The sequence below is a fragment of the Enterococcus silesiacus genome (genome assembly GCF_001886225.1).
Classification (GTDB): Bacteria; Bacillota; Bacilli; order Lactobacillales; family Enterococcaceae; genus Enterococcus_L; species Enterococcus_L silesiacus.
Genome location: NZ_JXLC01000023.1, coordinates 1 through 57,671, shown reverse-complemented (window position 1 = coordinate 57,671; position 57,671 = coordinate 1). Strand labels below are relative to the sequence as shown.

General features: G+C 34.9%; 50 protein-coding genes, 1 tRNA gene and 2 pseudogenes. 4 read left to right on the top strand and 49 right to left on the bottom strand.

From position 1 onward, the window contains the following. Window positions 1-10: 10 nt before the first annotated feature. The 36 genes from RV15_RS14175 to map form a co-directional block, all read right to left on the bottom strand. Window positions 11-1,333 (bottom strand): DUF6056 family protein, encoded by a 1,323-nt coding sequence (locus RV15_RS14175; protein WP_071878670.1) that lies wholly within the window; start codon window positions 1,331-1,333, stop codon window positions 11-13. A 174-nt stretch (window positions 1,334-1,507) separates the two neighbouring features. Continuing rightward, window positions 1,508-2,749: a GTPase HflX gene (gene hflX / locus RV15_RS14170; protein ID WP_071878669.1), complete on the bottom strand. Its 1,242-nt coding sequence runs from the start codon at window positions 2,747-2,749 to the stop codon at window positions 1,508-1,510. A 3-nt stretch (window positions 2,750-2,752) separates the two neighbouring features. Beyond that, entirely contained in the window at window positions 2,753-3,673 is a 921-nt protein-coding gene (miaA, locus tag RV15_RS14165; RefSeq protein WP_071878668.1) for a tRNA (adenosine(37)-N6)-dimethylallyltransferase MiaA, read from the bottom strand. A gap of 5 nt (window positions 3,674-3,678) precedes the next feature. Then, window positions 3,679-4,419, bottom strand: a complete 741-nt coding sequence (locus RV15_RS14160; protein ID WP_071878667.1) for a glycerophosphodiester phosphodiesterase — start codon at window positions 4,417-4,419, stop codon at window positions 3,679-3,681. A gap of 137 nt (window positions 4,420-4,556) precedes the next feature. After that, on the bottom strand, window positions 4,557-5,531 hold the full coding sequence (locus RV15_RS14155) for an NAD-dependent epimerase/dehydratase family protein (protein WP_071878666.1): 975 nt from the start codon (window positions 5,529-5,531) through the stop codon (window positions 4,557-4,559). Between the two features lie 63 nt (window positions 5,532-5,594). After that, on the bottom strand, window positions 5,595-6,713 hold the full coding sequence (locus RV15_RS14150) for an NAD/NADP-dependent octopine/nopaline dehydrogenase family protein (protein WP_071878665.1): 1,119 nt from the start codon (window positions 6,711-6,713) through the stop codon (window positions 5,595-5,597). Between the two features lie 16 nt (window positions 6,714-6,729). Continuing rightward, entirely contained in the window at window positions 6,730-7,782 is a 1,053-nt protein-coding gene (locus RV15_RS14145) for a DUF1015 family protein (RefSeq protein WP_071878664.1), read from the bottom strand. Window positions 7,783-7,812: 30 nt separating this feature from the next. After that, a complete protein-coding gene (locus RV15_RS14140; protein ID WP_071878663.1) occupies window positions 7,813-9,630 on the bottom strand; it encodes an aminotransferase class I/II-fold pyridoxal phosphate-dependent enzyme in 1,818 nt (605 codons plus the stop codon). Between the two features lie 32 nt (window positions 9,631-9,662). Continuing rightward, entirely contained in the window at window positions 9,663-10,523 is an 861-nt protein-coding gene (locus RV15_RS14135; protein ID WP_071878662.1) for a LicD family protein, read from the bottom strand. 25 nt (window positions 10,524-10,548) lie between these two features. Then, the gene (locus RV15_RS14130) at window positions 10,549-11,985 is read right to left on the bottom strand and encodes an oligosaccharide flippase family protein (protein WP_071878661.1); all 1,437 of its coding nucleotides are present in this window, start codon (window positions 11,983-11,985) and stop codon (window positions 10,549-10,551) included. A gap of 43 nt (window positions 11,986-12,028) precedes the next feature. Next, window positions 12,029-14,428: a DUF5776 domain-containing protein gene (locus tag RV15_RS14125; RefSeq protein WP_071878660.1), complete on the bottom strand. Its 2,400-nt coding sequence runs from the start codon at window positions 14,426-14,428 to the stop codon at window positions 12,029-12,031. A gap of 16 nt (window positions 14,429-14,444) precedes the next feature. Beyond that, the gene (locus tag RV15_RS14120) at window positions 14,445-15,509 is read right to left on the bottom strand and encodes an EpsG family protein (protein WP_071878659.1); all 1,065 of its coding nucleotides are present in this window, start codon (window positions 15,507-15,509) and stop codon (window positions 14,445-14,447) included. 13 nt (window positions 15,510-15,522) lie between these two features. Continuing rightward, complete coding sequence (locus RV15_RS14115; protein WP_071878658.1) at window positions 15,523-16,437, bottom strand: hypothetical protein; 915 nt, start codon at window positions 16,435-16,437, stop codon at window positions 15,523-15,525. Between the two features lie 46 nt (window positions 16,438-16,483). Then, a complete protein-coding gene (locus RV15_RS14110) occupies window positions 16,484-17,308 on the bottom strand; it encodes a glycosyltransferase (RefSeq protein ID WP_083429195.1) in 825 nt (274 codons plus the stop codon). 21 nt (window positions 17,309-17,329) lie between these two features. After that, window positions 17,330-18,454: a glycosyltransferase family 1 protein gene (locus RV15_RS14105; RefSeq protein WP_083429194.1), complete on the bottom strand. Its 1,125-nt coding sequence runs from the start codon at window positions 18,452-18,454 to the stop codon at window positions 17,330-17,332. A gap of 98 nt (window positions 18,455-18,552) precedes the next feature. Further along, window positions 18,553-19,947 carry a sugar transferase gene (locus tag RV15_RS14100; RefSeq protein ID WP_071878657.1) on the bottom strand — a complete coding sequence of 465 codons (1,395 nt, stop codon included), beginning with the start codon at window positions 19,945-19,947 and terminating at the stop codon, window positions 18,553-18,555. 125 nt (window positions 19,948-20,072) lie between these two features. After that, a complete protein-coding gene (locus RV15_RS14095; RefSeq protein ID WP_071878656.1) occupies window positions 20,073-21,251 on the bottom strand; it encodes an EpaQ family protein in 1,179 nt (392 codons plus the stop codon). A gap of 31 nt (window positions 21,252-21,282) precedes the next feature. Then, a complete protein-coding gene (locus RV15_RS14090) occupies window positions 21,283-23,232 on the bottom strand; it encodes a DUF7657 domain-containing protein (protein ID WP_342715600.1) in 1,950 nt (649 codons plus the stop codon). 62 nt (window positions 23,233-23,294) lie between these two features. Beyond that, window positions 23,295-25,439, bottom strand: a complete 2,145-nt coding sequence (locus tag RV15_RS14085) for a glycosyltransferase family 2 protein (RefSeq protein ID WP_071878654.1) — start codon at window positions 25,437-25,439, stop codon at window positions 23,295-23,297. A 108-nt stretch (window positions 25,440-25,547) separates the two neighbouring features. Further along, window positions 25,548-28,691, bottom strand: coding sequence for a glycosyltransferase (locus RV15_RS14080; RefSeq protein ID WP_071878653.1), 3,144 nt, complete (start codon window positions 28,689-28,691; stop codon window positions 25,548-25,550). Beyond that, window positions 28,681-29,898, bottom strand: coding sequence for an ABC transporter ATP-binding protein (locus tag RV15_RS14075; protein WP_071878652.1), 1,218 nt, complete (start codon window positions 29,896-29,898; stop codon window positions 28,681-28,683). Before RV15_RS14075 ends, RV15_RS14080 begins: the two co-directional genes overlap by 11 nt. An 18-nt stretch (window positions 29,899-29,916) precedes the next feature. Then, on the bottom strand, window positions 29,917-30,711 hold the full coding sequence (locus RV15_RS14070) for an ABC transporter permease (RefSeq protein ID WP_071878651.1): 795 nt from the start codon (window positions 30,709-30,711) through the stop codon (window positions 29,917-29,919). A 151-nt stretch (window positions 30,712-30,862) separates the two neighbouring features. Beyond that, window positions 30,863-31,207 carry a hypothetical protein gene (locus RV15_RS14065; protein WP_071878650.1) on the bottom strand — a complete coding sequence of 115 codons (345 nt, stop codon included), beginning with the start codon at window positions 31,205-31,207 and terminating at the stop codon, window positions 30,863-30,865. Further along, on the bottom strand, window positions 31,207-31,548 hold the full coding sequence (locus RV15_RS14060; RefSeq protein ID WP_071878649.1) for a DUF2304 domain-containing protein: 342 nt from the start codon (window positions 31,546-31,548) through the stop codon (window positions 31,207-31,209). The genes RV15_RS14065 and RV15_RS14060 overlap by 1 nt, the downstream gene beginning before the upstream one ends. Next, window positions 31,548-32,276: a glycosyltransferase family 2 protein gene (locus tag RV15_RS14055; protein ID WP_071878648.1), complete on the bottom strand. Its 729-nt coding sequence runs from the start codon at window positions 32,274-32,276 to the stop codon at window positions 31,548-31,550. The genes RV15_RS14060 and RV15_RS14055 overlap by 1 nt, the downstream gene beginning before the upstream one ends. 20 nt (window positions 32,277-32,296) lie before the next feature. Further along, window positions 32,297-33,820 carry a DUF2142 domain-containing protein gene (locus RV15_RS14050; protein ID WP_071878647.1) on the bottom strand — a complete coding sequence of 508 codons (1,524 nt, stop codon included), beginning with the start codon at window positions 33,818-33,820 and terminating at the stop codon, window positions 32,297-32,299. Window positions 33,821-33,833: 13 nt separating this feature from the next. Then, window positions 33,834-34,676, bottom strand: coding sequence for a dTDP-4-dehydrorhamnose reductase (rfbD, locus tag RV15_RS14045; RefSeq protein ID WP_071878646.1), 843 nt, complete (start codon window positions 34,674-34,676; stop codon window positions 33,834-33,836). Window positions 34,677-34,863: 187 nt separating this feature from the next. Next, the gene (rfbB, locus tag RV15_RS14040) at window positions 34,864-35,892 is read right to left on the bottom strand and encodes a dTDP-glucose 4,6-dehydratase (RefSeq protein ID WP_071878645.1); all 1,029 of its coding nucleotides are present in this window, start codon (window positions 35,890-35,892) and stop codon (window positions 34,864-34,866) included. Between the two features lie 24 nt (window positions 35,893-35,916). Further along, complete coding sequence (rfbC, locus tag RV15_RS14035; RefSeq protein WP_071878644.1) at window positions 35,917-36,489, bottom strand: dTDP-4-dehydrorhamnose 3,5-epimerase; 573 nt, start codon at window positions 36,487-36,489, stop codon at window positions 35,917-35,919. A gap of 11 nt (window positions 36,490-36,500) precedes the next feature. Beyond that, the gene (gene rfbA, locus RV15_RS14030; RefSeq protein WP_071878643.1) at window positions 36,501-37,370 is read right to left on the bottom strand and encodes a glucose-1-phosphate thymidylyltransferase RfbA; all 870 of its coding nucleotides are present in this window, start codon (window positions 37,368-37,370) and stop codon (window positions 36,501-36,503) included. A 126-nt stretch (window positions 37,371-37,496) separates the two neighbouring features. Next, the gene (locus RV15_RS14025) at window positions 37,497-38,210 is read right to left on the bottom strand and encodes a glycosyltransferase family 2 protein (RefSeq protein WP_071878642.1); all 714 of its coding nucleotides are present in this window, start codon (window positions 38,208-38,210) and stop codon (window positions 37,497-37,499) included. Beyond that, window positions 38,211-39,047: a glycosyltransferase family 2 protein gene (locus RV15_RS14020; RefSeq protein ID WP_071878641.1), complete on the bottom strand. Its 837-nt coding sequence runs from the start codon at window positions 39,045-39,047 to the stop codon at window positions 38,211-38,213. Next, entirely contained in the window at window positions 39,047-39,829 is a 783-nt protein-coding gene (locus RV15_RS14015) for a glycosyltransferase family 2 protein (protein WP_071878640.1), read from the bottom strand. Before RV15_RS14015 ends, RV15_RS14020 begins: the two co-directional genes overlap by 1 nt. Window positions 39,830-40,118: 289 nt before the next feature. Further along, window positions 40,119-41,255 carry a glycosyltransferase family 4 protein gene (locus RV15_RS14010; protein ID WP_071878639.1) on the bottom strand — a complete coding sequence of 379 codons (1,137 nt, stop codon included), beginning with the start codon at window positions 41,253-41,255 and terminating at the stop codon, window positions 40,119-40,121. A gap of 131 nt (window positions 41,256-41,386) precedes the next feature. Continuing rightward, a complete protein-coding gene (locus RV15_RS14005; protein ID WP_071878638.1) occupies window positions 41,387-42,301 on the bottom strand; it encodes a YihY/virulence factor BrkB family protein in 915 nt (304 codons plus the stop codon). Window positions 42,302-42,414: 113 nt separating this feature from the next. Continuing rightward, window positions 42,415-43,179 (bottom strand): type I methionyl aminopeptidase, encoded by a 765-nt coding sequence (gene map, locus RV15_RS14000; RefSeq protein WP_071878637.1) that lies wholly within the window; start codon window positions 43,177-43,179, stop codon window positions 42,415-42,417. A 535-nt stretch (window positions 43,180-43,714) separates the two neighbouring features. Here map and RV15_RS13995 point away from each other — a divergent pair. Next, a complete protein-coding gene (locus RV15_RS13995) occupies window positions 43,715-44,158 on the top strand; it encodes a flavodoxin (protein ID WP_071878636.1) in 444 nt (147 codons plus the stop codon). A 68-nt stretch (window positions 44,159-44,226) separates the two neighbouring features. Here RV15_RS13995 and RV15_RS13990 read toward each other — a convergent pair whose 3' ends face one another. Further along, window positions 44,227-44,799 carry a TetR/AcrR family transcriptional regulator gene (locus RV15_RS13990; RefSeq protein ID WP_071878635.1) on the bottom strand — a complete coding sequence of 191 codons (573 nt, stop codon included), beginning with the start codon at window positions 44,797-44,799 and terminating at the stop codon, window positions 44,227-44,229. 254 nt (window positions 44,800-45,053) lie between these two features. On the opposite strand from RV15_RS13990, the gene RV15_RS13985 reads away from it, so the two are divergent. Both RV15_RS13985 and RV15_RS13980 read left to right on the top strand, forming a co-directional pair. Beyond that, window positions 45,054-46,292 (top strand): aminopeptidase, encoded by a 1,239-nt coding sequence (locus RV15_RS13985; RefSeq protein ID WP_071878634.1) that lies wholly within the window; start codon window positions 45,054-45,056, stop codon window positions 46,290-46,292. A 61-nt stretch (window positions 46,293-46,353) separates the two neighbouring features. After that, complete coding sequence (locus RV15_RS13980) at window positions 46,354-47,004, top strand: uracil-DNA glycosylase (protein ID WP_071878633.1); 651 nt, start codon at window positions 46,354-46,356, stop codon at window positions 47,002-47,004. Between the two features lie 173 nt (window positions 47,005-47,177). Here the strand turns inward: RV15_RS13980 and RV15_RS13975 are convergent, their stop codons facing one another. From RV15_RS13975 to RV15_RS19075, 4 genes are all read right to left on the bottom strand, one after another. After that, entirely contained in the window at window positions 47,178-49,577 is a 2,400-nt protein-coding gene (locus tag RV15_RS13975; protein WP_245791384.1) for a glycoside hydrolase family 3 C-terminal domain-containing protein, read from the bottom strand. 130 nt (window positions 49,578-49,707) lie between these two features. Further along, window positions 49,708-50,739, bottom strand: a complete 1,032-nt coding sequence (locus RV15_RS13970; RefSeq protein WP_071878632.1) for an AraC family transcriptional regulator — start codon at window positions 50,737-50,739, stop codon at window positions 49,708-49,710. Between the two features lie 218 nt (window positions 50,740-50,957). Continuing rightward, window positions 50,958-51,031, bottom strand: a tRNA-Arg gene (locus RV15_RS13965). Between the two features lie 193 nt (window positions 51,032-51,224). Next, entirely contained in the window at window positions 51,225-51,347 is a 123-nt protein-coding gene (locus RV15_RS19075; protein ID WP_279614904.1) for a hypothetical protein, read from the bottom strand. Between the two features lie 180 nt (window positions 51,348-51,527). On the opposite strand from RV15_RS19075, the gene RV15_RS18780 reads away from it, so the two are divergent. Then, on the top strand, window positions 51,528-51,674 hold the full coding sequence (locus RV15_RS18780; protein WP_167364108.1) for a hypothetical protein: 147 nt from the start codon (window positions 51,528-51,530) through the stop codon (window positions 51,672-51,674). 53 nt (window positions 51,675-51,727) lie between these two features. Here RV15_RS18780 and RV15_RS13960 read toward each other — a convergent pair whose 3' ends face one another. From RV15_RS13960 to RV15_RS19005, 8 genes and pseudogenes are all read right to left on the bottom strand, one after another. Then, on the bottom strand, window positions 51,728-52,924 hold the full coding sequence (locus tag RV15_RS13960; RefSeq protein WP_083429193.1) for a GNAT family N-acetyltransferase: 1,197 nt from the start codon (window positions 52,922-52,924) through the stop codon (window positions 51,728-51,730). 181 nt (window positions 52,925-53,105) lie between these two features. Further along, window positions 53,106-54,509 (bottom strand): PTS sugar transporter subunit IIC, encoded by a 1,404-nt coding sequence (locus RV15_RS13955; RefSeq protein ID WP_071878631.1) that lies wholly within the window; start codon window positions 54,507-54,509, stop codon window positions 53,106-53,108. 271 nt (window positions 54,510-54,780) lie between these two features. Next, window positions 54,781-55,194, bottom strand: coding sequence for a DUF3284 domain-containing protein (locus RV15_RS13950; protein WP_069640497.1), 414 nt, complete (start codon window positions 55,192-55,194; stop codon window positions 54,781-54,783). Beyond that, window positions 55,194-55,391 (bottom strand): DUF3188 domain-containing protein, encoded by a 198-nt coding sequence (locus tag RV15_RS13945; protein ID WP_071878630.1) that lies wholly within the window; start codon window positions 55,389-55,391, stop codon window positions 55,194-55,196. Before RV15_RS13945 ends, RV15_RS13950 begins: the two co-directional genes overlap by 1 nt. Window positions 55,392-55,412: 21 nt before the next feature. Then, window positions 55,413-55,631, bottom strand: a complete 219-nt coding sequence (locus RV15_RS13940; RefSeq protein WP_010764088.1) for a hypothetical protein — start codon at window positions 55,629-55,631, stop codon at window positions 55,413-55,415. A 74-nt stretch (window positions 55,632-55,705) separates the two neighbouring features. Further along, window positions 55,706-57,160 carry a PTS sugar transporter subunit IIC gene (locus tag RV15_RS13935; RefSeq protein WP_071878629.1) on the bottom strand — a complete coding sequence of 485 codons (1,455 nt, stop codon included), beginning with the start codon at window positions 57,158-57,160 and terminating at the stop codon, window positions 55,706-55,708. Window positions 57,161-57,292: 132 nt separating this feature from the next. Further along, window positions 57,293-57,437: pseudogene (locus tag RV15_RS19010) on the bottom strand (PTS lactose/cellobiose transporter subunit IIA); the annotation flags it as partial. Between the two features lies 1 nt (window position 57,438). Then, window positions 57,439-57,542 (bottom strand): annotated as a pseudogene (locus RV15_RS19005) (PTS lactose/cellobiose transporter subunit IIA); the annotation flags it as partial. Between the last annotated feature and the right edge of the window lie 129 nt (window positions 57,543-57,671).

Genomic DNA, 57,671 nt, shown 5'->3' with positions numbered 1-57,671 from the left:
TATGTTCTGATCAATTTAAAAAGAGCACTGAAAGTAAGTTTATTACGGGTATAAAACAAGCATACAGCAATAGTCGGTTATTTTTGTTTGAGTTACTGCTTGCTATCGCTTGCTGATATAGTATGAATAAAATAAATAGTAGAAAAATCGATGAACACATAAATACTCTAGCACCAGATGCAAACATCGTTGGCGAAAACCACAACAACACTGAAGACAATAAAGCGGCACCATAGCTTAAACCGATAAATATTTTTTGTTTAGCAACCGATAGGGATAAACCGATAATCAAGCCAAAGAATAAGCTCCATAACAGATAAGGTACAACAGCATTCAAAACAGATCCACTCAGCACTTTACCTGCTTTAAGCTGACTGATCCAGTTGTTCTCGTTTATTAGTCTAAAATTCGTAAATTTATTTGGGAAGTTGTATAGCAATAATGCTAAAATCACCGCATAACCTGTCGTTATTTTAGCTAGTAATTTTGAAGAATCAACGACCAATGACAGCACCATGATCACGATAAACAGTAACATCAATTTTGTCTGCCAACCTTCAAACAGCCATGAGCTTCCTCTTAATACTCTAGAGGGCAGTGATAACTCATTGAAATCTGGCATCCACATCTCAATTTCCTGTTGCATCCGCAGCTTGTTTCCAGGGGCTAAAAGCATGACCGTAAATCCCGTAACAAAAAAGGTAGTCGGAATATACAGAAAATAATTCTCTTTTCTTCTCATAAACACTATCGTACCATGATAAACTAAAACAACACCGATAACACAAACAAGCAACTGTTCATTTGAACATGAGAATAGCAATGCTGGTAATAAATAAAGCCAAACCGACGTTTTCTTATTTCTAAAAAAATTATCTGCATACGGAATCATAGCAAATAAACCTAATGCTAAAGGCCATAAATAATTAATTGCTCCAGTGATCCAAAAAAGCGAGTCTTTCATAACCCAAATATTGATAAAGCCCAGTGATAAAAAAGCGACTAAAAAATTCTTTCGACTAACTGTGCCTACAAAAATACGTACTAAAGAATAACTATATAACAACCAAGCACAGGCACTGATTAAATGATGGACAAGTAAAGGAACTAAAAAGATCAAGTACAACATCGCTTCTGGAAATAATCTGGCAGACCAATTATGATAACGCCATTGAAGAAAGCCAAAAAAACTATACTCACTAGGCATCTTCATAAACCAACCATCATCTGTACTCAGATCCACATTAAAATTCAAAAGATACACTACTGCCACTAGAAACAAACCAATATAAAATAAATAATTTCTTTTATTATTTTCAAAAATTTTTTTCAAATCAAAATACCCTTACCCTCTCATTTTTTTAGTATATCATTACACAAGTTAAATGACTATCCTAAATAAGCAAATAACTGAGTCAAAAACCCTCAACATAGGGTCTTCAACTCAGTTATATAATATATGATTATATTGTTTTATTTAAGGTTTTGCAAAGAAATATATCGTTATTTATTCTTCTAGCTCTCGCGTCCATTTTGAATTTTTCTTAGCAAATCCTTTCACATGATATGCATTTTTCTCTTCTTCAAAGGTTTCCGATAAAAGTAATGTTCGTCGCGTCAATTCACTTAATTGTTGTCCTTGATTTGAAGGGATATCAAATTCATATGGAACAAGCAACTCCATCATTTTTTCTCTGACAGCTTTCGTTAGCTGCTCTTTTCCTACCGTACTTTTAGCTGAAACCAACACATTAGGAAATAGCGTCGGTACAAATTCAGTTTCATCAACTTGATCGCTTTTATTGTAAACGGTTAAAACGGGAATCTGCTCTAAATCTAACCCTTCGAGTAATTCCACTACCGTTTGTTCATGCTGCAAACGTTCATAAGCACTCGCGTCGACCACATGTAGCAATAAATCCATCCCTCGGCTTTCCTCTAGCGTTGACTGGAAGGCTTCGATCAGTTGCGTTGGCAGATCCTGAATAAATCCTACAGTATCTGTCAATGTGACAATCATTCCTTGCGGCAGCTGCCATTTTTTTGTTAACGGATCTAAGGTCGCAAATAATTGATCTTCTGAATAGGCTCCTGCAGTTGTCAGCAAATTTAAGATCGTTGATTTCCCTGCATTTGTATAGCCAATCAAGCCAATTTGAAACAGATCAGATGAGTGACGTTTTTGTCTACTACGTTCGCGATGAGCTGTCACTTCTTTTAGTTCACGCTTGATTGCGATAATCTTATCGCGGATATGCCGCCGATCTGATTCAAGTTTCGTTTCTCCAGGGCCTCTTGTACCAATTCCTCCACCTAAACGGGACAATTGTTTCCCTTGTCCAACCAATCGAGGCAGTAAATAATTCAATTGAGCCAATTCTACTTGTAGCTTGCCTTCTTTGGAACGAGCCCGCATCGCAAAAATATCTAAGATCAACTGTACTCGATCGATCACTTTTACTCCTACAGCTTCAACAATCAGCTGATTCTGTCTTGGCGTCAATTCATGGTTGAAAATAACGATATCTACTTCATAAGCATCAACTAATTGTATTAGTTCTTCTACTTTCCCTTTACCAATCACCGTTTGTGAATCCACTCGGGGGCGTTTTTGAGTTAAGCTAAAGACAACCTCTCCCTGAGCCGTTTTTGTTAAATTTTTCAATTCTTTCATGGATCCTTCAAATCGAGGATAATTTTCCTCTGTCTCTACTCCTACTAAAATGACCTTTTCTGCTATTTTCCCCATTTTTTATCCTTCCGAAGAATCCAGCCAATCCGCTATTTGTCTTTCTAATTTTACAATAGCAGTCGGTTCTTGTACTAAATCCCACCAGCTGGTATTCATGCGATTTCTAAACCAGGTCAATTGCCTTTTCGCATATCTTCTTGAATTTTGCTTTACTTGTTCCGTTGCTTCGTCTAACGTTGCATTTCCTTCAAAATAAGGAAAAAATTCTTTATACCCGATTCCTTGAACCGATTGTTGTGTTTGATCTTTATAAAGAAGTTCTGCTTCTGTTAATAATCCTTGTTCCAGCATCGTATCTACACGAGTATTGATGCGATCATAAAGCAACTTTCGATCAGTTTCTAGACCAATCAAGAAATAATCATATAACGGTTTCGGTTTTTCTTTAGGTGTTAAAATACTAAAACCTGTTTTATCAAACACTTCCAAAGCTCGAACGACTTTTTTTTGATTATTGAAATGAATATTTTCCGCTGCCTTTGGATCTTTTTTCTGAAGTAGTTCCCATAGTTTTTGATTGCCATATGTTTCAGCAAACTCTTGGTACTGTACTCGTAATTCCATCGATTCATCCTCAGAGCCTAAGGTAAAATCATAAAGCAAAGCTTGGACATAGAGGCCAGTACCGCCTACAACGATCGGTAGCTTCCCCTTCGCTGTAATCGAATTAATTGCCTGACGTCCTTCTTTTTGAAAATCGGCTGCCGAGTATGTTTCGGATAATTCCCGACAATCGATCAAATGATGCACAACTCCTGCACGCTCTTTTTCAGTAGCTTTTGCTGTCCCAATATCTAAATGTTTATAGACTTGCATTGAATCGCCGCTGATGATTTCTCCGTTTAATTTTTTGGCCAGCTCAATACTTAAAGCCGTTTTCCCAACCGCCGTAGGTCCTACAATTACTAATACTTTTTCCAATCTTTTCATCCTTTATTTTGTATCAATTTTCGGATTTGTAATGCTTTTTCAGGAAAATCTGTATGAATCCCTGCTAAATGAAGCATAAAACATAGCTTCATCTGTTCTTCCTCATTGACAGTCCAAGGCCGAATCGCCTTAGGAAAATCGACTACGTCTTCCAAACGTTCAAACACCCAATCGATTTTAGGGTGGATACCATCAATGAATTCTGTTTGAAGAGCTTTCTTTTCATCTTCTTTTGATAGCCTAAACACTGAAGCAATCTCTTGATTTTTTTCTATTTCCCAAATTTTTTCCAAACTTTTAAAATAAAAGCTTGAATACATATACTCAAAAGGCCAGTGCTGTGACTTCATGAGCTGAACAATCAGGTGTTCGATCCCTTCATAGTGAATTTTATCTGTTTTGATCTCAATATTCAATAGACCTTTAAAGTTTTCATTTTTGAGCAACAATAAAACTTCTTTTAACGTCGGGATTTCCTGAAACATTGGATTCTCTTCAAACCAGTTTCCGGCATCCAACTGCTTTAGTTCTGCTAAGGTTAAACGGCCTACTTCTCCGTGACCATTCGTAGTCCGATCAATCGTTTCATCATGGATCACAATCAGTTGATTGTCTTTTGATAATTGCACATCCAACTCAATTCCATCAGAACCAACACGAACGGCTTCTTTAAATGCTGCTAAGGTATTTTCCGGATGAGTTCCTTTACTGCCTCGGTGGGCGATTATTTTTGTCACAACGCTCCCTCCAATCGAAACTATTGTATCATTCATAAGAATGAGTATCAAACAATTAAAAGGAATATATTCGTTCAAAAAAACAGACGAGAAACAATCATCTCGCCTGTTATAATAATTTATTGGATTAATCAGATTTAGCTATCAGAACCCTTTTTACCAAAGTTACTAAGTTCATAAGAAACATACTTTTCAAGTCCAGACTTGATATCATACTTAGGTTGATAGCCAACAGCTTTTACTTTAGCAATATCAGCAAGAGAATGCTTGATATCTCCAGAACGTTCGTCTTCGTATTGAATCGGTAACTTCACTTCTAAAAAGCTATCTATCGTAGAAACTAATTCATTCAAGCCAATCGCTTCACCAGTACCGATATTATAAACTTCCCCTAATGTATCTTGTGAATTTGCAATAAGATTCAGTGCTTGAACAACATCTTCGATAAAAACAAAATCTCTTGATTGTGTCCCATCCCCAAACAAAGTGAACATAGATTGTTCATTATTTAATAGTTTCTTATAACGATCCATCATAATCGATATAACACCAGAATACGGTGATTCAGGATTTTGCTTAGGTCCGTAAACATTAAAGAAGCGTACCGCACTTGTCGGAACATCATACAAATGATAGTAATCCACCACATATTTTTCTGCAGCAAATTTATCAATTGCATATGGTGTTAATGGTCTGATGATAGATTCTTCTTGTTTTGGTAAAGTAGGTTCATCGCCATACACTGCCGCAGATGAGGAGAATACTAAACGTTTTAATTCTTTTTGATATTTTTTTATCAATTCTAATAATTGTAAAACACTATCAAAATTAACTTCATGGGTTGCCAACGGTCTTTCTACTGAATCAGCCACACTAGCAACTGCAGCCAAATGAAAAATATAATCGAACTGATTATCTATAAGTATGTTTTGCATTAATTGTTTATTAGTAACGCTTCCTTTGACAAACTCAATGTTTTTAGAACTCGTCAAATTTTGTTTATTCCCCATGGACAAGTCATCCACAACGATAACGTTATGATTTTCACTATAATAATTGGCTAGTGTAGATCCAATGAATCCAGCACCGCCTGTAATAAGTATCTTGCTCATACTTCCACTTCCATTCACTTATTCAAAGAATTCTAATTCTACATAAGTATTAATATTTGATTATCAAGATTTATAAAAATGATATGTCTCTTCCAATGTTTTTATGCCATAAGCCTGAGGAACGCCTGAATCTAAAAAATCGCATCCTGGGGCTCCTTCCTCTGTTAAATATTCCTTGTTAAGCCATTTTTGACTCCATAAAATAATTTTATCAGCCTCTGGAGTAGCAGTTCCCGTAATCAAGCCAAACCCTTTAATGATTAATAAACCAAACGGAAGATCTTCTGTAAAATACCTCGATGCAAAATCTGGGACAAATGTTTGATTGGAAACTTTTTTCATTGGGGATAGAATATTCTTAAATGATGAAATACTTTTTATTTTATTCGTCATTGTCTCAACTGTTGGTGATTCATAATGTTCACGAATAGTCTTGATAGTTGATAATTCTAAATCTGGCATAGCTAAGATAATAGTTCTTAATTCTTTATCTAAAGCAATTAGACTTTCAGATGAATCCAAAGTCCAATCTCTGTAGAAATAAGGAACTCTAGAATAAGTGATGTTTGAATTATATTCTTTAAACATACTATATATTCTAGAAGTATGTAAAATAGCGTTAGAAGGCGTCAAAGAAACTTCTAAATAATTGTTCAACGGATGAACTGGTAATTGTAAGAGATCTTCCAAAATTTTCGCAACAGCAACTGTTTCTTTTTTAGGGATTACAGCTACATTAACAGACTCTTTTTTGGAAAACTCGACTGAATGGTTTTTTTCAATTAATCGAGCAATATAAGGAACCCTGTCTAAGCCAAAAAACACGTGCTTTTGTGTAAATAATTGTTTAGTTATGTACTCAGCTCCACCACTTCCTGGAACAACACCAAAGAGAACCGGTTTTGTTAGAAAACCTGAAACCATTTTAACAAATGACTCCAGCATAAAGGATGGGTAAGTAACAATAATCATGTCAACATCTTCAACTGCAACACCTAAATCATCTGTAATTAAATCAATTGAAGTTTGTATTTCCTTAGCTGAATCCATTTCATTTAGCCTAAATGGACAGTTCTTACCTAAATGCACAGAAGTAAATACGCGAACATCATGGCCGCCTAAAGAAAGCATCCCAGCTATTGCACTTCCAATATTTCCAAAGCCAACAATACAAATTTTCATGATTTTACCTCCAAGATTATTGATATTTATTCATAAGTAAAAAAGAAGGAAACTTTGGATAAACCCAAGTAGATTTTGGTGGTAAGACTGTATCGTTTTTAGCTGCTTCAATAAATTCTTTTTTAGAAAGAGCATGTGTTTCCAATATAACATCTTGTTCAGAAAATGTTTTGGAATTTCTTAGCATTTCTTCTGATATATATTGAATCTCTCCCTGATCAAAACTACGAAAAGCTTGGGAAATGATTTGAGTGTTTAGTCGATAAATATCATTATTCCAAAAAGCGTCTGATGCTAAATCAATTAAACGAATCAAATAATGATCACTACCTCTCGACATCCTAACATGTCCTTTGGGTAAAACTGAATCAGCCGTTACTTTTTCCAAATCAAATTTCTTACTTAAAAACTCTAAAGCATGCAAATACATCTCATCAGGTACCTCTTCCAATAAACGATGAATCGGTAAAATATCCAAGTAATCGAAACTCATAATACAAGCAAAAACAGTTTGTTTAAAGTTTGACAATGAGGTTGTATACAATCTATGATGCCCATCGCCGATAAACAGCTGCTCCAAATCCTGATACAGTGAAAGAAGTTGAGCAGCTGCTTCTCCTTGATAAATGAATAAGTGATAATCTTTAACAGCATGATGTTTATCTGGTTCATTTGCTTTAACAAAACCTTCCAGATCAATTAAACTTTCATGTCCTAATAAAACCGGAGCGGCTTCACCGTTATATCCGTGAAAATTACTGAGCATTCCTTGGACCGTTGAAGGAAGAACTAATTCATGACTTTTAACGTTGCCTTTAATATACTCCTCTTTTGGAAGATTAGCGATCAATCCCCATTTCTCTTTGTTTTTAAAAACAACAATAGAATCAGAGAGCTCCACAATTTTTTGACTATTCAAAAAATCTTTCTCCTCTTGATTTAAAAATAAAGTTCGTTCATCAAATTTAACACTCCCCTCTGAGAGTTGGACTAAATTGATGAATTCTGAGTCGTAAATATGTCCACTAGTATTCAAATAGCTAGTTTGCATAGGTAACAATAAAACCATAATTTCCGTTCTCCTTTATAGATCTACTTTCTAGTAATTCAATATACGTTTCAAAGCTTCAACGATTTTTTTATTTTCATCACTTTTCTTCACTGCAATTCTTACGTATTCTCCATCAAAGCCATCTTTTCCAGACAAATCCTTGATAAAGATTTTGTCTTGATCTAATAAAATTGTAGCCAATTCCCTAGCGCTTACGCTACCTGTAAGGCGACAAGTAAAATAGTTGGCTTGTGAATCAATCACTTCAAAATCTGAAACTTCAGCCATTGCCATATGAAAATCTTTACGGATTTTATAAAATAAATCTAATGCTGATTGATAGTCTTTTTTATATTTTTCGAAAATTTGTAAGAAGAACTCTCCGAATGAGTTAATATTCCAAATCGAAACATCTGATTTAATGTAACTGACTAATGATTCATCACTCGTCATCAAGAAACCTAAACGTACACCGGGAACACCAAATGATTTGGAGATACTTTTTATAATAATTAAATTAGTGTGTTCCATCAAAATATCTCGATCAATTAAAGAAGGAACCTCTTCAAAATCGACAAAATCATTAAATGATTCATCCAAGATTATAGTTATTTCATGTACTTTTGCCCATTCTAATAATGTGATGACATCTGATTTTGGAATATAATTTCCAGTAGGATTATCTGGATTTATTAAAACTAAATAATCAATCGGATTTTCTGAATAAAAATCCATAATATCAGTTGCTGTATATTGGAAATTTTTATCTTTAGGATAATACTTAACAATTTGATCTTTAGTTAGGCGATTTGGATATTCTTCAAAAGTTGGTGCAATAATTCCATATTTCCCGCCATTTTTTTCCATCAAAGACTTAATCAATTCTGCAGCACCATTTCCAACTACTACATGCTTCTCCGGAACATTATAATATTTTCCTACTAATGATGAATTCACTTTAAGACCGGATGGATAATCAATGATCAAACGTTCCATGTTTGATTTCATTTCATCAACCATTCTTTTAGGTGGATAAAACGGATTAACTAGATAACAAAAATCAATTACTTTTGGATATCTCCAATAGCCACCATATCTTTGTTGAAACGCATCTAATTTTTTTGATGGCGTCGTATTAAAAAGAGAGCTGGCAACATCTAAATCTTGTAAATCATCGATTTCATACCAAGGAACATCTTCAATGTCTAATGCTTTAACCAAAGTAGCATCAAACTGAGTAATTGTCTTTAACGTCGTCTCATAATACTCGTTTTTCCCAAAGGCACTCATTTGGGCTTCTAAAAATGGAAAATAAATAGATTTTGAAAATTCTTTACTAAATTTGTAAATATTAACGGTTTTGTAGTAGCTTCTTGTTTCGTTAAAATTAAAACGTTTCTTATCAATAAAGTCTGTAATATTGTTATTTTCATCAATTTTTACAACTGTACCATCCATCCAAGATTCAAATTTTGAAACCACTGCTAGATTTTTAAAATCAGAAGCGATGACTTCATCAAGAAGCTGATCTGCAAAAATCAAGTCTGATTCTAGCAGAATTGTATCTTCTTGACACATTAATTCTTTAGCCAGGTAAACGGAATAAATATTGTTTGTTTTATCATAATCATGGTTTGTTACGAATACGACTGGTGTCTTTATTTGGATTGATTTTACATACTCTTCCATAACATCATATTTATATCCATCTACAATCACAATTCTTTCTAAATCCAGATTATCTAATTGACGTAACATTCTTTCTATTAAAGACTTTCCATTAACTTCAACCATACTTTTGGTAGTATTTTTTGTATACTCTTTCATTCTGCTTCCTAATCCAGCAGCTAAAATGAGACCTTGCATGTTTATCCCTCCTATGATCTTGTTCAATGTGATTACTTTTTCTTTTTATACATTGGATCTCCAAATTCAAAATCATCCATTTTTAAATAAACAATATCATGTCTTGTTCCTCGTTCTTCTATAGGAGGAAACTCCATATAATCTCCATAAGACTGTTCCAACATTTGTTCATAGTTTGAATTTGCTAAAAACATACCATCCTCAAAGGGTATTCTAATTACATCATTTATCTCTGCTTTATCTAAGGTTTCTGTCTTAAATTCCGTTGTAGCAGTGACGATCGACATATTTCGATTATTCGAATGGTTATATTTTTCAATTTCTTTTTGTCGTTTGTCAAGAAGCTCCCTTACAGAATATCTTCCCCATAAAATATTTAGCATACTATAAATTATTCCACCTAATGATGTTTGAGCACGGGTATAATAATTCATTTTCGTATGGATTACAAATGTTAGCATTTTACACTTTTTAATTTGAATCCATCTTAGAAACTTATTGTCCGGTACTACATCAAATGGAAAAATATCAATAAAAACACCATTTTTAGCATTACCATTTTTAGCATTATTTTCGACTAAAGTAGTTTTCAAATTAATGATTTTTAAAAATGGCAGTGGATAACCAGCATCTGTTTGATTCGTTTGCAACATATAATCCGTATTTTCTAGAGCTTCAGGAATCAATTTTACAAAGCGTTCGTAATTTTCTCTTGTCATCCCTAAATCAATATCATCATCCCACGGAATAAAACCTTTATGACGAATCGCACCTAACAATGTTCCTGCTGATAAAAAGTATGGAATGTCTTCTGTTTGACAAAATTTATCCACAAATTTTAATATTTCCAATTCTTTTTTTTGCAGTTGTTTTACAACACTATCTGATTTCAAAAGTAACCCTCCAAGTTATGTCTATTTAAGTTTTCTTTTTCGCCTTATTCAAAAGAAGCTTAAAGTCTTCAGATATATTGGTCTGAAAAAGAAAAATCAAAATAAGAAATACAATAAACACTATACTTGAACGAATAAGCATATTCAAGAACAACGATGCTACAAAGTTAGGAATTAAAAATCCTAACACTAAAACTAACGCGAATATAACAATATATTTAAAAAACTCAGAACAAATATCTTTAATATCTAACCATTTACGAATAACATAGACTCTAAAAATACAAACACAAAACTCGGTAACAATCAACGCGATGGTCCCGCCATTTGCTCCCCATTTTGGTACTAATATAAGATTTAAGATAACATCTATTACAGCACCAACAATAAAGGGTATCGAATAATGCTTCAACAAACCTTTTGCTAAAGTAAATTGATTCGCTAAAACACCACCAAACGCATTTGGTGCAATAATCAAGCTAACAAATATCATATTATAGGTCATTGGAATAAATTCATTTCCAAAAAACCACTGAACAAAATCACGAGAATTACACATTAGTAAAACCGTCAGTAATAGGGAGATTAATGTCGTATACTCAACAGATTTTTTCAACAATAACTGTAGCTTAGAACTGTCTTCACTATCTCCTGTGTCCACTTTTGCCATCAAAGGCATCATAACTAAGCTGATTGATGTAACGATGGATAACACAATTCGAACAATTTTCTGAGATTGATCATAAAAAGAAAGCTCCGACTTTGTTGATAACAATCCTACTAATGTTTTATCAAAAGTATTATACACTTGAATCGCAAATAACGGAATGAGCAAAAACAGTGCTTGCTTTAAATATGGAAAAGAAAATGATTTTTTTATCTTTCCATACATTTTAAATTCCGTAAGTAAGCTAATCCAAAAGAAAATATTTGCTAAAAAAGTACTAATACTATTGATTCCCATATACAATAATAAATCAGAACTGCTCTTTACAAGTAGAAATACCAAAATCAAAGAGCCAAATTTAACGATCGTGTTCCTAACAATTACTTTTTTTACTTCACCAATCCCTAGGAAATACCAAGAAATATCTAAAACATACGCAATTAAATAAGGAATTTGAATATAATAGACACCTTTATTTCCAACAAATATTGAAACAATCAATAAATAGAGACTTGTTACAATCAAACCACTAGCTAATTGAATAAACCATAACTGGAAGAAAACTGTGCCTCGATCCTTCTTATCAGCCTTAGCTATTTCTCTCGTGCCTAACTGACTCATCCCCATTAAGATGATCATGTTCAAAAAACCAACAATTGAAATAACAAATGAATTAATACCAAGTAATTCTGTTCCGAATATTCTTGATACATACGGCATTGTTACTAATGGAACAATCAGTATTACTACTTGATACATAGCCGTAAAAAATATATTACTCAATACTTTTTTCACTTAGATACACCAACTTGTCTTGATTTTTTGATAGTTTAACTATTTATTTTACTACTTCCACATATGCCTTATTCGCTGAAACATAGCCTTTATCTGTAACTAGTCTTGGGTAGCCTGTTTCGCTGTATACAATTTCTTTCACTGTAAATGTCGTACCTTTTGTTATTTGTTGGACTTGCGTTTCAGCTGCAAAGTTATCTTTATTGTTATAGTGCCAGATATTTGCTTTAGCTTTCATCTTTCCTGGCTTAGTTATATAGCTGTCGATGTTGCCGATTGCTGGATTGACATAGCTTTTATTTGCTGATACGTATCCTTTATCCGTTACTAGCCTTGGATAACCTGTTTCACTGTACACTATTCCTTTAACATCTAGTAGTGTATATTTTGGTAATTTTTCAGCCTGAGTTTTAGTAGAAAACTCGTCTTTACTACTGTAATACCAAATATTTTCTCTCGTAACAACTTTCATCGGTTCTGTAATATAGTTGTTCAAATTGCTGATAGCTTCAGAAAGATAACCTTTATTAGCCGAAACATAGCCTTTATCCGTTACTAGTCTTGGATAGCCTGTCGTACTATATACAATATCTTTCACTTCAATCATTGTCCCTTTGGCTAAAGGTTCTGCTTGTGTTTCAGCAGCAAAAAGATCTTTATTATTGTAATACCAGATATTTTGCGACGTCAAAAATTTACCAGTCTTTAAAAAATAATCCGAATGATTGTTGACAATAGGTGTTGTAAATCCTTTATTTGCTGAAACATACCCTTTATCAGTTACTAATCTTGGATAACCACTTTCACTATAGGCAATATCTTTTACTGTTAAAACAGTATTTTTAGCTATTGGCTCTACTTGTGCCTGCTGTGTAAAACTATCCTTATTATTATAATGCCAAGTACTTGTTGTTGTCACTACTTTTCCAGCAGTCATATGATAATCCAAATAATTTTCTACAAGTTGATTAACGTATGCTTTATTCGCAGAAACATAGCCTTTATCCGTCACCAATCTTGGATAACCAGTTTTACTGAAAACAATACCTGTCACCTCAAAAACAGTATTTTTGGAAATTTGTCCTACTTGGGTTTCTTGCGTAAAACTATCTTTATCATTATAATACCAAATATTTCCTAGTGCCGCATATTTCCCTGGTTTGGTAACATAGCTAGACAGATTACTGATAGTTGGTTTAGAGTACATCTTATTTGCCGAAACATAACCTTTATCCGTCACTAATCTTGGATAACCGCTATTACTATATTCTATTGAGACTACGTCTAAAATTGTATCTTTAGGCAACCTTTCAACTTGAGTATTAACAGAAAATTCATTAATATCATTATAATACCAAATATTATCTGTTGCATACACTTGTAACGGAGCAGCAGTATGATAATTTGCTAGATTAATACCATTATCACCAGTTGCCTGTAAAAATAAATTATTATACGATACATTTATGTCAAATCTTCCAGATACGCCAGGAAAAGTCAGCTCAGAACTCCATTGCCATGCTGCATTTCCCGTATGTAAGAGATTTGTTGCTAATGGATTATAAGGATAGCTTGCTACCCAACTATTTCCGGAACCCAACTTATCTTCATCAAGTATTTTACGATTGAACCAATCAAACATTGAATAATGCGCAACACGAGAATAACCTAGACTATTCAATTTCTTTTGAAACACAATAGAATTTTCGGTAACATTCCCCGCTGTCATTTCTGTTTGTTCCGCATCATTGACCATTAATGTATTTTTAGGCAAGCCAAGTTGATTTGCCTTTTGTGCAAAATAGACCGCCTCTTGCTCAGCCTCTGCTTTTGTTGTAAACCAACTATAGTGATAAGCAGAAACAACTAGACCTGCACGCTTAGCATTTTCAATTTGGGTTTTCGCCTCTGGGTTCAAATAGGTCGTATACTCTGTTAACTTAACCGCAACACCTCTTACCCCATATTTTTTCATCTCATTAAAATCAGCAACTGTTAATGCTCCGTTATGAGAAGAAATATCTACAAAATCTTTTGAGGGACGGTTATTTTCTGTTGCAGAAATCAATGAGCGAGGTTCAGCAGCAGCACGTAATGCTATCGCTAAATCAGAACGATCATTAGGGTTAAATATATATTCCCCATCTTCCGTTTTTGAAGCATTACCTAACTCTTTATTATTTTCTTCCGTAATATTTCTTTTAGAACTCTCAATTGTACTATCAGAAGTAGACACATTAGTTTCAGAGTCAGCAGTACTTTGCGAGGTCTGTTCAGTTTGACTTGTCGAAGGCTCATCACCAGTTATACTATCACTAGAAATTGACGATTCTTCTGCAGAGACATTATAACTTTCGTCAATAAATCCTATACCTGAAAACAAAGCAATTGAAAATAAGAGAATGCCGCTTTTTAAATATTTACTGTTTGTTTTTTTATTCATTGTTACTTCCTTTCTTCTATAAAACATGATACACGGTTTGATACGGAATAAAATCTTGATAGGTATTTGATAAAATAAATATCAAATAAAAGACTAATGCGCAAAATATATAGTAACAGGCCAAATTCAAATACTGATTTTTAAACATATGACGGAAAAGTTGAGGTACTACTAAGATCTCTGCAGTAGCAAATATTGTCCCAATCCTTCCGCCTACAGTTGCTAATGGACCAAAAATAATTAAAAATAATGTAGATAGAAAATATAAGCTCAATAACGTATTAAAACTATCATTATATTCTTTATTTTTACCTTTTACAAATAATATTGAAGCAATTGTAATCCCCATTTGCATAATAAATATAGGATTAAGTATCCACTTCCCAGTAATATACTTACCTGCAAAATAACCTGCATATCTTGATGGAATCGCCCATAAAAATAAGTCTGGGAAAAAGAACAGTACTCCTATAAGTGCTGAAATTATTGTCAAAATCAACACTTTTTGAAAGGTTAATTTCTTTATTATTCCTACAAAAAAATAGGCAGGTATAATAAATAACGCAACAATGTGAAAGCATGCGCCTAAAAGTGACAGGAGAACTACTTTCGGTAGATTCTTTTCTTTGATTGCTGGTAAACAATAAAGAAAAATAATCGCTACAAATGAAGCTCTTATTTGCCCCATATCTCTCACAAAATAAAAACGAGAAACATAATACACGAGAATCATTGTTGGAAAACTAACATTTTTATAAACAAACCATCCTAATAACGCTAATGTCACCACAGAATAGACTAAAATGAACACTGCAAAATCCATTCCAAACATTTTTACAATATAGTTTGTTAATAAGTAACCAGGCTCAGCATCAATACCGCCCGATAATATATCCCCAAAACTCCGAACCCTTTCAAAAAAAGCTTTATATGATAGATAATCATAACCCGTTTCATATCTCAATCCTGCAAACAAAATGATTTCTATCATTGCAATTATGAAAAAAATTCTCTTTTTGCTAAAAAATTCAAGGAGTGAAAGAATAATCAGGCTGACAAATAATAATATATAAGGTATCATCTCTTCACTCCATCTAGATATAAATACAATTTACTTTCTCAGAATAATTCTTTGCTAACTCTTTTTGGTAACCAAACCATGCTTTTTCAGTTGAATTTTTCTCACAAATAATCACTACTAATTCTGGAATAAACGGCAAGTTTTCTACCTTATCCAAACTATCTGTTAGATACACAGAATTATTCAGCTCACTAACAGTTAAAAACTTTTGATCTTTCATTACAACAATCTTATTCAACGGTGGATTGTTGATAAGATTCGTCAATTTTTCTTGGATTTTTTCATTTGTTTGTTCTCTAAGAAGAGTTACATCAATAATTTCATTGCTGTCTTTTAAAGTGAACTTTTGAGAAATTTTTTTATTTCTTTTTTCAGATATGCTTGCAATTATTGTTCCAATAATAAAAGTAAGTGTCACAATAAGCAATACATAAATCATGATTTTCTTTTTACTAATTCCTTCAAAGGCTTTTTCCTTACTCAAATCAACTTTATCAGATAATACGTACGCTCTTTTATCAATAAAAAATCGTGAACTTGAATCTTCAATAAACTTGTACAAATACGTAGCCAGCTCTTTGTCAGGAGTCTCAACAAGCATTTTCCCATTATTATCTGTATACGTAATCGTTAATGTATCTATAACATCTTCTGCGCTTATATCAGAATGGGTTTTCACATATTCACTTGCAAATATTTCTTTGATCATTTCATTCTTAGAAAAAATATAGCCATCCTTATTTTCTAAAATAAATGAAAATGTATAATTCTTATCTTGATTTACATTTTGGTCATTCTTATTAGAACGTGCACTGTAAAAAAATAATGCAACAATCAATAATAAACTAAGCGCAAAAGCAAGTATATATTTTTTCCAATTCCTTTTAAAAAAATTAAGACCTTCTACTACATATAAATTGTCTTCCATCTTTTTCTCCTTCTCTGTAGGTTGTTCCCCATCATTTTTTAACTAATCAATTCCGTAATTTTTTCTCATAAAACCAGCCACGCATCTTATTAGGCATCAAACTGACACATATATGGACCGAAGAGACAAATAGATAATCTTTAAAACTCCCTAAGCCTTCTTGATAAATTTTTTTCCTAGCTTTTAGACCTGGCATCAAATAATTAAATCCTCCTCTACGAGCATACATATCTAATCCAGTTCTAGCATATACTAAGTCTTTTTGGATATTTTTAGCCGTATAGCCGGCTTTTAATAATCGAACCCATAAATAATAATCTTCAAATCCGTTTAAAGACTGATAATTACCAACCTTCATTACTGACTCTTTTCTGAACATAACAGTCATGTGATTAAATGGGTTTCTTTTTTTGGAAAATTCACGAATTTCTTCATTACTTGCAGGCATTTTTTTATAGCCTAAAACATTATCAATTTCACCATGAAATTCTGTGATGTTAGATCCTACAATTGCTAAAGAAGCATCATTTTCCATCTCTTCAGACTGCAGTTCTAAGCGGCTCGGAATCATTATGTCATCGCAATCCATACGTGCAATTAGTTCATTGCGACAAGCTTTAACACCAACAGCTAACGCTTTTCCTAATCCCACATTTTCAGCCAAAGGGACAATCGTTAATTGTTTTCCGACTTTTGATTTAATTTCGGAGATCATTGCATTCAACTCGTCTGTAAGAGGTCCGTCTTCTACTAATAGTACTTCTTCTGGCTGTAAAGTCTGCTCAAAAACGCTATTTATTGCTTCTTTAAAGTAGCTTGGATTCTCATTTATATATATAGACATCAGAACACTAATTTTTTCAACTTTCACTTTATCATCTCACCATATTCATTATTTTGTTTCACAATATAAATCATTTAAAATTTTGCTGGCCACATCAATATCATAGCCATTTTTTGAAAAAACCTCTGACATATCTCTATCAATAGGTTCAATTGCTAAAACAGTATCTGCCCATATTTCTGGATCATCAATTGATAAGAACTGACAATTAGCCGTTATTTCTAACTCACTCGTCACTTGACTTGATACGATAAGCGGCAGTCCAGCAGCTTGTGCTTCAACCCCGACAACTGGAAGACCTTCAAATAATGAAGGAAGCACGAAAACATCCATGGCTTGGTATAAGCGATTGGAGTCTTGTCTGACTCCTAAAAATTTAACATTATGTTCTAAATTCAACAGTTTAACTTTATTTTGAATTTTTTCTTTGAGCTCTCCTTGACCGACTAAGACTAACACAGCTTTCTCATTTCTTTTATGAATTGCTGCGAAAATATCAATAAGAAAATCATGATTTTTTTGTTCTCTAAATGCTCCCACATGCCCAAGGACTAACTGATCTTCAGCTATGCTCAATTCTTTTCTAACTTCAGAACGCACTTTTGGGTCAAATTTGAATTGATCGATTTCTACTGCATTTGGAATGATTACTAACTGCTCTTCAAGTTGCTCTCCAAATAACCATGTACCTGCCTTCTTTGAACATGCTAAATAGTCCGTTGCTAATCTCACTATTTTTCTTTTGTTCCATTGATGCATTACTTTTCTTAACAAACCATTCGGTGTATTCGCATTATGTGAATGAACAAATATTCTTTTCACACCCATATTTTTAGCTATTGTCACGGGTAATATATTGGCTGCTGAAAGCATGTTTACATGAACAATATCATAGTTTCCATTTAATAAAATATCTTTTATCTCCGAAATAAATTTTTGAGGATTTTTTTTCACTTCAGTCACATGATATATTGTAGATCCTTTAGCTTCTACTTCGTTTTCGAAATACATTGTTGGATACATTGTGACAAAATCTACTTGTATCTTTGAACGATCTAAATGATTATAGTAATTTAACATATATGTTTCAACGCCGCCCAAAAGATTGCTCATACCAAAAATTAAAACTCTTGTTTTTGGTGTCTTTTCTGAATTATTATGTACTTTATTCATTTTTTCCTCCACTTAAATTAGCCTAGTTTAGAAATATGGATAGATTCAAAAAACAAATCTATCCATACATTATAGTTTTATGTTCTCCATTTCCTAAGCTAATTCCAAACCTTTATGTTATTTTTAGAAAATAAGTTTTTCTCAATTTCTCTTTGTTCTTCTTCATCAACACCTTTTGATGAGATCTTATCAAAAAGAATCTTAATTGTTTGCAACAATATTTTCATATCTAATAACACCGAATAGTTTTTGATATAAAGTAAATCAAAATTTAATTTACTATTATAGTCAGAAGCATATTTACCATAAACTTGAGCATATCCAGTAATGCCAGCTCGTACATTATGTCTTAAGTAATAGTGTTTATTTTCTTTTTTAAACTGATCTACAAAAAAGGGACGTTCTGGACGTGGTCCAACTATAGACATGTCACCTTTCAATACATTAAATAATTGAGGCAATTCATCTATTCTAAGAGCTCTCAAATATCTTCCAACAGTCGTAACTCGGCTATCATTACTTGAAGATAAGACTGGTCCTGTATTTACTTCTGCCGTAGCAGACATTGTTCTAAATTTTAATATAGAAAATTCTTTTTGTCCTAAAGTGATTCTTGTTTGCTTATAAATAACGGGTCCAGCTGAAGTTGCTTTTACCAAAATCGCTGTAATCAAAATAATAGGAGACGTTAGTACTAATAATAATGATGCTATTACAAGATCAAATAAACGTTTTACAAAATCGTATTCTGGTTTAATTTTAAAATCAGATACTTCAATAATACTTTCATCTTCAAAATTCATCATATTAGGTTTTAACATAACAAGATTTTCAAAACTTGTATTTAAAAATAGTTTCTTTTCATGTTCAATAACCAATTCGTAAATATCTAGCTTCTCTTTTTCATCAATATGACTTGCTATATAAACGATGTCAACATTTGATAAGATTTTTTTTAAATTTTCAAAATAATTAGCCTGAATCACATCAACGACTTTGTGTTTTTTATTTTTGTGTGTTAAAAAATTAGCAGTTGCTGATATTGTACTTTTAGCTGATCCTATAATAACAACACGTTTCTCCTCACTGATACGTAAATATACGAAATAGATAAACATTCTATACAAACTTAACAAAATCATTCCAACGATAAATGAATAAATCAGTACCGATCGTGGAAACGAAAACCAACGTCCAACAAAACCGACAATCATAATAGACAATATAGTCAGCACTTGACCTATCACTGTTACAAATACGATGTCATTGACCGTTCGATTATAAAATACGTATGTTCCTAATAACAAGTTTAAAAACACAAAAATAATTGTGATATATACAACGGAATGCTCGTATGACACGAAATTATATTGTGGGATATTCATTCCAAATTTTAGCCAAAACCCTGCAAAAATGGAAAAATGAAATACTAAAATATCAAAAATAATAATTATTATTCTCTTTGCATTGTTCCATTCATTCTTAGTTACCATTACTTTATTCCTTTCTCATTAAAAATACTGAGATTGCTATATATAAATTCTACATCCCTAATAATATCATATCTCTCTAAAAAAAACACCTTAATCTGTTACAGGCCTTATGACAGTTGCCTTCTTCATTCGTTTCTATGAGATAAATCATATTCATTATTTAAGCATGATCCACTTTTTTGAAGCAATATACCTAAAAAACTAAAGGCTAATGGAATCCAATGATAAGAGACCAAAATATCCTCCATAGTAGAAAGAACAAAGACACATAAAAAAGCGATAGCAAGACTGACTTGAGTAGTTGAATAGCTTCCTTTTTTTCTCAGAAAATAGAATTGGCCAAAAATAAAGAACGAGAATAACGTATATCCTAGAATGCCAAGATTATTTAAGATACTTAAGTAACTATTGTGCATACCTAAGTTTTTCCAATGAAAGACATACGGTTTCATCCCAATTAAGACATTTTGCTTATTTACAAGCCAAAACTCAAAAAATTCTTTCCACAAATTTTCTCTACCTGAAAAAACTTTAATTGTTGATAGGTTAGCGCAATAATAAAAAACAAACGGAAATAAAATTAGCACTAATGAAAATAGAGTCAACCACAACCAATTACTTTTAATGAATTGTTTAGGTAACAGATTATCTATTACAATAAACACAACTAAAACAGCGAAAGCTGTCTTGGCCTGACAAACCCAAATTGCGGCCACTCCTATAACATAGACAGGTATTACCAACCATTTTATCAAGTTTCCTGATGCTTGCTTTATAATAATAGACAACATCATTACCATAAAAAGCACAGATGCACCAATTGTATTGCTGTTAATCCAAATAGAGTCAAACTCATTACCACGTTGCCAAATAGAATGCGGCGCGACGATTTTAGGTAGCTCCGTAAAAATTCTATATAAAGTGATTCCAAAAAAAGCACTAATGATCACGCCCAAAATTCCAAAATCAATTTTATCAAATTTCGTTTTTCTATAACATAATATCAATAACATAATGACCATAATACTAGCATTGATAAAACGATTACTATGACGGATTGAAGATGTCAGTGTATAAAAGATAAAGATAATACCACTGGTACTAATCAGTAATAAATCAATTCTATCTAATTTTTTTATATTGAGTAGAAGAATAACAACCAAACTGATTAATAAAATATACTCGTAGTGTGAGTAAAAATTCGTCATCGTTTCTGTATTCAGACCTGCTGTCCATAATAGATAGGAACTGGCAATTGTGGCAATTAAAATTAGATTGCTTATTCTGCTAAGCAGTTTTTCCATTTTACGCCTCCATTCATAAGTTTAATGTTTGCTAATAAACAGCTTTATAGATATATGCACCATCTTTATCTGGCCCATAAAGTTTATCAAACTTCACATCATCTGTTTCTAAATCAACAATCTCTTTATACGTCACCAAGTACTTGATTCCAATTTTTTTGATACTCTCGCTATCCAAACGAACGATTAAAGCATCTGAATTTAATAACTCTAGATCTGGTGTTTCATTTGTAATATCTGCATGGATATGAGCATATCGATTATAAATTTTTTCTTTTTTACCGTCTGGATCCAAAGCTTTCCACATCGTCATATCTGGAGTAAAAGAAACACCATTGAACGTATGAACCCCAAACATAGGCAAATAACTATACATCAATCGTTCTCCAACCCACAATTGATTGGGATCTTTTTGATTTATTTCAGTGATCCTATGCCCGATTTTCTTGTCATAAATAGGTGCAACACCTCTTACGATAGGATTGACCGTTAATCCTGTAAATAACAAAACACTTACAAATAGAAGTAAAAACAATCTTTTTCGTTTAAGAAGCAAGCTTGATAGTATCAATATGCTAATTACCAATATAATAATAATTTCTGCTTTACTCAGATATAACCGTAAGTTGCCTCTATATAAAGCATAAAAATAGATAGCAATATTCAACGCTATTACTCCACTAATAGCAATTTTATTGATCCTCTTTTGTTCCCAAATATAAGCTATAAACCACACACTCAACAACACTGCAGTGAAGCTAAATGAAAGTAATGCTCGCTCTTCTGGCACAAACGACCATAGGGTAATTTTGGCAAATGACGTTGGAAATTTAACAAGAACCCATAATAATTGAATACAGCTATAAATAAATAGTAAAAAACCGTAATAATTATCTTTAATTTTCTTATAAAAAAGAATAGGTGACAGTGGTAATATCACAAAAAAGAATTGATAAAACCCACTTAATTCAGAATTATTACTATAACTAACATCTGTAAAACTCATTTTCCAGTTTGTTAAGAATAAAAAGATATCTTTTTTATCAAAGTCACCACCGGTACTTATTCTATTTCCTGGATAAATCGTGTGCATGACTGCATAAATTGAATCCCGTGAAAATAAAATCGAGCCACCAACAAGAATTATTGTTATTAAAACAGCTAGGCTAATGAATAGACCATCAAATTTATCTAATACTAGCTTTGATTTAAACTCTAAAAAGAAGCCCACTAAAAATAATAAAATCAAATAACCAAAAGGCACCTGCAAAGCAGGGTACAAAACTAAAATGAAGCCAGAAGCACATATTGCGGATATAACAGAGAATACCATTCTATTTGTTTTGTTTTCATGATAATAAAAATAATTATAAATCGCTGTTAAAAACCCTAACATAAAGAAAACCAAGTCGCCCACTGGTGACACAAACCACCATTGGATAGCCGAAGAAAACGGAATCCATAGACTTGTTAAAAGCGCGATATATTTGTTTCTTCTAGACAAAATCAAGCCGATTTCAAAAGAGAATAGAACTAGTCCGATTATTTTCATTCCCCAATACCAAGAAAGACCATATTCTTTACCTAATAATACATAACCCCAGGTAAATGGTTTAGCAATCGTAGCCAAAGTAAATGCTGGTGAATTATACCCTACAGTCATATCCTGCCCGTTTAGTGTGATTACCTCGTTATGGGCTTTGAATCCCGTTTGTGTTTGCGATAAACTATAGGGAGTTTGAACTAGCCATTCATCAGAGCGAATTTGTCTTGGCGTTCCAAGGATTAACCCAGAATCGACTCCTTCGTTATAATCAGAAATATATTTATCCCATATATTGATAGAACTGCCATGGACTTTAAACACTATCATAAGCGCAAAAATAATCAGTGCTATTATAAATCTTTTTTTTATTAGCCAATCTAGGCTTTCTATAGTTTTTATCTTGATACTATTTTTTTTATTGCTTCCTCTGTGCATCTCTATTGATTTATCCATAATGTACTCCATTTCACTTATCATACAGGACAAATTTTCTACGACTAGTCTCTATATGAAAAATTAGGTATTTCTCTTGTCAAATTAGGATTATAAAATGGATCATCTTCGATCAAGTTTGACCACTTATGTTCCATCATCGCCTTTTCTTTTTCAAAGCGTTTTTTCTTTTTCCCTTTATCATCGTAGCCTCTTGTTTGAGATTCAAAATGATAAAGCTCTGCTTCATGCAGCCATACATTATCTCTACCTAATTCCTTCACTTTTAAGCATAAATCAACGTCATTAAACGCTACCGTAAAGTCTTCATCAAATCCGGAAACTGCATCAAAATCTTGTTTTCTCATTAATAGGCACGCTGCAGTCACAGCTAGATAATCAACATTCAATGCTAACTTGCCAAAATAACCTAAATCACTATGTGGATAACCATAATGTCCATGTCCCGCAATGCCGCCCAGACCTAAGATTACACCAGCATGCTGGATCGTATTGTTTGGATACAACAGCTTTGCGCCAACACAACCGATTCGTTCCTGCTGTCCAAATGAAACCATTAGTTTCAACCAATCAGCATTAATTACCTCAGTGTCATTATTTAAAAATAGCAGGTATTTTCCTTTAGCATCTTTTGCCGCAATATTGTTGATCTTAGAAAAGTTAAATGGAATATCGATCACAACCACACGAAAACGATCGTTAAGTTGTTGCTTAAATGAATCATACAATTCTTTCATTTTTTCATCTGTGCTGCCATTGTCCGCAATAATGATTTCATAATTTTTATAGGTCGTTTTTTCAATGATCGAAGAAACGCAGCGTTTAACATCTTTATACCCATTTTTAGTTGGAATGATGATTGACACTAAATCCTCTGATTCAAGCTCATAATAAACATCATATAAACCATTTGCCCGACCATGAGTAGCGTGTCCTTTGATGCCACGACGAATTAAAGCGTCTTGAACCGCTCGTAGACCAGCTTCAAATGCATAACCTTTTGACGATTGGTCAACTGCAGTCGATGTCGGCAGCATACGCCAGTGATAAAGGACTTTAGAAATATGTTTGATTCGTTTACTTGTTGTTTTTTCAGTAAAGCGAAGAACCAGATCATAATCTTGAGAACCTTCATAGCCTTTTCTAAACCCACCGATTTCTTCAAGAATCGTTCTGCGGTAAACACCAAGATGAGATATATAATTTGTTCCTAACAATAAGTCAGGCGACCAATCTGGTTTAAATGATGGATCTGAACGATTGCCCTCCATGTCGATTTTATCTTCATCACTATAAATTAAATCCAATTCAGGATTTTCGTTTAAGGCTTTGACAACTTCATAAAAAGCGATTCTCGGCAGTTCGTCGTCATTATCTAATAATGCCACAAATTCACCAGTAGCGAGTGTTAATGCAGAGTTTGTTGCTTCACTGATATGACCATTTTCAGATCTGAAAACGACTTTGATCCGTTCATCTGAATTACTGTACTCCGTTAAAAGTTCTTTTACTTTAGGATCTGTTGAAGCATCATCTGCCATACAAAGTTCCCAATTTGAATAGTCTTGGATCAAAATAGAGTCAATACAGCGACGCAACCATTTTTCTTCTACATTATAAACTGGCATCGCGATCGAAATTTTAGGTTGATAGTGGAATCCATCAATTTCAGCGTTGATTTGTTCAAAATCAAAATGTTCGTTTCTTTCCAACCAACTTGGATAAGAAGACTGGTTTCTAATTTTTTCGATTTTTACTCGTTGAATCGTACTTTTGATCCCATTTCTTTTTAGATAACTGATGCCTTTATGTACTTTTATCATCAATCTTGCCATCTTATCTTCAGTACCAGGAATTAGAGGATGTTTTTTCGCTAAGTCAATCCATTCGGTTTTGCTTGATTCTAAGTCTTCTGAAACAAAACGGACTTCTAATTTATTTTTCTTTTGGATACCTTCTAATTTTATTTCAAACCCGGCTAAAACCTCTGGACTTACCTCATAAATCTGATTGACATCTTCTCTTAAAACACGCTTGATACCAAAAGACGTTACTTGTTCTTGATTGTTGATTGAAATATCCGGACTGGATTTTGATTGTGTAGCCAAAGCCCAACCAGTTATTGTTAAGTTATTTGTTTGTTTCTCTCGATAGATACTATCAATAATGACCTTTATCTCATCGTTCATTTTTTGCTCTCCTTATACTTAAGAGTCTGTCATTTAGTGCTTATATTAAACAATGAGCCCTAACCAGCCTAACCTAGCTGGCTAAGGCTACACGAATATACGCTTTGCTTATAGATGTTTAGGATTTTTATACTTGTCGACCAAGTCTTGTTCAGACCATTTATCCGTTAAAGCCTTGATGTTAGGTTTTTTATCGAGATTTTGCATTTTTTCTTCTGCTTTGAAAATAGCATAAGAACAATAGATAATTGTTTTATCTAGCTGTTTAGCAAACTTCAACGACAAATCCACACCCATAACGTCTTTGCCTAATTCTTCTGTGATACCTGACACAGCAAGATAGTCCGCTTTTCTGAAAATCATACAGGCTTCAGTCACTGCCTGAACATTTCTTGGTAACGCAATGCGGTAATAATAACCTAGGCTCTTGCCTGGCGTTCCTTGTTCTGGATAAAGTAAACGATTTTTCTCTGCATCCACGGAAATTCCGATATTTTCGATACGGTATCGTTGATCTACCACTCTTCCTGTGACAATTCCCGCTTGCGCTTGCTGTGCCATGTTCATCATCTCAGTAAGCCAATTGCTTTTCGTTGGTACTAAACCAGCATCTAACAGCATGATATAGTCACCTGTACTAGCGTTAATCAATTCGTCTCTTGTTTGTCCGTCGCTATAAACCAGTTTATTACTTGTTGAGTGGACGTTTTCTTTCATTTGATTTGGCAGCACAATCTCATAATTTTCATAAATTGTTTTTTCCAACAATTTTTTCAAATAGTCATTGATATCCGCTGTATCGTTGGTAATCACGATTGATACTTTAGGTATCGTATCATAAATATAATTAATTTTATACGAGCCATAGAATTCAGCAATTTCAACGTTTGCTTTGATGTTACGACGATCCATAGCAGCTTGTACTGCGCGTTGCCCCGCAACATAAGCATAGCCTTTACTTTCAGGATTCAAAGCTGTTGACGATTCAATCGCCCGCCAATGATACATCATACCTGGAATGTGAGTGATATTTTCAGCATTTTCAGTTGCCCGTAAGACAAAATCATAATCTTGAGCTCCATTAAATTCTGTTTTTAAACCACCCGTTTTTTCTAATAAAGAACGTTTTACTACAACGAAATGTGTAATGTAATTATGATTCAAAATCAACTCAGAATTCCATTTTGATTTATAAAATGCATTGAAACGTTTACCGCTTTCGGTGACTTTATCTTCATCTGTATAGATAAAATCGATCGTTTGATCTTCATTTAGTACTTTGACCACTTCATATAACGCTTGTGGCGCTAATTCATCATCATTATCCATAAATCCAACATAATCCCCAGTTGCAATCGTTAAAGCTGAATTCGTAGCTTCTGAGATATGACCATTTTCTTCACGGTAAATAACTTTGATCCGATCATCTGCATCCGCATACTTTTTAAGCAAAGGCTTGATATAGTCACTTGGTGAAGCGTCGTCAGCTAAACATAGTTCCCAGTTTTCATAATACTGATTTTGAAGGGAAGACACACAGGCATCTAACCATTTTTCTTCCACATTATAAACAGGAACAGCAACAGATATTTTAGGTTGGAATTTAAATGTTTTGATTTCTTCTAAAATAGCTGATGGATCAACTGGTATTTCTTGTTGTTCTTGACGTTTGAAATACCATTTCATGGAGCCAATAAGTCCACGTGTCTGCATCGAGCGCATCGCACGTTGAATTTTATTACCTGGCTGAACCATATTTGGTTTTTCTAGGCGATATTGTAATTTACGACCGTTATCGGCCGAAACATTCAAGGTATACATTGGCTGATCTTCCGGATCGATCACTTCAATCACAAAGCCATACTCTTGATCGCCTTTTAGTTCAAACATGTCGATAACATCTCTTCGATATTCTCTGGTGACAGAATATTCAACAGCCATTTCAGCGGATACTTTAAAGTCAATCGGTAACTTGTCTTCTTTAGAATATGCCCAACCACGAATCACAGTCTTTTTTTCTTCAACATGACGAACGATATCATCGATATTCAGTGAAACGAGTGAATCAAATTTACTGATTGATACTTTCTTATACTTTGTCATTTGTTTTTCACTCACCATTAATTCTGTATTTTTTGACGAATTATTTCCCGTTTGTTGCTCAAGTACGTAATCGATCAATCCATGAACCGTATCAGAAAAATTGCCTTCGTATTTGTAATTAACTGTGATTGTCATTGTTTTTCCAGCAATCTGTTTATCGTCTATTTCAATGACTGGTACTTGATTGTCAGAGAAAAAATACTGTGCTTCTTTGTTATAAATAGCATTTGTTGCGCTTGGTTGTATTATCGTTCCAGCAACAGTCAATACTAGATCTACTACTGCCCCTGTCAGGCTTGGGAAAATTTTTAATAATTTGATGTTTTCAGGTATGTCGATCGTAAATGTTTTATTCTCACCTGTTACGTTATTCAGTTGAACATCAAATTCTTTTTGGTCTTCCTCACCACAATCATATAAGAAGTGAATATTCTTTCTATAGCTTGAATTTTCTGGTATCGTGCGGATCGGATGTTCCACAGCCTCAGCACAAAGTGCGTAAAAATACTGATAGACTTCCCCAAATGGGCGTGCTTTAAAGGCAGCACGAACTTCCACTGGCAAGTCTTCATAGGTAGATTCAAGTTCATTATAGCCAACTTCGTTAAGTGTAAAATCTTCTTTAGCAATAAATAAACCAATTTCCTCGAAAAGTTTTTCAAAGCCGCTCTGAACGAAGAAAGACTTATGCGTTGCATCTAATAATCCTGTTTCACGCCAATCTAATTTATTATTGAATAGATCGATCAAAACAGAATTATGGGCAATATTTGGGAACGTAATCAAGATTTGACCTTCTGCACTTAAAAAAGGTTTTACTTTCATAAGAGCATTTTTAGGGTTCATTAAATGCTCTAACACATCCGCAAAAATAATATAATCAAAGGTTTGTCCTTCAAAATGCTTCGTCCAAGCTTCTTCATCGATATTGCCATAAAATCCGTCATTAGAAAACTCACTGACATGATCATATAGCTCTTTATCAAGTTCAACGATTGCAACATAACAATTTTTTTCTTCCATCAAATATTTCGTCATTCGACCATTACCTGGACCAAACTCTAATACTCGACTATTTTCTTTAATTTGGGCAACGATTTTACCAACACTAGTACTCTCGTCAACTTCCATTTCAAAATCATATTTCATCTTTAATAGTATCCTTCCATTCATGATCTAAAATGACAATGCCTTCGCCTGCATAGCGACCGCTAATAAACATGTTCAGGTATTTCGTTTTATAAACCAAAGGTACTGTGGCGTGTTCTTCAAAAAACGCAATATCGAAATAATATTCGCCTGTTAAAAGAGACATTTTTCCGTATTCTAGATAAAAAACATTTTTACCCATTTTCCAAGGAATTTTAACGCCATCCAACAATGTATTTAGTCCACACACATAATTATTATCGACTGTTCGAATCGCGACACCACACACAGGTGATTTGATCGAATCATTTTTAACGGTATACTCTAATTTTACAATGACCTTCTCATCTTGAGTGACAATTTCTAAAGGTTCCAGCGCATGATTTAGCAACGTCGCTTTATCCACTTCTATAATATCAGGAACGGTTTCTTCATTTTGAATTGTTTTTTCACGATCAACGGTTTTGATTGATTTTTTCTTTAAGAAGTTTTCATAGTTTGTTGTGACATCCATTGTATCTCCGTATTCAACAACTTCTCCATTTTTTAACCAGAATGTCCGGTCACAAAAACGACGAACGGAGTTCACATCGTGAGAGACGAAAAGAATCGTCTTACCTGAATTTTTGATTTCGGTAAATTTCTCCATACATTTCAGCTGGAACTCTAAATCTCCAACTGCTAAAGCTTCATCTACGATCAAAATATCAGGATCTACATTGATTGCCACAGCAAAAGCTAGACGAACAAACATCCCGCTAGAATAGGTTTTTACAGGTTGATACAAGTGATCACCGATATCAGCAAACTTGATAACGTCCTCTACCCGTTCTTCCATCTCTTCTCTAGAAAAACCAAGAACCATTCCATTTAGAAAAATATTTTCATAACCAGAATACTCAGGATTAAAGCCTGAACCTAGTTCCAAGAGTGCAGAAATTTTCCCATCGATCTTCATAGAACCAGATGTTGGTGTTAAAACACCTGTGATTATTTTAAGAATCGTTGATTTACCTGAACCATTTTCTCCAACAAATCCGATCATTTCACCTTTTTCAATTTGCATTGTGACATCTTTTAACGCATAGAAAAGATCATGATACGTTTTTTTCATGGGATTAAGTGCTTCTTTAAAACGATCAGAAGGTTTTTTATACATATTATATGTTTTTGTTATATTCTGTATATCGATTGCATATTCTGACATTTTTTACTCTCCTATACGTTATAATACATCTGAAAAATGAGGTTTCAAACGTCTAAATACAGTTGAACCAATTAGCAAAAGAACAATTGTAAAGCCCCAGAAATACAAGCCATACTGCCAACGTTCCCAGAACCATGCTCCACCTGTGAATGAATCACGATATCCTTGAACGATGTAATAAAGTGGGTTTAGTTTTAAAATTTTTACATACCACCCAGTTGGGTTCCATAAAATTGGTAATGTCCACATAATCGTTTGCATTGCTACATTGATAAATTGCATGATATCTGGTAAAAACGGTTGTGTAGAAGCTGTCAACCAAGTAATACCAGTTAAGAAAATGATTAAGCAGAACAAATAATAAATCAATTGTAACCCTTGCCAGGTTGGATAAATACCACTTAATGAAGTAATACCAAAACCAATCACAATAAAAAAGAGATGGGTATATAAATTCGATAAAATCTTCGAGGTCGGTAAAATTTGAACCTTGAACACCACTTTTTTTACAAGGTAGCTGTATTCTCTAAAAACATTTGTTGCAGACATCAATGAATCTGAGAAAAAGAACCAAGGGATCAAACCTGTCACTAAAGATACGATAAACGGATACTGCTCATTAGCACCTCGTTCACGAATTTGTGAAAAAACAAACCAGTAAGTTAGTACTGTCACCAGAGGCGTGATAAATGCCCACACAATTCCTAGCGCAGAACCTGCATATTTTGATTTAAAATCATTAAATGAAAACTGTAATAACAGTTTTCTATTTTTAAAAATGTCTTTAAAAATAGATAGCGTAGATCGTATCATTGATTCGTTTCCTTTCTTATTACCATCGCTTTTAAATTGCTACTTAAAATAAGCTGCATAACATTACCATTTTAAAGAATATACGCATTTTTTTCAAGTTATGTAAGTATTTTCTTAAGATTTAGAGAGTAAAGGTTGATTTTAGTGGCTTTTATTTAGCCAACTGGATAATAACAATCCCCAGAATAATGACGCCCGTGCCGATCACAGTTCCAAGGGAAACTTGTTCTTGTAAAATAAGTTTAGAGCCTATTAATACAGCTATATTCGTAAAGGCCACACCCATTGGAACAATATAAGATACTTCTGACTTACTAATAATCACCATCCATAAAACAAAACTAAACATGTAGCATAAAAAACCGATGATTGTTGTAAAAGACATCGAAAAGGAAAAAATAGCATTTGTGATCTGAATTGAGTTTGCTTGGGAACCTAACTTTACCAAAATCAAGCCTGAAGTTGATAAAACGACATATACTAAGAATAAGAACATTATTTTTTCTCCTTTTTATCTTTCAATAGTGAAAGTTCTTGGATTAACAGTTTTATTTGCGTTTGCTGCTTTGACAACAAGGCAGAATTTTTGATTTCAATAAACAGCAAGACAAAGATTGCTGCAATCAATAAGAAATTTGAGGTTGTTTCAAACCCCAGATGTTCACCTAACCACTCTGCTAGCTTAGGAAAAATAGCAAAGAGTACTAACCCAGCAGATATAAACAACCATCTAATGGCATTTTTTAGCAAGAAAATATTCTTATTGATCGAGCGAATAATATAAACAAAAAAAAGTAGCGAAAAGATCAGCATTTCAATTCTTAAAATCGAACTCATTAGTCTCCCTCCCGCATAAAACCTGAAACAATAATTGCAATACTTACCTCAACCATATACTTGACCGAAGTAAATGAACGAATCGATGATTGTCCACCCGATCTTTCCATCATATTAACAGCAACTTCTTTAATGCTGAATTTCTTTTTAAGCAAGTGAACAGTTGATTCAGGTTCAGGATAACTCGTCGGATATGTTTTTGAAAAATAAGCGATGATGTCTTTATTACAGGCACGATATCCCGAAGTCACATCGTAAATCTTTTTCCCAGATGATAAATAAATCAAAAAGGAAAGGATTTTGATGCCAACACGACGCATGAATGTTGTTTGAAAATCAGCTTTTTCATTTGGTAAAAACCTAGAACCAATGACGAAATCAGTTTCTTTTTTTATTATCGGCTGTACGACAAAATCTAAACTGTTGATATCATGCTGCCCATCCCCATCGAACTGCACAGCAATATCGTAATCATTTTCTTCCGCATATCGATACCCTGTTTGGACAGCTCCACCGATCCCCAAGTTCATAACCAATTGAACCGAGTTGATTTCATTTTCATCTAAAATAGCTTGTGTTCTATCCGTTGAGCCATCATTGATTACAACATAATCAATGATATAAGGATAGTTATGACTATTCTCTTTTTTAAAATGTTCAATAGACATTATTGTATTTAAAATATTTTCTTCTTCATTGTATGCAGGTATAATCAATAATATTTTCAATTCATCTTACTCCTTTATATTTAGCCTCTATAATAATTTCCTAAAGTGAGTAATATCATTGTCATTAAGAAATACGTTGCTATAGATAAAACCCAAATATTTTGCGCATATTCTAACTTTTTCATTAACTCTCTTTGTTCGCTTAATTCTGTTTGAGGATAAAAAAGTTTTGAACTATTCACAAAGATCGGTAACAAAACAAGCAATCCTATATAATATCTTCCTTGTACACCTTCTACAGTTCCTAACCCGACTGGTGTCCAAGTCAAATACTGACTTAAATTAATCGCAAAAATGATTCCTAACATAACGACTGCAGATCCTAATGTATTCAAATAATACTTTGCTTTTATCTCTAATGGATAAAAGACAAACAACCCGCCCATATAAACTAAATACATAAACCAAATATGTGGAGATCCATAAGAAAACCAGCCAAAAGTAAACAACTCGTGATACTTACTAATTGAATCTACTATTCCAGAAAACATCAACTTAATTGCTGTTGGAACATTGTGTACCATAAATTTCAATTGTTCAGTTGGATCTTTTTCTGACACTCTATTTGCTGGTGTAAATGTCGTATAATAATAATACCAAAGTAAGGCAATGATTGCTGCTAAAATCACAGCACCCCAAGCGAACAGATATGTTTTTCTATTTTTATATTGACTTGGTTTAATAAAAATCAATATCCCAGCTAACATGACATAAGGTAATTTACAGGTGGCTAAAATACCACATAGCAGTAAAAACACCCCTATTTCCTTCGCTTCTATTTTTGCTTCATTTGTAATAAAATTAATAAATAAAGACAATGCTAAGAATACTAATCCGTACGAAACCCCATCTTGGTTATAAGATGCAGCCAGATATACCACCATTGGTAACGTTGTAACGACAGCCATTGGAACCTTGAATTTTTTTACATTTTTTATAGCGAAATAAGACAAAATCGCGTAAGCAATCAAATTGACCAAGCGACCTAAATAAAAACTCCAATATAGATTAAGGTTCAGTAGCTTACCTATTGACCAGCCAATAGCTTGTGGTACGTAGCTAATAAATGAGTAGGTTGCCGTTAGCGAAATAATTGGTTCTTCATTTTGTTTCTTTGTGTGACGCTGCTGTTTTAAATCGTTGTAATAATTATGATGGACACGATCTAGCACTACTTTAAAATCCTTAGAAATTTTAAGTTCGTCGGCCTTATCACTCATGCCAAAGTGCCCTTCAGATAAGTACACTGCTCGTGAAAAATGCGCATGTTCATCCGGAGTGTCTAACACTGGTGTGATGAACGTGAACAATGTTCCCATCAGTAGAATAATCCAAAATGTACTTTTTGCTAGGTTTTTCCCAATCAATAAAATACCTAGCCCACTAAGCACCCCTGTCAATAAAATTATTTTTTTAGGAATAGCAGAAAATTGAAAAAAATACAGCGTAAATACTGTAAAGATTATTAACAGCGCTAGCAAATACTTCCATCTTTGTTTAAATACTACCTTGAACCACCCTAGATATTTTTCTCCCCCAACCAAAATTACGTTCCTCCTATTTTTTAATACTACTCAACATCTCTTCCAACGCTTTCTCCCAAGTCGGAATTTCAAAGCCTAGCTCTTTCGTCTTACTAAGGTCCATCACAGAATATTTAGGGCGAGTCGCTTTTTGTGGAAACTTACTTGAATCGACTGGTAAAACTTCTACCTCTGTATTTTTTAAGATCTCTTTGGCAAATTCATACCAATTACAACTATTATCATTTGATAGATGATAGATACCATAAGGAACCTTTTCTTTTATAACAAAAACCATGAACTCAGCCAATGTTCTAGTCCAAGTCGGACGACCAAACTGATCATCAACAACTGTCAATTGATCACGAGTTTCTGCTAATTTTTGCATGGTGAAAACAAAGTTATGCCCATATTGCCCAAACACCCATGAAGTACGGATGATGTAATATTTTTCCATGACTTCCTGAACAATTTGTTCACCCAATAATTTGGTTCGCCCGTATTCGTTTTGAGGATTTGTTTGATCATCAGTCTTATACATTTCATTTTTTTTAGTTCCGTCAAATACATAATCTGTACTAATATAAACTAGGGTTGCATCTACCGCTTTAGCCGCAACAGCTACATTACGTGTGCCATCCACATTGATCTTCTCATCTAATTCTTTACCTTCGTCTTCTGCTTTATCCACAGCTGTATACGCGGCGCAATGATAAATCACATCAGGATTCAATTTCGTGATATAAGCCATTGTTTTCTCTGCATCTGTAATATCTAATTCTTTTGAATCTGTGGAAACGTATTCCGCTCCTTGCTCGTCTAACAAATGACGTAACTCTGAGCCTAGTTGTCCATTACCGCCAGTTAAAAGTATCATTCTTTTTTCCTCCTTCAAGACAAAGAAGCTAAGACAATATTCACTATGCTTCTTTTCTTTGCTGCCGATTCGTATTTTGAGCGTGGAGCAAAACCAATGTTTAGTTTTGTTCCACGCTCAATAATTCGCTATTTTAATCGTACTCAGTTAAAATCTGCTGTAAGATACCCTAAATTATGATATCTATTTATTGACCGTTTTTCGCATAATTGGCTTCTACAGCGGCTTTATCTGCTTCCCACCAACCTGAGTTTTCAGTGTACCATTTAATCGTATCTGCTAAGCCATCACGGAAATTAGTAAATTCCGGCGTCCAACCTAATTCTTCTCTCAATTTTGAAGAATCGATTGCATAACGTAGATCGTGACCAGGACGATCATTTACGTGTTCGTATGCATCTTTTGGTTGACCCATCAATTCTAAAATCAATTCCATTACGGCTTTATTATCTTCTTCCCCGTCTGCCCCGATTAAATAAGTTTCACCGAGTTCCCCTTTAGTTAGGATCGTCCAAACAGCTGATGAGTGATCATTTGTGTGAATCCAGTCTCTAACATTTTTACCTGCACCATATAATTTAGGCGTAATTCCGCTTAATACGTTGGTAATTTGGCGCGGAATGAATTTTTCAATATGTTGATATGGACCATAATTATTAGAACAATTAGAAATCGTTGCTTTTAGGCCAAATGAACGTCCCCAAGCTTTTACTAATAAGTCTGAACCTGCTTTTGTTGACGAGTAAGGACTAGATGGGTTATACGGTGTTTCAGCAGTGAATTTTTCCCCTTCACCTTCACCATGTCCTGGTAAATCCTCGCGCAATGGTAAATCACCATAGACTTCATCAGTCGAAACATGATGGTAACGCACATCATGTTTACGACAAGCTTCAATTAAAGTGTATGTGCCGATAATATTTGTTTGGACAAACGGAAATGGATCATTCAACGAATTATCGTTATGAGATTCTGCCGCATAATGAACAACTGCATCCGTCTGTTGAACTAAACGATCGACTAATTCAGCGTCTGCGATATCACCGACAACTAATTCAACACGGTCTGTTGGTAGTCCTTCAAGATTTTTTTTATTCCCTGCATACGTTAATTTATCTAATACAGTGACATGGACTTCTGGATGATTGTTCACTACATAATGAACAAAGTTTGATCCGATGAAGCCAGCTCCACCAGTAACAATGATGTTTTTCATCTTCAAGATCGCTCCTAAATTTTTTTAGATTTCACCATAAACAAAAGAATTCTCAGATTCAAATTCTTTTAATGTTGGGTGCTTTTTATCTTTTTCAGACGTAATGGCTTTTTTAATATCAATCGGCCACTCAATCGCTAAATCTGAATCATCAAAAGCAATCCCGCCATCTGCAGGTGCATTATAATAATTATCACACTTATACATAAAATTAACATTTGGTGTCAACGTTACAAAACCATGCGCATAGCCTTTAGGTACCAATAATTGACGATGGTTATGTTCGGACAAAATATAACCTTCCCATTGACCATAAGTTGGACTGCCTTTACGGATATCAACAATCACATCTAATACTGCACCAGTTACAACGCGGATCAGTTTTGTTTGAGCTGCTTCGCCTTTTTGAAAATGCAAGCCACGCAATACACCCGCTTCACTTGAAAGAGAATGATTATCTTGTACAAAGTCAAAATCCAATCCTTGTTCAGCAAATTTTTCTTTAGAATAGCTTTCAGTAAAAAAGCCGCGGTGATCGCCAAATACGTCCATTTCAATGATTTTTACATCTTGCAATTTTGTGTCAATAACTTTCATTCTATTCGCCCCTAGTCTGTTTCTGCCAATCTTAATAAATATTGTCCATACCCATTTTTCTTCAATGGTTGCGCAAGTTCAATCAATTGCTCTTTTGTGATATAACTCATTCGATACGCAATTTCTTCTAAACAAGCTACTTTTAAGTTTTGACGTTTCTCGATTGTTTCAATAAATGTTGACGCTTCTAAAAGCGATTCGTGTGTTCCAGTATCTAACCACGCATAGCCGCGTCCCATCAATTCAACAGATAATTTATTTTTTTCTAAGTAGACTTTATTTACATCTGTGATCTCTAGTTCACCACGATCAGATGGTTTGATGTTTTTAGCAATCTCAATTACATCGTTATCATAAAAATATAGACCAGTAACAGCATAATTTGATTTCGGTTGTTCAGGTTTTTCTTCAATTGAAAGAGCACGCATTTGGTCGTCGAACTCAACTACCCCAAAACGCTCTGGATCATTTACATGATAGCCGAAAACAGTTGCTCCGTTTTCTTTTGCAGCTGCTCGCTGTAACATGTTAGAGAGACCGCCGCCATAATAAATATTATCACCTAAAACAAGACAAACGCTATCATCACCGATAAATTTTTCTCCTATGATAAAGGCTTGTGCAAGGCCATCCGGACTTTCTTGAACTGCATATTCAATATGAATACCTAGATCTTTTCCATCGCCAAACAAATTTTCAAAGCGCGGCGTATCATCGGGTGTAGAAATAATCAAAATTTCTTTGATCCCCGCCAACATCAACGTAGACATTGGATAATAAATCATTGGTTTGTCGTAGATAGGCATTAATTGTTTTGATGTGGCTTTCGTTAACGGATATAGTCTGGTTCCACTTCCTCCAGCTAAGATAATCCCTTTCATGAAAAAACTCCTTATACTAATTTATTTTTATTATTTACTAACATCACTAAAGGTTATTATTGCATTATTAGCAATGATTGTCATTCATTTTAAGAATATTTTACAAAACTGTAAAGTAGCTGTTTCTCACGCATGAAAAAATATTCTTTTGAAAAGTACATAGCTAATTGCACAACGCCATTTCAACTGTTGAAAAAAACTAGCTTTTGTATTGATTTCGCTCGCATTGTTGTCATGTCTACGGTATAGCGTGAGCGGCTGTGTTATCAACGCACTTTTGTTTCTATATGCTGCGATCAACCCGATCCACATATCGTGCATCGGAACTTTTGACGGAATCGGCAATATCCGTATTTTTAGGCTACTACGAAAAGCCATGCCAGCGCCGATATATTTGTTTTTGACGATGTTATGAAAAAAACCGAGTTTTACATTTCGATAGTCAAAATAAGAAGGCTCTATCACCTCTAGCTGCTCATTGACAATCACTAGATCGCTAATCACTAGCTCGATTTCCGGATGCGTTTGAAAATAATCCAAAGTAGTTTGAACTTTTTCAGGAAGCCAGACATCATCTTGATCTGCTAAAAAAATATATTCTTCCTGACTTTGGTTGATCGCAAATGCAAAATTAGCGATTACACCTTGACCTGGTCCTGTAAAAAATTTTATCCGCTGATCTTGATCCGCATACCTTTCAATAATAGCTAAAGTCTCGTCTGTCGACCCATCATCCGATATAATCAACTCATCATCAGACCCCAGCTGAGGTAAAATACTCGCAAGCTGTTCTTCTAAATACTTTTCTCCATTATAAGTAGCAAGACAAACTGAAATCATTTATTTTCCTTTCATTAGTAGTGATCGGTACTCTAAAAACGTCCGGCGCCAAATTTTTCGGTTCTTGACACGTAAAAATTGTTTAAGTGTTCTTAGCAGTAGATGTCTTCTGTGAGTATAAAACTTATCCTGATCGTATTTTTGATAAAACAATGTTTCTCCCTGAATGATCGAATCATATCTTTTACTATCTATCGTTCGATAATCTAAAACCGAAAGATCATGAGCCAAGTGATGATCCAACACATAGACTTTTTTACCAAGCTGATGGATACGCCAAAACAACCAATGATCCAAAAAATCCAAGGGAAAATCAAGACTAAATTGACCAATACTTTGGATCGTCTTTTGAGGAATCGCAGTTCCAGAATTAATGCTCATGATTCTTTGTGAATAGACGCCTGATTCCGGCAGCTCTGATTTCCCTCCAACATATCGATCTGAGAATACTGGAGAAATTTGTCGTCCATGAGAACTAATAATCGGAACATACGCACCGATTTCTTCGACAAGTTCTAATCCTAACAATGTCTCAAGATACGCTTCATCAATCAGTGTATCTTGATCCAGCAATAGCAGTAAATCCCCCTGCAGTTCTTGTAAATATTGACTTCCAGCGTTGTAAGCTTCAGCCAGTCCTGGATTCGTTTCATCATGAATATAACGAACATTCTCTCGACAAAACAACTCATCCTCCTGAGCTTTTTTACTGTTATCATAAACAAGCAAGTAGGCAGACTTCTTACCTGTCATTATTCTTTTTAGATAATCATAACTAGGGGTTTGCGAGAATTCAGTTTGATACATGACAATCGTGATAATCAACTTATTCTCCACTAGAAAAACCTCCAGCCCCATTTATTAAAAAATTTAATCATTGATTGTAAAAATATTTTAAATAGTTTCTTGCTTTTATGTGCACCTTTTTCATACAAATGAATCACTGTTTCAAAAGGGGTATATAAAATCTTGTAGCCCGCTTTCCCAAATCTTAAGCACAAGTCATTATCTTCAAAATACATGAAAAAGCGTTCATCAAAGCCGCCAATTTGGTTGAATTTGTCGATATCAATTACCATAAAACAACCTGAGCCCATTTTGATATAGGATGTTTGGTTATCTGGCAAGTCTCGACACTCATAATAACTCAAGCGCTTATCAAACAGCTTTTTGATAGCTTGAAAAGGGACAAAACGCAACATGTAATCAAATACGTCCAGTTTTTGGCGTACTAAATATTGTGTCGTTCCATCTGAATTCAACACTTTGGGACAAACTGCTGCCAACTGCCCATCTTCTCTCATTCGCTGAACCACGTTATCTAGTGCTTCTTTTGTAATCAAAACATCAGGATTAAAAATGACAGCATAACGTGTAGAGACCTTTGTCAGCACTTGATTGTGTCCATAACCAAAGCCTTTGTTTTCAGCAGAAGTATGCAAGGTGATAAATGAGCCATAGCTTTCAAGTTGTTCTATATAATTTGTCTGTGAAGCATTGTCAAATATATGTATCTCATAATTTGATGCCAGACCTAATTCAGTTTTTAAATTATCAAGCACATCAAAAATATGACGGCTATTGTGAGTAACAATGGAAATCGTTATTCTATCATTCATATTTTTGCACCTCATTAAAATAAGAAAAATCAAGCTAGCACTTCTCTAAACTAACTTATCCTCGCTCAAAGTAGAACCGTAACTGCTTCAATTGAGTAATATTATTGGCTCTGCTTTTCCATAAATAGTTCATTATGTAAAAAATCATTAACTATGATTTAAAAGCTGATTCCCATGAATTCTAGGAAAGCGGAGCAAAACTAACTGAGTTTTGTCCCGCTCTCTCATTTTACTCAATCAATGAATTATAACACAGCTTAAAATTCCAGCAAAGATTCTCATTGATTATTTACTTTTTTTTAGAATGTTTACCTAGTCGTTTTTCCAATTGTTGATGGCGAAACTCACGGTTACCAAACATACGTAAGATGTACATCAAAGGCTGATGGTTCTCTCCAACCAATCCGATCATTTCAATAAATAACTCTAGCCCGATTGCACTAAAAACAATCAGTAGAATCGACGCAACGTTGCTTGCATAGCTAAACAACAATGCAACAAATGAAAACACCAATGCCAGCCCATAAATCGTCATCACTGCACCTTTGTGCGTAAATCCAAGCGACAACAAGCGATGATGCAAATGCATCTTATCGGCTGATGAAATCGGACGTTTGTTCATCAAGCGTCGAATGATCGCATAGACAGTATCTGTAATTGGCACACCTAAAATAATCATCGGCGTGATCACTGTAATAAAGGTAGCATTTTTCAACCCTTGCAACGACATCACCGCAATCATAAACCCTAGAAATAAAGCGCCGGTATCTCCTAAAAAAATCTTAGCTGGATAAAAATTATATGGAAAAAATCCTGCGATACTTGCAACTAAGACAAAAATCACAATAGGAATAAAAACCGTTTTGGCATGAAGAAAAAAATAACCAATCACACCGATTGTTGCTAAACTGATAATGGAAACACCTGAAGCAAGTCCATCCAAACCATCAATCAAATTAATGGCATTCGTAATAGCAAATATCCAGAATAACGTTAAAGGCAAACTAAGCCAACGTAAATCAATATGACCAAAAAACGGTAATGTGACAATATCGATTCTAATACCAGCTACAAAATAAATAACTAACGCCCCAAGCAAAATCCCAAGTGTTTTTTTCTTTGGTGACAGTTCATAAATATCATCAATCAAGCCAGTTGCAACTACGATTCCTGCCGCTAAAATAATTGGCCAAATATAATCGATTGGGATGATTGACTGAAATATGACTAAACAAGAGAACGAAAAGACAAAATAAATCCCCAATCCACCAGCTGTAGGCATATTTTTCGTATTTACTCTTCTTTCGCCCGGTGCATCATAGGCTCCTATTCTAAAGGCCAATAATTTAATAATTGGCGTTACGATCAGCGATAAAATAAACGTCAAAAATAGACGGATAAAAATTTCATAAATAAACATCGACATGATGAACCTACTTTCTTAATGTACATCGTATATTATACCGAATCATTCCATATTTACAAGTTGGAACAGGTGTTTCCACTAAGGGAACGCCGCACAAGCTCCACTCGTTTATTGAATTATAAGTATTCGCTTTATTTCTTTAATTTTTCTTTTATTTTATCTATTAGCCTATTGAGCAATCCGTAACGATGCTGAATTTTTTCATTTGAGATGTATTCTTTAACAACAGCATTGATGATACCACCTAAAATAATGATTGTTGCGGCAAAATTAAGCCACAGCATTAGCACAATAAAACTTCCTATAATTTGATAGCTGGCAATCTTTGAGCTGAAGTACTTGATATAAAGCCCAAAGACCTGTGACAATAACATCCAGCCTATGGTCGCAAAGATGGCACCTGGAATAATTGAACGAAAGGTCAGTTTTGCATTTGGAACAACCCGATAAATCAAACACATGATCACTAGCAGTACCAATGTAGTGATCGGCCATTTCAAGGCTTGAAAGGTATCAATAAAGTCCGTTGAAAAATGGAGAACGGGCTGCAGCAAATCTAAAATCGTTTTACCCAAACCTAAAACACCGACCACACCTACGATGGCTGTTAAAAATAAAAGAATTACAAACAGTGACATCAGTCGGACAATAATAAAATTTTTACGTTGCTCAACACCAAAAGCTTTATTCATCGCCGTTTGCAAAGCATTGATACTTTGGCTAGCACTCCATAAAGCAGCTAGCGCAGAAATCGAAAGTAAGCTGCCAGAGCGCTGTGTCAGCAATGACTGGATCGCCGGTTTTAAGTCGTTAAAAATCGCCTTGGGAATTGCCTCAGCAATATAAGGTAGCACATCATTTGGGTCAATATGTAAGTACGGCAGGATATTCCCTACCGCAATCAGTAGAGGAAATAAGGACAAAAGTAAATAGTAAGCCACAACGACTGACGTATTTCCAATCTCTGAATCTATCATTCGATGTTGGGTCGTTTCAATGAAACGCATTAATTTTTCATTGCTTTTTACTTTGTCCATCAGTTTCATAAGATTCTCCTCTAACTTTAATTAATAGCAGTCTTTGACTCTGATCGTTTAGTCAGTACAAGCAGCCAAATACCACATTGCTTCCTTCTAAAACTATAAACTTTACTCTTGGATTAATATGTCAATTCTTCACCTTGAGAAGTCAAAATTTTTGGACCTTCTTTAGTGATCGCCAAAGTGTGTTCAAATTGACAACTGAGGCCGCCATCTAAAGTGTAAGCTGTCCAGCCATTTGGGTCCATCTTCATACGCCAAGTTCCCGTGTTGACCATCGGTTCGATGGTAATGACCATTCCTTCTTTTAAACGCAACCCTTTACCAGCTTCACCATAGTGAGGAATAACTGGGCTTTCATGAATCGTTGGTCCAATTCCATGACCTACAAAATCTCTTACAACAGATAAATTTTCACTTTCAACATACGTTTGAATCGCATGCCCGATATCCCCAATGCGATTGCCTACTTGCGCTTGTTCGATTCCTAGGTACAAGGCTTTTCTTGTCACTTCCATTAAATGATCTAATTCTGGCGTTGATTTGCCTACCACATAAGCCCAACAAGAATCTGATACTGCGCCTTTTAAATCAATACACATGTCAACTTTGATCAAATCGCCGTCTTTTAACGGCTTTTTACGAGGAAAGCCATGACAGATTTCATCATTGATACTGCAGCAAGTTGCATATTTATAGTCTTCAAAACCAATCTGTGCGGCTATTCCACCATGGCTTTCAATAAAGTCTCTCACAAATACTTCAATATCCCAGCTTGTAACACCTGGTTTGATAAACGTACGTAAATGACGATGCACATCTGCCAATAATTCTCCAGATTCATCCATCATTTCAATTTCTCTTGGTGATTTTAATGTAATCATTTAATATCGTCCTCCTAAAAATTTAAAAGCTAAAATAGCTTGATCAGCCTTAAAGCTAGATCATGTAAAGCGCAGTGGGCTCGTTCACTCTCATAGAAAAATAGGCAATATGTTTGTGACACTTTTTGCCACGAACATATTTTATCTTTCTTCATAACCCTTCACTCTTTAGAGCTTTAGCTCTTAAAGAGTAAAAGAAGCAACGTATCTTTAGACACCTTGTATTGTGCAGCATTGAATCACCTTGTTCTTCATGCTGTACAACAATGAGATCAGAGCAGTGCATAGTAACTAGCCTAAGGAGCTAGATAATCTTTATATAAGAGTATTTTATCATAATTTATGAAAATTTCACTGAAAAGTAGTTGTTAAAAATACATTCCATGCCTTTTTCACGCTCATTTCCGCAAAAAACACTGATACAAAAGCAATAAAAAGAGAAGCTGTACTTCTCTTCTAATCTTATTTTTGTGTTTTACATGACCTTCATTCTTCTGATATAATCAAGATTGTACAATTTGAAGGAGGAAATCTAATGACCTTAGCTAAAATCGTTTATGCAAGCATGACTGGAAATACAGAAGAAATCGCAGATATCGTTGCTGAAGCTTTAGAAAATTTAGATATTGAAGTTGAAATCAACGAATGTACACAAGTTGATCCAGAAGATTTTGAAGATGCTGACATCTGTGTTATTGCAACCTATACATATGGTGACGGTGAATTACCTGACGAAATTGTAGATTTCTATGAGGAATTACAAGAGATCGATCTATCAGGCAAAACGTATGGCGTCTGTGGTTCTGGGGATACGTTCTATGATGAATTTTGTAAGTCAGTGGATGACTTTGATGCTGTTTTTACAAAAATCGGTGCAACAAAAGGAGCAGATAGTGTAAAAGTCGATCTTGCTGCGGAAGAAGAAGATATTCAAAACCTAGAAGCCTTTGCTAAAAAATTAGCAGAAGCTGTAAAGTAGACACTTGAATAACTAGAGGCTGTAACAATACTCAATGAGTGTTGTTACAGCCTCTTCTTCTAGTCAGTTTAGCTATCAATATCAATTGGTTCATTCCGCTCTAATATTTGATCGATCGCTTCTTTCATCAAGCGTTCGATTTGTTGGTCCGTTGGACGAATAATGCCGGAAGTCATCAATGCTGCAATCCCTGTTGCAACGATCCAAGTTCCCATATGAAGAGAATTGATTTCAGTATCTTTTAATTTCTTATAATCAGGGTCTTGTTTGACTGCATTTGAAAAATAACTGTACGAAAATTCTTGCATTCTTTTTCCGCCACCGTATTCTTCTAAGTATAACGCACGGTATAATTTACTTTCGTTTTTAGCAAAGTGAATGTAATTTAAAGCGAGATCCACAATCGTATTACCTGTATGCGTCACAGGAAATACTTCTTTAGCTAAATATTGATGGATCTTTTCAAATAATTCTTCTTTTAAATCATCCATATTCTTGAATTCTAAATAAATAGGTTGTGTTGAGCATTTCATTTTGGTTGCAATGTTTCGTGCGGTGAATTTCGAAAAGCCTTCTGTGGCCACTACTTCGTATGCAGCATTTAAAATCTGATCTTTAGTAATTGTTTTTTTTCTTGCCATAATCTTTCAATCCCCTCTACCTATCCTTTACAACGCTTCCATATAAATACTACAGTTATTGTAACACGATTTGTTTATTCTGCAAAATACTAGTCCTTCGTTTTATATTTTTTTATTTATTTGATTAGACGGGACTTTCAAGCGTTTTTTTCTTGGATTAAATAAGAACGTGTTCCTGCTTGATTGATTGAGTTGGTACTCTTTACGTGTTATGATATGGAAGATTATAAGATTAAAAATCAGGAGGTTATTCTATGACATTACCAAATTTTGACGGGACATTAAAAAAGTATGCACGACTGATCGCTGAAACTGGCGTTAACGTTCAAAAAGGACAAAGCGTTGTGTTACAAATCAGTGTGGATCAAGCACCTTTGGCACGATTGATTACAGAAGAAGCTTATAAATTAGGGGCAGGCGAGGTGATCGTTCAATGGAATGACGATATCGTGCAACGTGAGTTTTTACTGCATGCTGATGAAAAATATTTAGAGAATATTCCTCAACATAAAATAGATCAAACCGATGACTGGATCGCTAAAGGTGCCAGCCGAATCAGCGTAGTATCTGCTAATCCTGATGCATTATCAGGTGTAGATGCAAATCGTGTTGCGACGTTTCAATCAGCTTCTGGAAAAGCATTGGCTAACTTAAGAAAAGTAACGCAAGCCAACAAAGTCAGTTGGACCGTCGTAGCCGCCGCTGGCAAAGAATGGGCTGCTAAAGTCTTCCCTGAATTAAAAGATAGCGATCAGCAAGTTGATGCGCTTTGGGATGAAATCTTCAAAACGACTCGTGTCTATGAATCAGACCCAGTTGCTGCTTGGCAAGCCCATGACCATAAACTTGCAACAAAAGCTGATCAACTAAACAACGAACAATTTAAAGCTTTGCATTATACAGCACTAGGTACAGATTTAGTGATTGGCTTACCTAAGAATCATTTATGGGAAGGTGCTGGCAGTGATAATGCCCGCGGCGAGAAATTTATGGCCAATATGCCGACAGAAGAAGTGTTCACAGCTCCTGATAGCCGTCATGTTGATGGCGTTGTTTCTAGCACTAAACCCTTAAGTTATGCTGGTACAACTATTTCTGGTATGAAATTTACCTTTAAAGACGGTAAAGTCATTGATTTTTCTGCCGAACAAGGTGAAGAAGTATTAGCGAAGTTACTTGAAACAGACGAAGGCGCACGTCATTTAGGCGAAGTTGCTTTAGTGCCAGATCCATCACCGATTTCTCAATCTGGCATCATTTTCTACAATACTTTATTTGATGAAAATGCTTCAAATCACTTAGCTTTCGGCTCAGCGTATGCTTTTAATCTACAAGGCGGAACTGAGATGAGTGAAGAAGAATTAAAAGAAGCTGGTCTAAACCGTAGTCATACACATGTTGATTTCATGGTTGGATCGGACCAAATGGATATTGACGGCATTAGAGAAGACGGCACACGTGTTCCGATTTTCCGTAATGGTGATTGGGCTTAAAAAGAAAAAAACGTGCTGATTGAATAAATCAGTACGTTTTTTTAGAAAGAAGACATCCATCATGAACTATCCTAAAAAATTAGTTGAAACTGTTGAACAAAAAATGCAGGGTCATCATCTAGAAGGGTTCCTTTCTGGAAAAGGTCCTAAGAATGCAGTATTGATGTTAATCGGAGAAGCTCCTGGGGAAACTGAAATAAAAACGAGCATTCCTTTTAGCGGTAGATCAGGAAAAAAACTAGATGGTTGGTTAGCACAAGCGGGATTAAACCGAGAAGATCTCTACATTACTAGCGCCGTTAGAAGCAGACCTTTCCGTATCAAACAGCAACGCAATAAAAAAACTGGTCTCGTCGAAACAAAATACCCTAATCGAACACCTAATAAAGCTGAAGTATTGGCTTATGCACCATTATTAGATTACGAAATCCAAACGATCCAGCCTAAAATCCTTGTACCAATGGGCAATATTGGTCTGCAACGTCTTTTAGGGAATAATTTTAAGATTTCAACCTATCATGGACGATTGCTCCATTTACCAATTCTGACTTACTCAAGTGAGACAAATCAGCTTACTGCAACGAGTGATACCTACACACTGTTTCCAATCTATCATCCTGCAGCTGTTTTTTATAATCAAAAGCTTGAGTCTACTATTGAACACGATTGGTCATTTTTAGGGTCTTATTTGCAGAATATCGATCTGAGTTAAGTGTTGGTCGTTGACCTGAGGATCAATCTCTGTACTCCACATTATTTGGCGTACACCCCTAAAAAACCAGGCATTGTTAGTTATCATCGAAGCTGATATCTAACAATGCTATTTTTTATTTATGAGGTGTCATGACTTAGCAAATTAAGAACGATAGACTCAATCAGATAAGTTTACTTTGATTTTTTCGATGGTATATTTTTGATAACTTTTGTTGTACCTTTGAAGAAATGACCATCCACCGCCATCATCATGCCAGCTAACATTTCTTCATTAATCGATCCACCTGTCATACGGGATAATGTACGGAAAGGCATGCTTTGTACCAATAGAATGGCATTCGCCGCATGAGGCTCTCCTTTTTTCATTTTATTCTTATACATGCGAAGAATTATCCAATTAACAAACTTACCGACAACTCCCTTAGTGGCTGTCTCTACGATACTTGTATTCAAATTGACTGGAGCTTTACGATCCCAATTTGAATCTGGTAATTTATAGCCGACTAAAGCTTCAAAATCACTGTCTGAGATATTATGGATATCGAGTTCTTTATAGCTTTTAGGAATATTGCACATTGTTACAGGTGCTTGAATCCCATTTTTAGTCACTTCTATGACTTGATGAATGGTGCGAGAACTGCTGCCTACACGAATTTCATAAGCCCCCTCTTCAATGGCCCAGCTTTCTGTTTCTACATTGTAAAAATGGAAGGCGTGGTCAGAAAGCTCAATGGTGACACGTTTTTTTTCATGCGCTTGCAAAGGAACTTTCGCAAAGCCTTTCAATTCTTGATCTGCTCGCATTAATGGTGAGTCTTTTTTATGTACATAGACTTGTACGACGTCACTCCCACCTACAGCTCCCGTATTGGTAACTTCTAAAGTTATATGATTATCTTCAAACATAACATGATTGTAGGTGAAGCTTGTATACGATAAACCGAAACCAAATTCAAATTGAACGGGTATTTTTTTCGTATCAAAATAACGATACCCTATAAAAATACTTTCACGATGTTCTGATATTGCTTCTTTACCAGGAAAGTAACCAGCCGATGAGACCTCTTCGTATGATAACGGGTAAGTCTCGGATAGTTTTCCAGAAGGGTTCACTTCACCCGTTAAGATTTTCGCAAGGGCTTTACCACCACCTTGTCCAGCAAGATAGGTATGGATACAAGCATCAATTTCATTGATGAATGGTAAACTCATGACAGCTCCACCAGCAAGCAATACGATTATTTTTTTATTGAGTTTGGTTAACTGATTGATGAGTGTAATTTGGTCTTGTGGTAAATTGAGGTGACTACGATCTACCCCTTCTGACTCATAGCTTTCGTCTAAACCTAGGAAGACTAAGAGCGTATCTGCTTGACCAGCAGCTTGTAAAGCTTCATCATAGACAGCTTTTTTGGTATTACCGTAACGCTCGAAGCCTTTTGCATAAGCCACGACCTCAATATCTGTTTCATCTAAGGCATTTAAAAGATTATCAAGCTTGTAAGCATTGATTGATGAACTACCAGCCCCTTGATAACGAGGTGTTTCTGCAAAATCGCCGATCACCGCGACTTTAGTTTTAGAATTTAAAGGTAAACAATTGTCTTTGTTTTTTAGTAGAACCATCGACTGACTTGCAATATCGACAGCTTTTTCATGATGTGCTTCCATATCGGCAGCCTCAGCAGGTAATGGCTTAATTTTATCAACAACTTTTAAGAACTCTAAAACACGGGTGTCAAGTATCGATTCTTCAAGGTCTCCAGAACGGACAGCGTTTACGATTTCTAAATCGGTAACACCAAGAGTTGAAGGCATTTCAAGTTGGTTACCAGCCTTTAAACCAGCAACACGGTCATTATTGCCGCCCCAGTCTGTGACAATTAAGCCATCAAAGCCCCATGTTTTTTTGAGGACTGTATCTAAAAGATAATCATTCTCATTGGTATATGTGCCATTGACTTTATTATAAGAGGTCATCATCGAAATTACCTTTCCCTCTTGGACAGCCATTCTAAAAGATTCAAGGTAAAGTTCATGCAATGCACGTTTATCAACAATTTCATCAATCGTCATTCGTAAGTACTCTTGAGAGTTAACAGCAAAGTGTTTCGCACACGCCGCAATCCCTTTCTCTTGCATACCTCGAATCAGTGCAGATGAGAGTTTACCAGATAGGTAAGGATCCTCTGAAAAATATTCGAAGTTACGCCCTGATAATGGATCCCGTTTGATATTCATACCAGGTCCTAAAACGACACTAATAGATTCGGCTGCTGCTTCTGTACCAAGCGCTACTCCCATTTCACGAATAAGATCAACATCCCAGCTATTTGCGATAGTCGCTGCAGTAGGGAAACATGTTGCTGGAATACTTCCATTAATCCCTAAGTGATCAGCATCACCAATTTGCTTACGCAGCCCATGGGGACCATCTGTGAGCATAATCGCTGGGATGCCATATTGTGGCAAACTCTGTGAATACCAAAAATTTTCTCCTGACATAAGGGATGCTTTTTCCTCAAGTGTCATTTTTCCAACAAGTGTACGATAATCAATTTCATATGTCATGATACAATATCCTCCTCAACCTGAATCTTGAAATAGTTAAGTTCAAGATATAAGAGTATTATAGAGTGATTTGAATACCCTGTCATTGTCTTAGAAAGTTAAAAAAAAAGACTATCTAGCTTTTTAAGCACTAAATAGTCTTTTCACGATACTCTTTTGGTGTAACACCCGTCATTGATTTAAATAATTCATAAAAATAAGTCATGTTTGTATAGCCGACTTTCTGGGCAATTTCCATGATCGGCTCATCCGTTTTCCGTAACATTTCCTTAGCTTTTTCGATGCGAACCTCCTGTAATAGATCCGTATAAGTTTTTCCAGAAACTTCCTTAATTATGCGATTAAAATAGGATTTAGAAAATTTCAAATAATCAGCCAAATCAGTCAAACTAGCAGAACCATAGTAATGATCTAAATATTGAGTTACCTCATGAAATATTAGGAGTTTATGGTTTCTTCCCGAGTCTTTGACTATCGTTGGCGTTTCTTTTGAGAACCTGTCCAGTATACGAAGGCCAGCAATTCGAACCAGGTCAGCATATCCTATAGTACGTATTGTTAGCTCATCACGCATGAGTTCTGTGTAGTGTCTCAAAAATTGTCCGCCATCTTTAGTATCGATAAACCACGCTTCACTATCCTTATTATGCACTTGGAAAGTCTGATTGATAAAATGACGAAACTTCGTGTTTTGTATAGCCTGAAGTGTATTATCATGAAAGAAATTTTCGTTAAAGCCAATAATATACAACTCTAGAGGTTCCAATGAAATGACATCACTATGATTTGTATTTGAATTAATAAACAAGGCAGAACCAGTATTCAGCGTATAAAAATCTTTTTGAACCTTAATGCGTAATGATCCCTTAGTTACAAAGTAAAGTTCTAAGTGTTTATTACGGTGATACGGACTTAATATTTCGTCGTATTCGGGAAGAAATCCGTTATGATTGAGGCGTGTTTTCAAAGATTCTATCGTCGAACTATCAAAATTAAATTGTTCAGGTTCTAAGTAGACAAACTGTGTTTCACTATGAAGGGTATGATGTTGTACAGTCCATTTTGTAACGTAGAGCAGATCATCAAAATACATTTGTCCCAAACGATTATACTTAAGATTTGACTTGTTAGGATACCCACGGATATTATCCTTTATTTCCATAACATACCTCTTTTATTTTTTCTACAAACTATAACATATCCTTGTGAATAATCCTTGCTGAATTGATTGCTTAACTTGTACAACAAGCACTTGGTGGGATAGATAGACAAAAAGTGTCTACAAAGATTTAACACTATTTGATTGAATGGTACTATATAGGAACATGTATAAAAAACTGAAAACCGTTATTACAAAGGCTTCCAGCGGACTTTCTATGACGTCCCAGACAGGAATCGAACCTGCGACGTTTCGCTTAGGAGGCGAACCCTCTATCCTACTGAGGTACTGGGACAAAATAAAATTTAATACTCCCCTCCGACTGATTAAAAACCAGATGTGTCCTTTCTTTGGAGGCGATTGCTCTATCCTACTGAGCTACGAGAACATTTACCTACTTATTTTAAAAGTCTTTTCAGTCAGTGTCAATGAAAAATAAAAAGAAAGCAATCCTGACCTAAAAATCAAGACTGCTTTCCCAATAGTTTCTATTTTTTAACGTTCTTTTTGCCTTTCAGCATTTTGACCAAATAAAGCCCACCGACAACAACGGCTAATGTTTTCCCGATTTTACCATTTCTTGCGACTTTTTCTTCTTTTGTTTTACTCATGCTGTTCACTGCCTTTCAATTTTAAACTTTTTATACGTATCTTTATCTTATATTATAAGGACTTCTAGCTAGTTCCGCTAATCATTTGCTTACAGTCTAAAAACTCGCAAAGTCTATCTATCGATGTTAAGGTTGAACCATACCATTCAGGTAAATAAAAAGAAAGTAGAGGTAACAGGTATGACTGATAAACCAAAAGAAAAAGTGTTTGCTGAACGCCAAGATAATTATAAACAGGAAAAAGAAGAAATTTTTAAAGAAGCGTTAAAAGACTATCATGAAGAACCCTCAGGAGAAACAATAGAAGATGACGAAAGTAAGGCATAAATTAAAATAGACGACGTGAGCATTGGAACAACCAACTCACCTCGTCTATTTTTTTAAAAGTAATCTGCTAAAATTGGCTTACCTTTTACTAAGCGCTGATCCAATGATTGAATCAGCTTTTCTGTCCCTGTGATTTTTCCATAAAAATATAATTCACTCCCGGTACGGTACCCCATAAAAAGTTGTGTCAAAACTTGGATCGTGCTGATAATCGCTTCATCTTCTGTCAATGATTCAGGAATTTGGTCGAGCTTTTTGACAGTACTCTGACCCAGTTCAGTTATTTGTAATTCCCAGATTCCTTGGTTCCACGAACCATACTCATCTTCAACTTTAAGATAATACGTTTCTTTATCCCCTTCTGTAAAAGGATATTTACCAAGAAAACTTGCTAGATCAACAATTCTGGCCATCATAAAAGGGGTGATTTTCATTTCTACTAAAGGAGACGACATCAGATAGCTTAGATTTGTGCCATCAAACCCTGTTTCTAAATAAAATTCTCGCGATGACCCACTATGTGAACCAATAAAACGAACGAGCGATTGAAAGGCTTGATTTGTTACATAGCCCCATTCCTTAATAACAAAACGCTCTGCACTAGATTGATAGATCAAATATCCCAGAGGGTTTCCCAACTCATCTTCATAGAGCGCAAATCGATTCTTATCATCCAGACCAAATGCATAACCAAACCACCAATCATCCCGAATCACTGCCCCTCTTTGATTGCTTGATAACTCAGAATAAATATGCTGACAGACACTTTGGGCTTTTTCATAAGTCACTCGTTTCATCTGGCCTGGTGTTGCTTTCATGTTTGGCCAATCTGCTGCCTTAACTGTATAACTAATTTGCTCAAATACTTGCTCAAAACCATATTTTCGATAAAAAGAATATGAAAACGGCGCTAAGTAAGCAAGTTCAACCTTGTTTTCAGCTAATTCCGTTAACAGCTGTTTCATAATCATTGAAATACCACCTTGTCCTCGATATTCAGGATAAGACGAAACACAACCAATGCCAGCCATTTGATAACTCGTTTCGTGGAAGGCTACTTTAAATGGCGTAGAAATAATTTGGCTTGTTAAGGTATTTCCTAAAAAATACCCATAATTCAACGAATGAGCAACCATGGTCTTGAAACGTAATTTTCGTTCTTCCGTTGGCTCAGCATTAAAAGCATATGCTGCTAAATCAAATATCTCATCAATTTTTTCTTCACCCATAAGACGTACTTCTTTTTCCACTGTGACCACCCTAACTAAAATAACGATTTACTTTTCATTGTACTCCAATGAAGAGCGATGTCCAGAAAAAAGTGAACTCTGTCAATGGACAAAAAAGACTAGGATCTGACTACCAACGTCAGATCCTAGTCTCATCATCTGATGTTCATTTACACTAAATAAGGCTAAAAAGATTGTCCTCTTATTCTTCTGGCTCACCTAGATTTGGATCCATTTTATTTGCTGCAATAACAAACGGTGCCCAAATCATAAATGCCACAGCCAAATTGACGATCGTTAAAACAATTGCTCGCCAATCACCTGCTGTTGCTAAGAACCCACTAATAATCGTTGGCATTACCCAAATCACATTTACAACAACAGGATTCACTAATCCAGCCATTGTTGCAAAATAAGCGATCGTAGCTGTTGCTATCGGTGCTAAGATGAATGGGATCAGCATAATCGGATTCAATACAACTGGCATCCCAAACATGACTGGTTCATTAATATTGAATAGTCCTGGTCCTATGCCAAGTTTGCCGACCGTTTTATAATCCGCCCGTTTAGATAAAAGCAGGATTGAGATAATCAAGACCAGTGTCACACCCGCTCCACCAGGCCAAACGAACGCTTCAAAGGAACCCGCAACCCATTTATAAGGGATTTCTTGTCCTTGTTGGTAAGCATTAGTATTATCAACCATCGCAACACCATAAATCGATTGTAAAACCGGTGACATAATGTTCGTTCCATGAAGTCCGAAGAACCATAAAACATGCACTAACAACACAATTAAAAGAACAGCTCCGTAGCCCTGAGACAAACCGAGCAATGGCGTTTGAATCGATTCAGAGATCCAGTCGATCAATAATTTTCCTGTTAATTGTTCAAATACATGATAAATCAATCCTGAAACATATAAAGCTGTTACCCCTGGAATAATTGCAGCAAATGCTTTGGAAACTGCTGGTGGAACAGAATCTGGCATTTTAATGACAATATTTTTCTTAATCAATTTAGCAAATATAATAACAGAAATAAACCCAAAAATCATTGCTGTAAATAAACCTGTACCACCCATGTATTTACTAAATGGGAAATAACCCCAAGCAGCTGCATCAACAGCTGAAACACCATCAATCGTATTGACAGTCGCACCTGCATCTGTAAACAGTTGAGCAATATTTTTTGGCAATTTTTCAGCCAAAGTAACAGTTGCTGTTGCACTTTGTGGTAAACCAATAAAAAATGCCGCTAATGATACCAACATACCCGATAACGCATCAACATCATAAGCTCTTGCAACGTTGTAACCTAGCGATGCGGCAAAAACAACAGCCATGATTGCTAAAGTACCCGTCCAAACCAAGCCATTTATCGCAATCACTGGTGTAAAGAAACTAGTAATTCCATTCCCTTCACCTAAATACGTGTTAGGAAAATCACGCATAAACGCATTTAGCAACACCGCAATAGCTCCTGCCATCGTAACTGGCATCATTCCGATAAACGCATCTCTAAGTGCAACTAAATGCTTTTGTGCTCCAATCTTCGCAGCTACAGGTAAAATATACCTTTCCATCCACGCAGTTAATCCATTCATCTTTTGTCCTCCCAATATTTTATTTATTTAAAAAGCGTTCACCTTTTAAATCAGACTTATACACCAAAACAATAACAACCTGCCTTCTTAAATATTGTATCAATATAATCTTACATTCTTATAATAAGCAATAATCATGCCAAATTGATCTAGACCAAAAACCAGCGACTATAAAGCGCTTTCTTTAACACGCTTAATTACACACAACTTACACTGTGTATTTTGTGTGTAAAAAAGGGCAAAAAAAAAGAGTGCCTCTATGACACTCTCATCAATATGATTCTTCCATCATTTTTAACATTTTAGTAAATTGACGCTTTTTAAAAAACATCAAAATTGTACCAAGTACGGCATCGTTCATTTTCTGTAAAAATCCATATGATTCCATTTTCTCATTATATCGAATCTCACAAGACTTTTCATCTAATGGTTTGATATCATATTGAACCAAGAAGTCATTTTTTGTTGTAGATGTGCGAAAATGGTAAGATGTATTTTCAACAAGTTTTTCTACTTTGATACGTGCTCTGCTATTTTTTGAAAATTCTTTAACATATTCAAAGTTGTTTAATTGTTTTCTTGTTAAACTTTTGCCCGTATGCTTTCGTATATCAAACAAAACAGAATCCATGACTTGGTCATAAAAAACAGATGCTGGAATATTCATTTTTTTTATAATTTCCATTATCTTTTCACCTCGTTACTATCTTTCTTATTTTGTTCTTCTTTCTTTCTGCCTTTGAAGAAAAAGTACCCTCCAACAACCACTAAGAAAATACCTGTCGTCATACTTAACAAATCATACTGCATTGATGCAGGATTAAGCGCATATAAAATTATAATTAAGCCAATGCTGCATACAAATAAACCGTTTCTTACCATCTTACATCCATCCAATCTTTTTTAAACTGCAGCTGCTTGGAAGAACAAGACACCGCCCCAAGGTTGTGCTTTGATGATTTCTTTTGCCTTTTTAGCCGCTTCTTCTTTGTCTCCTGTTACGTCAAATGCTAATTTGATTCCTTTTTTTTCTTTAAATGTGTACGTGAAATCGCCACCGTCATAGCTTTCTAGTAAGTTCTTGATTTCCTCTTGTTGCATTGCGCTTGCGATTGTGATCATTTTAACCTCTCCTTAACAATAAAGCTGTTGCTTTCACCTCGTTTGAAGTGAAAGCAACATACTATTTAGTTTTTTTATTCAAAATCAGTTGGTTCCATTCTGTTAGCCGCAATAACAAACGGTGTCCAGATCAGGAATGTTACGACCATACATACGATCGTTACGATTGGTGCTCTCCAGTCCGCTCCTGTTGCTAAGAATGATAGCAAGATTGGCGGCACAACCCACGTTACTTGTTGTGATACTGGTGCTACTAATCCGAAGTACGTTGCTAACCAGCCGATTGTTGTTGCTACAACTGGTGCTACTAAGAATGGTACAAACATGATTGCATTTAATACGATTGGTAAACCAAACATGATCGGTTCGTTAATGTTGAAGATACCAGGTCCTAATGATAATTTACCAACAGTTAGGTAATCTGCACGTTTAGAGAATAGCAAGATAGCGATGATCAAGACGATCGTACCACCGGATCCACCAAACCATGCAAAGGCATCAAATGAACCACGAACCCACATGTACGCTTTTCCATCGTCAATAGCTTTCAAGACAGCTGGAGTACCAGTTAAGCCTTTGTAGCCTTTTTGGAAAATATCGATATTGATTAATTGTGCTTGTCCCCAGATACCTTCTAAAACTGGTGCCAATACGTTTGGACCATGAATACCGAAGAACCAGAAAATTTGAACGAAAATTGTTACGATCAATACTGCACCTAGACCTTGAGATAAGCCCAAGAACGGTTCTGCAATATATTTTTGAACTAGATCGATGATCAATTGTCCGTCAGTTAATTTGCCTACTACAAAGTTAATAATTGCAATAACATATAATGCGATCGTTGCAGGTAAAATCGCAGCGAAAGCTTTTGATACTGCTGGCGGAACTGAATCAGGCATTTTGATTGTAATATTCGCCAACATTAATTTACAGAAGATGATCACAGAAATAGCACCCATAATCATAACTGTGAAGTATGCATTCCCATTTAAGTGGTCTAGCTTTAACCAACCCCAACCGCCTGCTGTTAAGCCTTCAGCTGTTGCTGACCAACCACTTGTTGCTGAGTTTTCATTGATTGTATTCATCAATTCTTTTGGAACTGCTGTTTCTAAAGTATTAGAATAAGCAAATGCAATCCCTTGAATCAATGTTGCTAAACCAACGATACCACCAGCTAAGTCGTTTACTTTGTATGCTCTTGCTAGATTATACCCCCAAGAAAAGGCAAAAATCAAACCGGCAATCGCCAAAGTCCCATTCCAAACAAATCCGTTGATTCCAATAATAACATTAATAACTGCAAAAATACCTTTATCTGCGGCAAGATTTGCTGCATAATCAGAGAAAAATTGCTGCGGCAGGTCACGTATCATCGCGTTGATCATTACTGCGATCGATCCTGCCATTGTTGCCGGCATTGTACCGATAAATGCATCACGTAATGCTACTAAGTGTTTCTGAGCACCGATTTTACCGGCTACTGGCAAGATGTACTTCTCCATCCAGGCTGTTAATCCATCCATTTTTTAATTCCTCCTATAAATAATATTTATTCAAAGAGCGATTAAACTCCTTAAAACAATGTCGTTGTTAAAGCTCCGTTCAAAAAACTTTAACTGCTATTTTCTTCCGTTCAAAAAAGAAAATGATATAGCTTACTCGTTGTCCATGCGGCGATATAAATCAATGATTTCTTTTGCTAAATCTGTAAAAGCAATCGCTGTCATCAAATGATCTTGGCTATGGACTGTCAATAAAGTCACTTGGATATGATTTCCTTGTGCTTCTTGTGTTAACATGNTCTGCATCAACAATTTTTTGATCTGCTAATTCGAAGTCTCCTGCTTTCGCTGCCGCGATTGCTTCCATTGCGTCGCTTTTAGCATTTCCTCCGTACATAATCAGTCCCATAACCGCTTCTAAATTTTGTTGATCTTCCACGTTTTGTAGCTCCGTTCATTTTTTATTTTTACTTGTCCATCAAAGCAATTGCTTGATCTAAAACTTTTTCACCATTCATCATGCCGTAATCTG

Coding starts and splice junctions, on each gene's coding strand:
- RV15_RS13935 (WP_071878629.1), bottom strand. CDS start 57,160: ATGGATGGATTAACAGCCTGGATGGAGAAGTACATCTTGCCAGTAGCC.
- RV15_RS14150 (WP_071878665.1), bottom strand. CDS start 6,713: ATGAAAATTTGTATTGTTGGCTTTGGAAATATTGGAAGTGCAATAGCT.
- RV15_RS14070 (WP_071878651.1), bottom strand. CDS start 30,711: ATGATACGATCTACGCTATCTATTTTTAAAGACATTTTTAAAAATAGA.
- RV15_RS14015 (WP_071878640.1), bottom strand. CDS start 39,829: ATGAATGATAGAATAACGATTTCCATTGTTACTCACAATAGCCGTCAT.
- RV15_RS14140 (WP_071878663.1), bottom strand. CDS start 9,630: ATGCAAGGTCTCATTTTAGCTGCTGGATTAGGAAGCAGAATGAAAGAG.
- RV15_RS14105 (WP_083429194.1), bottom strand. CDS start 18,454: ATGAATAAAGTACATAATAATTCAGAAAAGACACCAAAAACAAGAGTT.
- rfbD (WP_071878646.1), bottom strand. CDS start 34,676: ATGATACTTTTAACTGGCGGTAATGGACAACTAGGCTCAGAGTTACGT.
- RV15_RS13985 (WP_071878634.1), top strand. CDS start 45,054: ATGACATTACCAAATTTTGACGGGACATTAAAAAAGTATGCACGACTG.
- map (WP_071878637.1), bottom strand. CDS start 43,179: ATGATTACATTAAAATCACCAAGAGAAATTGAAATGATGGATGAATCT.
- RV15_RS13940 (WP_010764088.1), bottom strand. CDS start 55,631: ATGATCACAATCGCAAGCGCAATGCAACAAGAGGAAATCAAGAACTTA.
- RV15_RS13955 (WP_071878631.1), bottom strand. CDS start 54,509: ATGAATGGATTAACTGCGTGGATGGAAAGGTATATTTTACCTGTAGCT.
- RV15_RS14010 (WP_071878639.1), bottom strand. CDS start 41,255: ATGTCGATGTTTATTTATGAAATTTTTATCCGTCTATTTTTGACGTTT.
- rfbC (WP_071878644.1), bottom strand. CDS start 36,489: ATGAAAGTTATTGACACAAAATTGCAAGATGTAAAAATCATTGAAATG.
- hflX (WP_071878669.1), bottom strand. CDS start 2,749: ATGGGGAAAATAGCAGAAAAGGTCATTTTAGTAGGAGTAGAGACAGAG.
- RV15_RS14005 (WP_071878638.1), bottom strand. CDS start 42,301: ATGAAACTGATGGACAAAGTAAAAAGCAATGAAAAATTAATGCGTTTC.
- RV15_RS14060 (WP_071878649.1), bottom strand. CDS start 31,548: ATGAGTTCGATTTTAAGAATTGAAATGCTGATCTTTTCGCTACTTTTT.
- RV15_RS14025 (WP_071878642.1), bottom strand. CDS start 38,210: ATGATTTCAGTTTGTCTTGCTACTTATAATGGAGAAAAGTATTTAGAA.
- RV15_RS19075 (WP_279614904.1), bottom strand. CDS start 51,347: ATGAGTAAAACAAAAGAAGAAAAAGTCGCAAGAAATGGTAAAATCGGG.
- RV15_RS14080 (WP_071878653.1), bottom strand. CDS start 28,691: ATGAAATATGATTTTGAAATGGAAGTTGACGAGAGTACTAGTGTTGGT.
- RV15_RS14075 (WP_071878652.1), bottom strand. CDS start 29,898: ATGTCAGAATATGCAATCGATATACAGAATATAACAAAAACATATAAT.
- RV15_RS13950 (WP_069640497.1), bottom strand. CDS start 55,194: ATGGAAATTATAAAAAAAATGAATATTCCAGCATCTGTTTTTTATGAC.
- RV15_RS13945 (WP_071878630.1), bottom strand. CDS start 55,391: ATGGTAAGAAACGGTTTATTTGTATGCAGCATTGGCTTAATTATAATT.
- RV15_RS14115 (WP_071878658.1), bottom strand. CDS start 16,437: ATGGAAGACAATTTATATGTAGTAGAAGGTCTTAATTTTTTTAAAAGG.
- RV15_RS14085 (WP_071878654.1), bottom strand. CDS start 25,439: ATGAACGATGAGATAAAGGTCATTATTGATAGTATCTATCGAGAGAAA.
- RV15_RS18780 (WP_167364108.1), top strand. CDS start 51,528: ATGACTGATAAACCAAAAGAAAAAGTGTTTGCTGAACGCCAAGATAAT.
- RV15_RS14100 (WP_071878657.1), bottom strand. CDS start 19,947: ATGGTAACTAAGAATGAATGGAACAATGCAAAGAGAATAATAATTATT.
- RV15_RS13990 (WP_071878635.1), bottom strand. CDS start 44,799: ATGGCAAGAAAAAAAACAATTACTAAAGATCAGATTTTAAATGCTGCA.
- RV15_RS14145 (WP_071878664.1), bottom strand. CDS start 7,782: ATGGTTTTATTGTTACCTATGCAAACTAGCTATTTGAATACTAGTGGA.
- RV15_RS14090 (WP_342715600.1), bottom strand. CDS start 23,232: ATGCACAGAGGAAGCAATAAAAAAAATAGTATCAAGATAAAAACTATA.
- RV15_RS13975 (WP_245791384.1), bottom strand. CDS start 49,577: ATGACATATGAAATTGATTATCGTACACTTGTTGGAAAAATGACACTT.
- RV15_RS14120 (WP_071878659.1), bottom strand. CDS start 15,509: ATGATACCTTATATATTATTATTTGTCAGCCTGATTATTCTTTCACTC.
- RV15_RS14095 (WP_071878656.1), bottom strand. CDS start 21,251: ATGGAAAAACTGCTTAGCAGAATAAGCAATCTAATTTTAATTGCCACA.
- rfbB (WP_071878645.1), bottom strand. CDS start 35,892: ATGAAAAACATCATTGTTACTGGTGGAGCTGGCTTCATCGGATCAAAC.
- RV15_RS13970 (WP_071878632.1), bottom strand. CDS start 50,739: ATGGAAATAAAGGATAATATCCGTGGGTATCCTAACAAGTCAAATCTT.
- RV15_RS14125 (WP_071878660.1), bottom strand. CDS start 14,428: ATGAATAAAAAAACAAACAGTAAATATTTAAAAAGCGGCATTCTCTTA.
- RV15_RS14155 (WP_071878666.1), bottom strand. CDS start 5,531: ATGAGCAAGATACTTATTACAGGCGGTGCTGGATTCATTGGATCTACA.
- RV15_RS13995 (WP_071878636.1), top strand. CDS start 43,715: ATGACCTTAGCTAAAATCGTTTATGCAAGCATGACTGGAAATACAGAA.
- RV15_RS14065 (WP_071878650.1), bottom strand. CDS start 31,207: ATGTTCTTATTCTTAGTATATGTCGTTTTATCAACTTCAGGCTTGATT.
- RV15_RS13980 (WP_071878633.1), top strand. CDS start 46,354: ATGAACTATCCTAAAAAATTAGTTGAAACTGTTGAACAAAAAATGCAG.
- rfbA (WP_071878643.1), bottom strand. CDS start 37,370: ATGAAAGGGATTATCTTAGCTGGAGGAAGTGGAACCAGACTATATCCG.